The sequence below is a fragment of the Sorangium sp. So ce394 genome, assembly GCF_051474665.1.
GTDB classification, from domain to species: domain Bacteria; phylum Myxococcota_A; class Polyangia; order Polyangiales; family Polyangiaceae; genus Sorangium; species Sorangium cellulosum_D.
Genome location: NZ_CP150339.1, coordinates 11,550,006 through 11,607,676, shown reverse-complemented (window position 1 = coordinate 11,607,676; position 57,671 = coordinate 11,550,006). Strand labels below are relative to the sequence as shown.

Below are 57,671 nucleotides of genomic sequence, written 5' to 3'. Positions count from 1 at the left end.
GGGCCGCGGAGATCGAGGCGGTCGACCCGGCGACGGTGTCGTTCGACGCCGAGTTCAAGAAGATCGGCCGGATGCAGATGGACATCCTCGCGCTGGCGATCGCGACCCGCGCGACGCGCTCGGCGACGCTGCAGTGGGGCGCGGGCGCGTACGGGCCCATCTTCAAGTGGGATGGGATGAACCACGAGTACAACCACCACAAGCTCTCTCACGGCAACACGAGGGACGACGACACCGGGAGCGTCGTGGACGGCTATGAGGAGATGCTCTTCGACATCGATCGCTGGTTCATCGGCGAGTATGTCTATCTGCTCGACCGGCTCGCGGGCTACGACGAGGGCGGGACGTCCGTGCTCGACAGCAGCGCCGTCGTGTTCATGAACGAGCTCTCCAACGGCAAGATCCACGATTTCCGCGATTTGCCGTACATCATCGCGGGGAGCTGCGGCGGCTACTTCAAGACGGGGCAGTACATCAAGGTGACGCGGCAGCAGAACACGCTTCAGGACGAGGACGCGCCTCACAACAAGCTGCTCACGACGCTCGCGAACGCGGTCGGCTGCACCGAGGAGGGCGGCGGGCCGATCGAGAACTTCGGCGCGTTCGGCGAGCCGGGCGAGTTCGACGAGCTCAAGGCCTGATCGGCGCGGCCAGGGCGCGGCGCGCTCACGTTCACGCGCGCCGCGCCGCGTGGCACACGCCCTGCACACGGGCTTCGTCTTCAAAAGGAGCGCTGCCTTTTATGACGAAGCGACCTTCTCGACGGGCATTCGTACAGACCGTGGGCGCGGGCCTCGCGCTCAGCGCCTGTGGAGGAAGCGCGCAGGTGGGGCAAAACGCCGCATCTGCGGGCGGGGGCTCTCAGGAGCCGCCGCAGGGGCCGGCGCCTGGCGCGCCCGGGGAGAAGGACGTCGAGCTGCCGGCCGGCGGGGTGATGCCGACGAGGCCGCTCGGGCGGACCGGCGTGAACGTCAGCCTCCTCGGGCTCGGCGGGTACCACATGGCGATCCCGGACGACGAGCAGGAGAGCCTCCGGATCGTCCGCTTCGCGATCGATCACGGGGTCACCTTCCTCGACAACTGCTGGGATTACCACGACGGCAAGAGCGAGGAGCGGATGGGCAAGGCGCTCCAGGACGGCTATCGACAGAAGGTCTTCTTGATGACCAAGCTCGACGGCCGGGACCGCGCTTCCGCCGAGGCGCAGCTCGAGCAGTCGCTGCGTCGGCTGCGCACCGACGTCATCGATCTCGTGCAGATGCACGAGATCATCCGGATGAGCGATCCCGAGAAGATCTTCGGGCCGGGCGGCGCGATGGAGGCGCTCGTGGCCGCGAAGAAGGCCGGCAAGATCCGGTTCATCGGCTTCACGGGCCACAAGGACCCGGACATCCACCTCGCCATGCTGAAGATGGCGGAGCGGCAGGGCGTCCCGCTCGACACCGTGCAGATGCCGCTCAACGTCATGGATCCGCATTACCGGAGCTTCGAGAAGAACGTCCTCCCGGCGCTGACGCAGCAGGGCATCGGGGTGCTGGGGATGAAGCCGTTCGCCAGCGGGGAGATCGCGAAGACCGGGGCGGTGTCGCCGATGGACTGCCTGCACTATCCCATGAGCCTGCCGACGTCGGTGGTGATCACCGGCTGCGACTCGATGGGCATCCTCAAACAGGCGATCAAGGCGGCGTACACGTTCCAGCCGCTCAGCAGCCAGCGCGTCTCGGAGATCCTCGCGCGCACGGCCCCGCTCGGGGCGAAGGGGGAGCACGAGCAGTTCAAGACGACGGAGCGATTCGATGGAACGACCAAGAACCCCCACTGGATGACGTCGGCGAAGATTTGAACGGCGCGGAGGGGATGGTACCCGCGTCGCCGAGGCTGGATCTCATTCTCTGGATGCGCGAGAGGACTCGCCGAGCCGCCCGGCCGCCGAACGCGCTGCTGACGCAATATGTCAGATCGGGCTATCGGTCGTACCCCTGCGAGATGTCGTCAGCGCCGCCCGTCCACGACGAGCGCTCCGGTCTGAACATAGCGCTCATAGACGGCACGCAGCTCCGCGTCGTTGAGCCGCCGCTCGAAGCCGTCGATGACGGTGAGCCCAGTCTCCTTGTCGCGGTGGGCGTTCGCCTGGAACTCCTCCCAGCTCATGTCGGTGTTTTCGTTCGGCGTGGATTCTTCAGCCTCGGAGTCGGAGGAAGAGGAGGGCTCCTCGCCGCCGCAACCGGCGAGCGCGAGCACCACCAGGGGCGCACAGAGGAGGACAGACAGGGAGCGCCCGATGCGGCTCCTGGACAGACGCCCCGAAGACGAGCCTCGATTCATTGGAACACCTTTCTCGGTCATGCCACACGTTGTTCGCGATCAGCCGAATCTCGCCAGCGGCGATTCGGCATCCAGCGCCGCCAGCATTGAGCATGATGACACAGGAATCGAGAAACATGGAAGTCCCAAGCGGGAGCCGCGGCGCGCGTTGTCCGCCGTGTCGCCGCGTCGCCGCGTCGCCGCGTCGCCGCCGGCGGGGGTTGCGGTGATGGCGGCGGCTACGCCCTCTGAGCCAAGAGGATAACGAGAAGCTCGCGCCGCACCTGCGACGGGTCGTGCGGAGCGAACCAATCCGGCGCGCCTCGACCACCTCGGCCCCATCACCGCGAGCGGCGGAGCGCGCCGCGCCGCTGCGCTGCTCGCGGGAAGCCCGTGCGGCGATCGCGGGGGCGAAGCGCAGGCTCGGGCGATCAGTAACCCCCCTGCTTGTCGACCACGTTGACGAGCGGCTCGCCCCGCACATAGCGCTGCAGGTTCGAGAGGAAGAGCTCCCCGAGGTGCTGGTAATGGCCCGGATGGGCGCCGGAGTAGTGCGGCGTGATGATCACGTTGGGGAGCTTCCAGAGCGGGTGCTCGGCGGGCAGCGGCTCCGGCTCCGTCACGTCGAGCCCCGCCCCCGCCAGGTGACCGGAGCGCAGCGCCTCGACGAGCGCGTCGGTCTGCACCGTCGCGCCGCGACCGACGTTGACGAGGAACGCGCCGCGCGGCAGCGTCGCGAGCTCGCGCCGCCCGATCCAGCCGCGCGTCTTCGCCGTCAGGGGGAGGATGTTCACCAGCAGCTCGGACTGGGCGAGGAACGCCTCCAGGTCGTCCGGGCCGTACACCTCGGCGACGTGCTCGACGGGCTCCTTCGTTCGCTTCAGGCCGATGACCCGCACGCCGAAGGCGGGCCCGATGCTCGCGATGCGCTGACCGATGGCGCCGAGGCCCAGCACCCCGAGGGTCTTGCCCCGCAGGCTCCTGAGCGTCTCCCGGTACGTCTGGCTCTGCCAGACGCCCTCGTGCTGCCGAGCCGCGGCCAGGTGCAGGTTGCGCGTGAACATGAGCAAGAAGCCCCAGACGTGCTCGGCGATCGGCTGCGCATGCACCCCGCTCGCGTTGGTGATCACGAGCTCGGAGCGCGCCACGACCTCCGGAGAGAGCAGGCGCTCCACGCCGGCCCCGACGGTCTGCACCCAGCGCAGCTTCCGGGCCTCCCGCAGGTGCGCCTGCTCGAGCCAGCCCGTGATCAGCGCCACCTCGGCCTCCCGATAGCCGCTGGGATCGCGCTCGAGCTCGGCAGCGGTCCATAGCTCGACGCCCGGCGCCACCTTCCGCGCCCGTTCGACGATCTCCGCAGGTAGCTCTACGCCGAGCGCGATCGTGAGAGATGCAGACATGATCAGGCCTCCAGGTGCTGGCGAAGCGCGGCGCTCGAGCGGCCGGCGCTGACAAGGGCAGGAGCATCCCCGAGGATCGGTCGTTTGTCTACTATAACGGATATATGTCTGCTATGAGAGACAATCGGCAGGAACGGAGCCTCTCGTTCAACCCCGATGCGCGCGCTCGTGCCTGGCGATAGCCTCGTCATGGGCACGAGCGAGCGGGAGCAGGGGTAAGGGGGCTGTGCGCGTGGAGCTCAAGCCGCGGGGAGCGAGCGAGGCGCCGTGACGCTCTCCGCTTCGTGTCGTTCAGAAGCCGAAGGTCGGATCCTTCTCGGGAGCACCCTTGCTGGAGGGCGCGGCCGGAGAGTGTCGCTTGGCGGGCGGGCGCGCCGGCTTGAGGGGGGCCTTCCCGGCGCCGGAGGGGGGGCCGGCCGAGGAGGCGGGGGCGGAGTCGACGGCAGCCGGGGAGGGGTCGGCGGCGGCCGGGGAGGGGTCCGCGGCGGCCGGGGACGATGACGCCGCAGCGGCGGGAAGCGCGCTCGCGGTGGGAGGCGGAGGGGAGGGCTCTTCCGGCACGCGGGCCGGAGGCGCGGCGGCTTCTGTGGCGCCGAGCGGGGGCGCGGCCGCCGGCGTGGCGGGCTCGTTTGGAGCAGGCGAGCGGAGCAGGACGACGGCGGCGACCCCTACGCCGACCGTCAGCACGCTGGCAGCCACGGCGAGCAACGCCCGCGATGATGGGGGGCGGCGGTCTGGCTGCGGGGGCAGGGCGCCTCCCACGGCCTCCAGCGTGCCGCTCGCCGTCAGCGTGCCGCCCGGGCCTGGGATGCCGCCGGGAACCCGCATTCGGTCCGCGACCACCGTTCCGCCTGCCACCAGGGTGCCGCCGGGGACCATGGCGTCATCGAGGGCCACCGTGCCGCCCGAGCCCGGGGCGCCGCCCGAGCCGGGAGTGCCGCCCGAGCCCGGCGCGCCGCCGTGAGCCGCCGCGCCGCCGTGAGCCAGCGCGCCGCCGTGGGCCACCGCGCCGCCGTGAGCCGCCGCGCCGCCGTAAGCCGGCGGCCCGCCGTGAGCCAGCGCGCCGCCATGAGCCAGCGCGCCGCCGTGAGCCAGCGCGCCGCCATGAGCCACCGCGCCGCCGTGAGCCACCGCGCCGCCGTGAGCCAGCGCGCCGCCGTGAGCCAGCGCGCCGCCGTGAGCCAGCGCGCCGCCGTGAGCCAGCGCGCCGCCGTGAGCCACCGCGCTGCCGTAAACCGGCGAACCGCCCTGGGCCGGCAGGCCACCCTCGGCCAGCAGGCCGCCGCGAGCCGGCGCGCCGCCCTGAGCCAGCGCCTCGGCGGAGTCCAGCGAATCGCGCGAATCCGGGACCGCCGCGCGCTGCACGGCCGAGGCGAACGCGCGGGCGAGCTCGCTCGCGCTCTGGAAGCGCTCGCCGGGCTCGCGCTTGAGCGCGCGCTCCAGGAACCGATCCAGCTCGGGCCAGAGATCCGGCGCGAGCTGCGAGGCGACCGGGATGTCGCCCGTGCAGATCTCCACGAGCACGTCGCCGAGCTCCTCGCCGGGGAAGGGCAGCTGGCCCGTGAGGCATTGAAAGATGATCACCCCGAGCGACCAGAGATCGCTGCGGTGGTCGACCGTCTTGCTCCGGCGCACCTGCTCCGGGCTCATGTAGTGCGGCGAGCCGATGAGCGTTCCGGTCTTCGTCGCGTCGGCGGCCAGCCCGGTGCCGGTCGTCTTGGCGACCCCGAAGTCGAGGATCTTGACGATCTCGTCGCCCTGGCGCGCGAGGAAGATGTTCGCCGGCTTGAGATCGCGGTGGATGAGGCCCACCTCGTGCGCGCGGCGGAGGGCCTTGCAGACCTGGCTCACGATGCCGAGCAGCTCGGCCGGCGCGACGCGCCCGCGGCGCACGAGGTACGCGGCGAGGTCCTCGCCCTCGAGGAGCTCCATCGCGAGGTAGGGCGTGTCGCCCTCGAGCCCATAGTCGTAGACGTGGACCACGTTGGGCGTCCGGAGCTGGGCGGACGCCTTCGCCTCGCGCTCGAACCGCGCCCGCGCGACCGGGGAGTCGGCGTGCTGCGGCATCATGAACTTGATCGCGACCTCGACCTCCAGCTGGAGGTGCCGGGCCACCCAGAGCAGGCCCATGGCGCCGCCCGCCAGCGGCCGCTCCAGGCGATACTTCCCACCGACGACGCTCCCCGCTTCAAGCGACAGCATGCGTTCGAGCCTTCTGCGTCCCCGTGTCCTTGGGTTCGGGCCTTCGGGCTCTAGCAGAGGCGGGGCCCACTGTCGCGGTACTTACAGCTGCCGGCATCTCGAGCCATCATGCCATGGGCGCGGCGACGGGACGAAGACCGAGCGCGAGCGGTCGCTGTCGCATCTTCTCCTCCGTGCCGGGGTAGCTCTCTGCCGTGTCGCGGTAGCTCTCTGCCGTGTCGCGGTAGCTCTCTGCCGTGCCGCGGTAGCTCTCTGCCGTGCCGCGGTAGCTCTCTGCCGTGCCGCGGTAGCTCTCTCCGCCGTAGGCTCCTCGCCACCGCGTGCCTCCCGCCGCCGCAGGCTTCCCGCCGCCGCACCTCGCGGACGAGCCCGTCCCGTCGGAAGCACCCGCGCGCCCCCTCGCTCCCCGCGCGGGGGCGTCTTTCCGGCATCCGGTACTAAGCTGCGCGCGGCATGGTCGACGCTTCCCCGATCACCGCCGTGCTGGGCCCGACCAACACCGGCAAGACCCACCGCGCCATCGAGCGCATGCTCGCGCACGACTCGGGCATGATCGGCCTGCCGCTGCGGCTGCTCGCGCGCGAGGTCTACGATCGGGTGACCACCCGGGTCGGCGAGGCCCGCGTCGCGCTCGTGACCGGCGAGGAAAAGCGCGTCCCGAGGCGCCCGGACTACTGGGTGTGCACCGTCGAGGCGATGCCCGTCGACCTGGAGGTCGACTTCCTCGCCATCGACGAGATCCAGCTCGCCGCCCACGACCAGCGCGGCCACGTGTTCACCGAGCGGCTGCTCCTCTCGCGCGGCCGGCGCGAGACCTGGTTCCTCGGCGCCGACACGATGCGGCCCCTCATGGCCGAGCTCGTGCCCACCGCCAAGCTCGTCCAGCACCCTCGGCTCTCGCGGCTCGCCAGCGCCGGCGCCGGCAAGCTCTCGCGGCTGCCCCCGCGCAGCGCCGTGGTCGCGTTCTCGACCCCCCAGGTCTACGAGATCGCCGAGCGCCTGCGCGCGCAGCGCGGCGGCGCCGCGGTCGTGCTCGGCGCGCTCTCGCCCCGCACGCGCAACGCGCAGGTCGCCCTCTTCCAGTCCGGCGAGGTCGACTACCTCGTCGCCACCGACGCGATCGGCATGGGCCTCAACCTCGACGTGCGCCACGTGGCGTTCGCGGCGCTGCGCAAGTTCGACGGCCGCGCCGTGCGCGACCTCGACCCCGCCGAGCTCGCGCAGATCGCCGGCCGCGCGGGCAGGCACCTCGCCGACGGCACCTTCGGCACGGTCGCGCCGCTGTCGCTCCCCGACGGCGTCGCGGCCGCGATCGAGGCGCACCGCTTCCCCCCCGTGCGGCGGCTGCTCTGGCGCAGCAGCGAGCTCGACTGGAGCTCGATCGACGCGCTCCTCGCGTCGCTCCGGGAGCGCCCGCGCTCCCGCAGCCTGAAGCTCGTCGACGACGCCGAGGACACCGCCGCCCTGATGCGGCTCGCCGAGGACCCGGAGGTGCGCGCCCGCGCGCGGGGTCGCGAAGCGGTGGCGCTGCTCTGGGAGGTCTGCCGCATCCCGGACTTCCGCAAGCTCCTGTTCGAGTCGCACGTCGCGCTCCTCGCCGAGATCTACGGCCAGCTCTCGGGCCCGAGCGCGGCGCTCGACACCGACTGGATGGCCGCTCGGGTGGCCGAGATCGACGACGTGGGCGGCGACATCGACACGCTGATCACGCGGATCGCGTCGATCAGGACGTGGACCTACATCTCGAACCACGGCCGCTGGGTCCGCGATGCGGCGGCGTGGCAGGACCGGACGCGGGCGATCGAGGACCGGCTCAGCGACGCGCTCCACGAGCGGCTCGTGCAGCGCTTCGTCGAGCGGGGCGGCGGCGCGCGGGCGTCGTCGGGCGCGCGCGCGGTCGCCCGTGGGGGCCAGCGCCGGGCCGAGGCCGAGCCGGAGCCGGTGGACCCGGGGCACCCGTTCGCGCGGATCGCGGCGCTCCGGGCCCTGCTCGCGCCCGGGCCCGCGGCGCCGGCGCCCGAGGACGACCGGGCGCGCTGGGTCGAGGCGATCGTGGGGGCGCCGCACGAGCGCTTCTCCGTGGACGCGGCCGGGCGGATCGCCCACGGCGAGCAGCCGCTCGGGCAGCTCGCGCGCGGCCCGACGCTGCTCCTGCCCGACGTGCGGATCGCGGAGCTCGACGACCTCGGCGCCGGCGCGCGGTCGCGCGTCCTCCGGCGGCTCGTGGCGTTCGCGCGCGATCTCGTCGAGGAGCTCCTCGCGCCGCTGCGCTCGCCCGAGGTGCGCGCGCTGCCCGGCGCGGCGCGCGGGATCGTCTACCAGCTGGAGCAGGGGCTCGGGACGGCGGCGGCGCGCGACGCGGAGGAGCAGATCGCGGAGCTCGCGCCGGAGGACCGCGCGTTGCTGAAGGCGCACGGCATCGAGGTGGGCGAGCGCGTGCTCTACGTGCAGCAGCTGCTCCGGCGCGGCGCGCTGGAGCGGCGCCTCTCGCTGTGCGCGGCCTGGTTCGGCCGGGGCCGCGTGCCCGCGTGCCCGGCGCCCGGCGCCGTGTCGGTGCCGGTCGCCCGGGGCGTGGATCCCAAGGCCTACGCGGCGATCGGCTACCCGGTGTTCGGGACGCGGGCGCTCCGCGCGGACGTGGCGGAGCGGGTGCACCGCGCGCTCGCGAGCGGCGAGCCGGCCGCGCGGCTCTCGAGCTGGATGGGGTGCTCGGCGCGGGAGGCGCCGCGCGTCGCGGCGTCGCTGCTCGGGTAGGCGTCGCGGCGTCGCTGCGCGGCCGGCTCCGCGGGGCAGAAATCCCGCCAGAAAAGCCGGTCGATGACCAGCGGTCGGCGAAAATAGTGACGATCGCCACCGCTTTCCAAATCTGCCGCACCTGGCGCCGCGCCCAACGGGGCCGGCCTCTGGTAGCCTCCGCCGCGCCGCCGACCGACCGGCGGAAACGAACCGAGAAAGAGACACCACCATGGCCATCGTTCTTTACCATCACCCGTTTTCGCGCGCCGCCAACACTGTGTGGATGCTCGAGGAAGTCGGCGTCGAGTACGAGCTCAAGTTCGTCGACATCATGGCCGGCGACCAGAAGAAGGCGGACGTCACGAAGCTCAATCCGATGGGCAAGCTGCCCTTGCTCGTCGACGGCGACACCGTCGTCACCGAATCCGCGGCGATCGGCCTCTATCTCGCGGATCGTTATGCCCCGGGCCGCCTCGCGCCGAAGCTCGACGACGCGGCGCGCGGCACTTATTTTCGCTGGTCGCTCTTCGCCCCCTCGGTCATCGAGCCCGGCTCGATGGCCAAGGCCAGCAACTGGGAGTTCCGCGCCGGCTCCGCCGGTTGGGGCAACTACGACGATATGCTCGCGACGATGGAATCGGCCATCTCTGGCCGTGACTTCGTCCTGGGCAAGGAGTTCTCGATGGCCGACGTCATCTTCGGCGGCACCATCGCGTACATGCTCGACTTCAAGATGCTCGAGCCGCGCCCGAGCTTCACCGGATATGCCGAGCGGGTCAGAGCCCGCCCGGCGTACGCGAAGAGCGAGGCGCGCAACAAAGCCGTGATGGACGAGCGCGGCCTCAAGATGCCTGGGGCTTAGAGCGCCCTGAAGGATTGAAGCGGAGCGCCTCGGCGAGCGCCGTAGGAGCGCCGCGTCCTCTCCCTGCGCTGGGCGCTACTGTCAGAGACCGGCCTCATGGACCACGGCCCGATCGGCAGAACGGATCACGACTGGAGCGGTCGAGAACCCCGCTCGGACCCCGTACCTGCCCGTCCACCGCGCGGCGCGCAGCTCACGTCAAGGGCCCGAATCCGTTAGGATTTCCGCGGAGCGGACCCTTGACGTGAGCGAGCACCGCGCCCCGCTCCTCGCGGGGTTCGGGCGGGGCTTGCCCGCGATCCGCTTGGCCGGTCCGGGCGCGATCCGATGGGGCGGTCCGTGACACGTCGGAGCTCCTGCCTTCCCCCTGCCGCTGTCCTACGATAGGCTCGCGTATCCGTTCGCGACAGGTGATATATGCGTTTTCGGCGACATGGAACAGATGTTACGGATGTGGCTATTCACATATCGAGCACCGAAGGGAACTCTCCGGCTAGCATCGTGATCGCCGATGTTCCACGCTCGGATGGTGTTCCCATAATAACGAGCAGTGATCCTGATGTGGTTAGCGTCGATGGCAGACCTCGCGTACGCGCCGTTGGCAATTTTTCGTTTTCCCTCAGCGCGCTTGCCACAACATCAGGTAGTGGCGCTGTAACGGTGACTGCGGCGACACGGTCCGGAATCCAGGCGACACTAAGGGTCGTGGTTGACGTTGCGATAGAGTTGCCGGATCCTGCTACTGAAGCTGGAGCTGTCGCCAGGCTGTTGATGTCGGAGGCCCGCGATCCTTCCCACACAGACTACCTGGCAGCAGACACATTGGATAGTATGGGGTGGATGCAACGGGTTCTGGAGAATCGATTGGCGATCGATCCTTCTCGATTCGGGGCACGCGGGGCGAGAAACTTGATCGACATCATTCGCGCCGCCAATCAGTTCGATGGGTTTTCCGATTATCCGAACTACGATCAGGGGGTTCGTCGGCGGCTGCAGCGAATGGTTAATATCGCGAATAATGACAATGATATAATGCAGTCTAATTTTCAAGCTTTTATACAGAATGCTATTGATGTGGCTCGGTTGCGGGTCGCCATCCGGGACCCAAGCTCAACAGGCTTGTTCGGGTGGAGAGCCGCAGGGACTGGAAGTCCAGGGCCCAAATTCGCGAGATTTCGCACGTTGGCTGGAAACACGTTCTTTACGTTGCGGCCATGATTGAAGCATTGACATGATCTGAGATTTTTTTGTTGCCGTGCATGCACGGACGCGCTCCGGCTGTGGCCAGTATATTGCGCGATGATGGCGGGGTCGTGGGTGCCGAGGTTGCCGGTGACGTTCAACGACGCCGGCGGGTCGCTCGGGTCGTGGACGCCGACGTCGCAGCGGTCCTCTGCGGAGCCGCGGGGCGAGCGCCCTCCTCGCTCTCCCTCGTTCTGCTCGTCCTCCACGCCATCCCAGTACTCCTCGCGCCGGGAGCAACGATCCCTTGCGCGGTCGCGCAACACGTGACTGCCGCTCCTGCGTGATCGGCCCACGCTCCGCGCCGCCTCCGCGCCGCCTCCGCGCCGCCTCCGCGCCGACCGCCTGCGGATTCCCGGCGCGATCAGGCCACCGGGTGGGCTGCGGACGCCTTGATGAGCCCCGATGGAGCATCGCTGCGCTCTGGTATGCGGGTTGCCAAGCCCGCCGAGTCGACTGCCGACGAGGCGGGGCCGCGATGGGCCGACCTCGTCGATGAACCCATTCACCGCCAGTGCTGGCCGGCCGCTCGCGGAGCGCCGACTCCTCTGCGACGGTATCGCGGCCGTCGTGCGTCGACGGAAGGAACATCGTGGCATCTACGCAAATCTACACGAAGACGCTATCGAACGGCGAACGGGAGCTGCTCGAAGAGACGCTCGCCGGTATAACGTATCCAGAGAACGGCTACGTGGAGTACCTCGCGCAGCTCCGGAAGGCGCGGGATCGCGTCGCGGGCATGTTCTCGGATCTCTCAGCGCTCGCGGATCTCGGTCGCTCGCCGCCGGTGTTCTGCGGCGCGTTCAAGATCGGGAATCTGCCGACGAGCGCGAACGTCCCTGTGCCGCCGCCTCAGGCGGGGCTCGCGAAGAGGATCGAGAAGCCGAGCTATCTTTCCGAGAACCTCCTGACGATGATCGCCTCGTTCTTCGGCGAACCGTACTCGATGTACTGCGAAGGGCGCGGCCTCGTGAACAACCTCGTGCCGTCCAGGGAGACGTCGGGCGATCTGAGCGGGCTAGGCACGACCTCCGAGCTCAGGCTCCACATCGAGAACGCCGCCCTCCGCTTCATGACCGGGCGCGACTGCTCACCCAAGGCGCTCTTCCTCACCGGGGTGCGTCAGGACGCCTCCCCGCCGTACACGCGCGTCAGCGACGCGCGGTTGGCGCTATCCATGCTGAGCCCGGAAGAACGCGCGGCGCTGGCGAGCCCGGCCTATCAAATGAAGCTGCCTTACAGGTGGAGGAGGTCTCGCGGCGCCTACGTGAACGTCACCACGCGCCCGATCCCGCTCGTCGAGCGGACGCCCGCTGGCCTCGTGGTGAACGCGGCGTTTTACGGAGACATGATCGCCGACATCCTGTCCCCTCGAGCGGAGCGCGCGGCGAAGCGCTTCGAGGCGGCGCTGGAGGAGGTGGCCATCGACGAGATCGTGTCGCCCGGCGAGCTCCTGGGCATCGACAACCGCGTCACGCTCCACGCCAGGACAGCCTTCAAGGCGTCGTTCGACGAGCAGGGGCGCGCGTCCCGGTGGGTGCAGCGCATCTTCGTGACGGACGCGCTGGAGAACTTCGACGGCTGGGAGAAGATCGACGACGCGGTCTTCGCTCCCACCTTCACGGTCGAGCAGCCCAGCTCCCGCCCGACGGCTCAGCTCCACGGTTGAGCGCCGATGGCGATCGTCGAGCAGCGCATGAGCCAGTTCCCGCTCCTCGTCGCCGTCTTCGCGTCCTATGTAGCGCGCGGCGCGTTCCTCGTCGCCGCGTCGTGGGAGCTCGTGAGGGCGACCGGCGCCGTCAACGCCGTCGGCTGGCTGCTTGTCTGGCAGAGCGCCGCGGATATCGCCGTCGGGCCGTTCCTTGGGATCGTCATCGATCGGTGGGACCGCAAGAGGATCAGCATGGCCGCCGACGCGGGGAGGGGCGCGCTGCTCCTGCTCCTCTTCCTCGCGTGGAGCGTCGACCTGGCGCCCAGCGCGACCGCCATGATCTACACCTTTGGCATCCTGTCCGCGCTCGGCGATCGCCTGTTCATGGGGTCGGTGTACGCGCTTGTCATGGAGATCGCCCCGGAGCACGAGCTCTTGCGGTTCAATTCGCGCACCGCCTCGATGGTCCAGCTCGGCAACATGCTCGGGGCGGGCGTCGGCGGCGTCGTCGTGGCGAGCATCGGCTATGGCGCGTCGCAGCTCGTGAGCGCCGTCTGCTTCTTCATCTCGCCGCTCGCGCTCTCCCGGCTCAGCGACCGGCGGGCACGCCCGGCGGCGACGAGCGCCCGCGCCGCGGCGTCCTTCCGGGACGCTCTCATGGAGGGCGTCGCGGCCCTGCAGCAGAGCCGCGGGATCCAGGTCAACATCGTCCTCCAGGCCACGCTCATCGGCCTGCTCAGCGTGACGAACACGCTCCTGCCGGGCTTCGTCGCGCATACGCTGGAGCGCGACGGCTCCGCGTACGGCGTCATCGACGCGGCCGGGGCGGTCGGAGCGATGGTCGGCGCGGCGCTCTTCAGCGCCGCGAGCAGCCAGGCGCTCCAGAGGTTCTCGATGCGCCACAGCCTGCTCCTGCTGTGCCTCTCGACCGGCGCGTTCAGCCTGAGCCGCGGCCTCGCGGGCGCTGCGGTGCTCTACGCCGCCATCGGGCTCTGCATCGTGACAGGCCGGGTGTCCGCGGACTGCGACCTGCAGCAGCGCAGCGGCGTCGAGAGGATCGGCCGCATCAAGAACCTCGTCCAGGTCGGGGTGGCGGTCCTCTCCGGCGTCCTTTACTTGAACCTGGGCGCCTTTGGCCACCTCGCGTCGCCAGCGGCCATCTACCGCGGCTACGCCGTCTTTCTGGGCGTGGTCTGGGCCGGGCTGTCAATCACCGCATTCAGAAGGTCATCCCATGGAGTTTCACGATAGCCCCCGCCTGCCCGAGGACGCGGCGTTGCTGGCGCTGCGCCGCGCCGTGCCCGAGGTCGGCCAGCCGCTGTCCGCGCTCTACGACGCGCCGCTCGTCGACTACGCCCGCCACGTCCACCGCCCTGCGCGGCCTCCCCGCAGCCGGCTCGGCCTGGAGGCGCGCGCCCTCTTCGCCGACGCGCTTCGACCCGAGCTGCGCGCGCAGCTGCCGCCAGAGGACGTCCCGGCCGCGCTCGCCGAGCTCGAGCGCTCCGGCGTGATCCAGACCGGCCCTCATGGTCAGCTCATGCTGGACCATGACGCGTTCTACACGGTCATCTTCTCGCGGATCGGCCTGCTGTCGCGGGGATGCAGGCATTATTTCTGGTTCACCTGCTTCACCAACAAGCTCGAGGTGAGGCCCGGCCGTGGCGCCGGCTGGCTGAGCGTCGCGGGCACGTGCATCAACGTCTTTGGCCTGTCGCGAAGGCTCATGACCAGGAGCAGCGCCATCGCCGCCCCGGGGCCCGTCCGCTTCGCGCTCGAGGAGAAGGGCGCGCTGTCTCCTGCGGTCGCCGCGGAGCTCGCCCACTTGCGTGATCTCCTGGGCGGCGCCGCGCATGACAGCGTGCCGGAGGCGGTCGACGCGGCCAACCGCCTCCTCTGGCAGGAATGGGAGCCGGAGGGGCGGGCGCGGCTCGTCGTCTTCGCCGAGGGGTTCTGTACGCGCCTCGTCGCGCGGCACCTCGAGGTGGAGGACGGCCTGCTTGGCCGCCTGCTCTTCGAGCCCCGTCGGCGCGCGGCCGGCATGCGCGTCATCGAGCGGGCGGCTCGAGCGACCATCGGCAGCATGCTCCCGTCTGGCACCGACTTTTTCTGGCGCGTGCGCGACCATCGGATCCGCGCCATGGCGCTGCGCGGCGGACACCTCGTGGAGCAGGAAGCTCCGGACGTGGCGCCGGTTCCATTCGAACGAGGCGCCGTGATCGAGGAGCTGCGCCGCGGCGCCTTGCTGCCGAATGTGTTCCTGCTCTTCCTCGCGGCGACGTTCTTGCCGGGCTTCCGCGCGCTGGGCGGGTTCTTTCAGATCGCGTACATGCCGGTATACCGAGCCGCCCTGCTGGCCATGCTCGATGGGTCGGACAGGGACGAGCGCGCGTTGGTCGAGGACATCCTCGCCGATGACAACCACGGATGGGGGATGCACGTGCTGGAGGAGCCGGACGAGGTCCTGCCGCTCATCGCCCAGACGGGGCGCGCAGGGATATTCCCGGTGCTCGCGGAGCGTTACGCGAGGAGGAGCACGCGGTCGATCACCCGGAATCTTGAGTTATTCCGTAAACATGGCCGCTGGCTCCCGGTCATGGAGGAGGCGCTGGCCGGAGCGCAGGTGGCCTGACGGTAGGGCTCGTCTCCCTGCGCGGACGCGTTGCCTGCGGTCTGCGGTACACCGCCCTCTGCAAACCGGGCGTGGCGCGCGCGGCGCGGCCTGGGATGGCGCCGTCGATGGCCCCGTACGTTGCTTCTACCACACCGTCAGGTTGGAGCTGCCGCTGCTCGATGGGTTGAACACCTCTGTCGCCATCACCTGGTAATTGTGAGTGCCAAGGTTCCACCCCTTTGACGCCCAAGCATTTACGTGATTGGAGAACGTGATGGTGCTGTTGGTCCCGGTGGGCCTCTTCGACCTTCGGACGCTCCAGTACTGATAGAACGTCGCATTGCCTATGATGGAGGGCGCGTTGACCCGCTGCATCCTGTACAGGTCGTAGGTGCCCCCGTCCGTGGTGACTGAGCCCGCCGGCGTTCCGCCCGGCGGTCTCCAGCTGCCCCAGCTGTCAACGACGTAGTATTCTACGAGTGGGTTTGTCGTCCACCCATAGAGCGTCAGATATGCATTGCTGCTGCCCGTCGACCAGACGCCGGCATTGTAGCCAATGTTCCTGCTCGACGACCCAGTGCTCCAGCCCTTGCCGCCAACGAAATTATAGTTGCCGTTTGCCCAATTCACAGCGTAGTTGCCGCCGCCGTTCAAATTCATGCTGACCGACCCGCCATCTTTCCAGAACGTGTACCACTGGCCGTCCGTTCCGGTTTTATTCGCGCTTATCGTGAGAGCGCTTTGATCGGTGGTCAGATCGGTCTCGTTCATGTCCACTTCTGCGCCATCCATGACGCAGTTGGTCAGTAGGAGCCCAAGGGCGGAGCACATGCCGAGACGGGTGATGTTGTTCATGGCGATCGCCTTTCTTGGCCTATCTATTGTTCGGGGCTGGCAGTTGCGTCAAGCCGATTGAGCAATGCAGCCGGGCCTGGTCATCAAGAAGGTGCGATATTATCAGATGCAGAGTGACGAGGGTGGCTTGACGCCGACAGGGGGCCGAGGCCTCGACGGGCGCGATCGCCCGGCGCGCCAGGCGCGCGAACCTCGGCGTGAAGCGACTCGATCTGCTCGAAGCTGAGCGGCCATGCGAGAAATGCACAGTGGACCTGTCGTGGAGGCCTGTGCGCGGCGCCCGTGAACGCGCCGCCGCATGTGTCCGCGACGACCGAACAATGGGAGCCGGTGAAGAGATCGATCCCGATCCCGATCCCGATGACGGAGGTCCCGGTGCTCATGACGGCCCACTCAGGGGAAAGCGTAAGGATGAGGTCTCATCGTGAACGTTCACGTAGCGGCTGTCAACGCCGATGCATCGGTCGGCTCGCCGAGCGCGGAGAGGAAGCGGACGATGTTCCGGGGCTCAGTGACCATGGCGGCACGGTTTCCGCATCGGCCGCGGCACCATGACACGCTGGCAGTACGATTGTGGTCGTGCCGTCCGGCGATGGCCGCGGTCCGGCGCCCACCCCTCTTAACGCGGCGCTCCGAAGGAGCCCTGCCCGCCATGTCCTCCCTCGGGCTCGAAGATACCCGCGGGCCGGTCGATTGGAATTGACACCGGCAATGTTAACGTTCACATTCCAGTCGAGGGCCATCCTTTTTGTTTCAGTTTGGTCGGGTCCTCCTGAGTGCCGAGCTCTTCGTCAATCTGATCCATTCGGTCGATTTTTACACCGATCCTGTTCGCTCGGTCGTCGCGGAAGCGATTGCTGATCGATGGTGATCGGCGTTTTGCCAAGAGCGATCCAATAGAGGACGCGACAGCCCTCGCTTGTTCGACGGCTGTCGTGAAATCCTGCGCGCTGTCCACCGGAGATGATTTTTTTCAAGAATCCGGCGATGCCGGCGAAGCGACCGGACGGCAAGCTCGGGAACGAGGGAACCTATGTCGCGGCGGGCCGCGCTGAGACGCCCCTCGGGCGCACCGGTGTCATCACATCGGCCCCGTCCGGGAGCTCGTCTGCGCCGGGTGGGAGGCACTTTGCCAGGGAGGCGGATCCCGTAAGGAACGCTCTGTCACCTGAGGTGCGTGTGGCGAGTCGCCGTTGATACGCTCGGATCGTTTTGTTTCATTCTCACCTGATTCCGGTACGTAGGAGACCTGTGATGCAAGATCAAACGTTCAGCCGACTCGCCTTTGGTGTCACCCTTGCCAGTTGGGTCGCGATTTCGTGCGCCCCAGCCGAGTCCGACTCGAACAACGAGGGAGGGGGGGGAGCGACGGCGACCGGTTCCGTGAGTAGCGTGAGCGGCAGCGGCGTTGCGACCTCCAGCGGCAGCGCGAGCGGCAGCGCGAGCGGCAGCGGCGTTGCGACCTCTGGCGGCACCACCGCGGCTGGGACCGGCGGTGACAACAGCGGCGGGAGTGGCGGGGCTGAGCCGACGGGCAGCGGCGGTGCTGGCATGGGTGGCTGGCCCGAAGGAGCCATTCCCATGGGGAACGCGCCTGTGCCGAGCGCGGGGTGCGGCAAGGCAACCACGTTGACGAGCAAGGAGTATACGATCTCGAGCTCGGGCCAGAATCGCGTGTACTACGTCGATATGCCCCGCAACTACGACATGAACAAGCCCTACCGGCTGTTCTACACCTCACATTGGATCGGCAGCCGCTACCAAGACGTCAAGAATCAAGACTTCTACTTTCTCAAACCGCAGTTGGAGGCCGACGGAGAGCAAGCCATCTTCGTGGCCCCCTCCTCGGACGGTGCAACGTGGCAACAGAAGGATCACGCGCTGTTCGACGACATCATGGCGTTCATGAATGAAAACGTCTGCTACGACACGACCCGCGTGTTCGCGACCGGCTTCAGCTTCGGAGGGATGATCACCTATTCGCTGTCGACGAACCATCAAGCGGAGATCCGTGCGGCCGTGGGCATCGCCCCGGCCAACTACAACATCTGGTTGCCTGAAAAGACACATAAGCCCATTGCTTGGATGCACACGACGGGCATGAGCGACGGGACTTGCCCCTGGGTGAACAACGAAGGTCAAAAGAGAGGGGCCAAGTTCATCGCCCTCGAAAAGGCCGAAGACAACGGCTGCACGATTCCGGACAATATCCCGACTTCGAACGGCGCGTACAGCTGCTTCGATTTCAAGGATTGCGATCCGGAGCATCCGACGCGGGTGTGCACCTTCGGCGGCGGGCACACGAACATCGACGGCAATCCGAACTGGATTCCCATCGAGTCGTGGAAATTCTTCAAGCAGTTCTGACCGACGTCCTCGCCGCGGGCGGGACCCTCGCCCGCGCGTAGCGCCGCGCTCGGGGCGTCTCGCCTGCAAGGGGAATAGGGGCCGCCTCCGAGCGCGTGGGCAAATCAAGCCGGTTCGAGCGGCTGCTCGGTGCGCCCGCGAGCGCATCCCGGTGCACGTGCACGCGCTCCGACGTCACGCTCCCTGACCGGGGACCCTCGTTCAGTGGAAGGCGAAGCGGTCGACCGTGATCTTGTAGCTGAGTTGTTCGCCGCGCTCGATCCGGCCACCGAGCGACATGTTGTGCTCCTCGCCGCTCGTCGCCACGTACTTCGCGTCGGCCGCCACGAACGTGCACGCACCCTCGATCGGCTGCGGGCGCTCGAAGAGGCAGCCGTAGCCGTCCTCGGCGACGGGGCGACAGATGCGGGTGTCGATCTTCAGCGCCTCGACCTCCTCGCGAGAAAACATGCGCTCCTCGTGGGCGATCTTCATGGGCTCCTCGCAGCGAACGTAGATGGGCAGGTACTGGTGCTGCGCGTCCCGGTACACGACGCCGTCGTTGACCTCCTCGCGCGTGCCCGTGGCCACGTCCAGATAGCCCTTCAGGCGGACCGGCGCCTCGACGGCGGCGGGGAGACCCTCGGCGGGCATCGCCTCGGCGTGCGGGTGATCGCCGGCGTAGACGAGGACGTTGAGGAAGCGGTGCCGCGCGCCGTCCCCGGTGGGGTCGAAGATCTCGCTGACCGCGTCGCATCGCGCGGCCTGCTCGGCGGAGCGGCTCTCCATGTTGTCCCCGCTCGACTCGAACCCGAGCTCGTAGACGCCCACGCTCGCTCCCCAGCCATTGTCGTTCTTGGACGCGGCCAGGCCGGCGGCGTCGTCGTCTGGGGCGATCCAGAGGTTGTTGGTGGTGAGCGCGGGGACGTGCGCGAGAGAGCGAACGAGAAAGCCGTTGTCGCCGCAGCCGCGCCCGATCTGTTCATAGGTGGTGTCTACCTCCGCCGGAGTCGACGGGGTTGCCGGCGCCGCGGTGGGCTCGGCGATCGCGTCGCCGTCCGATCCGCCGCAGCCCGCGACGAAGATGAAAGGAGCCCCCACGAGAACCAGCGAACGAAAGTAGTTCCTCATGACGGCGGTGGGAGCAAAGCTCGTACCTCCCCGATCCATGCGGATTTTCCGCCCAAATCGCGGCGCGAGACGCGACGCGTGAACGGGGCGCCACACCTCGGCCGCTCACGAGGAAGCGCTGCGCGAAGCGCCGTAGCCCCAACGTCGGTCAGCTGGTGCAGGATGGGCGCGATGGAACCGGCCGGGTCAGCTCGTCGCGCGCTGCTCTTCCGCGGGAAGCGGGGGCGGGGTCCGCCGCTTTCCGACGCACGCGAACAGCGCGCAGACGGCTTGGCGCGGTGGCGGTCCGGCACAGGGGCCGCGGCGGCGTCTGCATGTCATGCTGGCCCAGACACCGCGCCAAGCCACGCTCCCTCCTGCCGGTCGTGCCCTGGCCCATGCTGCCGCGAAAGGAGCTCCGAACCCTACCTCGCTCGACGACGCGCCGTTCCAGCCACCGCGTCGCGCGACGACACCGCCGCGGTGGCTCGCTTCCATCCTATGTCCTATGGAGGAGCGTTCATGCGACTGTCATTCTCTTCGGCACATTGCGTCCTCGCCTTGGTCACCGGGCTCACGGGCATGCTCGGGTGCTCGGACGCCCCTGGTCCCGGCAGCAGCGCGCCCGACGCGGGCGCGCCGAGCGATCCCGACGCGGGCCCCGACGCGGGCGCGCCCGACGGCAGCCCGCCCTCCTCCGCGACGTTCGGTCCGCTCGGCGATCGGCCGGATCTGCCCGTCGACGGGCGGCTCACCATCGACGGCCTGCTCTCCGCCGTCGATGTCGTCCAGGACAGGGACGGTAGGCCCCATATCTATGCCGAAAGCCTCGTGGACGCGATGCGCGTCGAAGGGTATCTGACGGCGCGCGACCGCGCGCTTCAGCTCGAGATCTTGCGGCGCACCGCCGAGGGGAGGCTCGCAGAGCTCTTCGGCGACCTCGATCCCACCACCATCGATCAGGACATCGCTCTCCGCCATGTCGGGCTCGGTCGGATCGCCAGGGCCCAGTACGACGCGCTCCCCGAGGGGGAGCTCCGCCAGATGCTCGACGCGTACGCGGACGGGGTGACCCAGGTGTTCAGGAAGATCCGCTCCGGGGACATCCTCCTCCCCGGCGGCGCGACGGGGATACCCGCCAAGGCGTTCACCGACTGGAGCGGCGTCGACTCGCTCGTGATCAGCCGCTTCCACAGCTACCTCCTGTCGTTCGACGCCGAGCTGGACATCACCACGCAGCAGTTCTTCGACGCCGCCCGGACGACGTTCGCGTCGAGCAGCGCCGATCCGCTCGCGCAGAAGCGCGCCGGCTTCGAGCGGGACTTCCTGAGGTTCGCCCCCTCCGAGCCCGCGGTGACCAGCAGCGGCTATCCCGCCTCCCCGGCGCGGGAGAGGGCCCGGAAGGCGGAGGACAAGGCGGCGAAGAGAGCGCCTAGCGCGCGACGACCGGGGCGCGCCGCGCCGGACCGCGCGAAGCTCATGTCGTCGCTGACCGGCTACCTGAGCGCGGTCCAGCGCGCCAGGAGCAAGGTCGCCCCGGAGGGCTTCGGCTCGAACAACTGGGCCATCCACGCGAGCCGGAGCGCGACGGGGCACGCGCTCGTGGCCAGCGATCCCCACCTGTCGCTGAGCGCGCCGGCCGTCTGGTATGCCGTCTCGATCCATGTCACCGCGCCCGAGGGCAAGGACGCGAGCCGCGATGTTCACGTCGGGGGCGTCACCTTCCCCGGGATTCCGGGGATCATCCTGGGCCACAACGAGCACGTCGGGTGGGGAGCGACGGTCGCGATGTACGATGTCACCGATGTCTATGCCGAGACGCTCACGCCCGACGGCAAGGCCGTGCTCTTCAAGGGCAATCCAGTGCCCCTCCAGACGGTCGAGGAGGTCATCGCGATCGCTGGCAGGGCACCTTATACCTACCGCGTCCCGATCGTGCCCCATCACGGCCCGCTCCTGCCGACCATCGTCGACCACGCGGTGGTGGATCCGGACCCGGCCGTGGGGGCGCTCAGCGTCCGCTGGACGGGGCTTTCGCCGACGAAGGAGCTGGAGGCCATCTTCGGCCTGCTGCGCGCTCGCTCGGTCGATGAGGCGCAGGAGTCGCTCTCGAAATTCAGCGTCGGCGCGCAGAACTGGGTGATGGGCGACGCCGCGGGCGACATCCTCTGGACGACGCACGCGGCGATCCCGACGCGGTCTCGTGAGGCGTTCGCCTGGGACGCGGCCACCTATACGGGCGTCCTCCCCTGCATGGTGCTCCCCGGCGACGGGACCGCGGAGTGGACCGGGACGCTCCCCGAGCACCTCATCCCCCGGGCGAAGAACCCGCCGGCGGGATACATCGCCACGGCGAACAACGACCCCATCGGGGACTCCCTGGACAACGATCCATCGAACGGCGCGCTCCCCGACGGCACCCCCATGTACCTGGGCTGCAGCTTCGACATCGGGTTTCGCGAGGGCCGCATCCAGGAGCGGATCGATGCCCACGAGGGTCCTCTGTCGCCGGAGGATTGCGCGGCGATCCAGGGCGACATCAAGTCGGCGCTGGGCGTGAGGCTCGTGCCTCACCTCCTCCGCGCCATCGACCGCGCCGAAGAGGAGCGCAAGACGCCCGGTACTCACCCCGATGTGACCGCGATCGTCGCGGACGCCGCATACGAACCGCAGCGCCTCGTCGCCCTGCGGGCGCTCCTCGACGGCTGGGGCAAGGAGGCGGACTACAAGGCGGCCGCCGGCATCGATCTCGATACCGCCATGCCGCTCGCGGACGAGGGCGACGGCCCCGGCGCGATCGACGCCCGCGCCTCGGAGGCGACCTTGGTCTTCAACCTCTGGCTCGTCCGGGTGGTGCGCCGGGTGCTGGGCGACGAGCTCGGCCAGATGGGCTTCTCGTCGTTCTCCCGGGAGATGTCGGCGAAGGCGCTCCTCCACCTGTTCTCCGCCGATCGGGAGCAGCTCGCCACCTTCGATCCGGCCGTGCAGGACAGCGCGCTGTGGGACGACATGGGCACGCCAGCGGCCGAGTCCAGGGACGATCGCGTGCTGCGCGCCCTGCTCGACGCCCTCGCCTGGCTCGATCGACAGGGCGGCTCCGGGGCTGCGGCGCCCCGCTGGGGCGCCTTTCACACGGTCACCTTCGACGCGCTCGTCCCCCTCCTCAGCAGCCTCAGCATCCCTCCGCCGAGCGATCCCCTCTGGAGCGGCGGCTTTCCGCGCGGCGGCGACGAGTTCGCGGTGGACTCCTCGGATTATCGCCTCTCGTGGGCGCTCGACGAGTCACCGAATTTCCAGTACGTCCACGGCCCGTCGCAACGGCTCGTCGTGGAGCTCGACCCGGCGGGGCCGAAGGCGTGGAACGCCATTCCCGGAGGCAATGTCTGGGACGCCGAGAGCCCACATTTCCGCGATCAGGCGGAGCTCTGGCGAAAGAACCAGACGCACCTGGTGCCGTTCCTGCTCCCCGACGTGATCCAGGCGAAGGAGTCGCGCACGGTGGTCGAGGCGCCGTAGCCGGCGTCCTCCGAGGCCCACCCCGGGCCGGCGGGCGGGACTCGCCGGGGAGGCTCACGCCCGGCCCGGCGCCTCGCTCGAGCCCTCCGGCCGCGCGCCGGGCTCGCCGCCGGCGAGGCCGGTCCACCAGCCGCTCGCGAGGGCGAGCGCGATCCAGCCTTGCAGGTTCGCGCGCAGCTGCGCTGCCTCCGCGGCCGTGCAGCCCTGCTCGACGGCGGCGAGGGCCTGCCCGAACGGCAGCTCCCGGCAGCGCTCGAGCAGCCGGGCGAACAGCGGATCCACGGAGGTCGTGGTCGTGCCGGCGGCGCTCCGGGCGAAGACCCAGGTCCGGGTCGACGGGTGGCGACGGATCGGCTCCGGCGCGCCCTCGTCCCGATCGGCCCCCGCGAGCCGCGAGAAGCGGGCGAGATCCCAGTCCTCCTCGGCCAGCGAGCAGGACACCGCGAAGCGCAGCCGCGATCCGGCCAGCCGGGAGAGCTCCTCCGGCGTCGGCCGCCACAGCCCCTCGAAGGGCGATTCGTAGGCGCGCCGCTCGGCCTCGTCCATGCGGAGCGCCTGGCGGACCATGGCGAGCGGAGCCCTGGAGAGCTCGACCCGCCGGCACCACGCGTCGCCGTGCGGCGGGCGCTCCGGCGGTCGGCGCGGGCCCGCACCGTCGAGGCGCTCGAGCGCGCGGTGGAGCCGCTCCGCGAAGCCGCGGGTCGCCTCGTCGAGGTCGGCGTGGCGGGGCGGGCGCTCGGCGAGGTGCAGCGCGGCGAGGTGGTTGAAGTGCCAGTGGCTCACCGCCCGCGCCACGCGGGGAAAGCTCGTCTGGAGCGCGGTGAACAGCCGCATCCAGTACTGGCGGTGATAGACCGCGAGCCGCTCCGCCGGCGCGGGGCCCCCCGGGCCGCCCTTCAGCTGCGCCACGAGGCGCGCGGGATACCGCTCCTGCCGCTCGCGGAAGCGCCCGGCGCCCGGGTCGAGCGGCGCGCGGAGGACCGCGGTGAAGTCGCGCTGGAGCTCTCGCAGCCAGCGCGGAGGATCTCCGCCCCTCGGGCTCATGCCGATCGCACCCGCCGCGCCTTGTCGAGCTCCGCGAGCGCCACGGACAGGGGCGGGATCTCCGCGTCCCACTCGAGGAGCGTGGGAAAAGGGCCGCCCCGCCGCCACGCTTCCTCGTAGAGCGACCAGACCTCGTCGCATACCGGACGATCGTGCGTGTCGTGCCGCAGGCCCGAGGGCAACACCTGGTGTCCGGCCAGGTGGACCTGCAAGACCCGGCTCCACGGCACGCCGTCGAGGTACTCGCGCGGATCGAAGCCGTGGTTGTCGCTGGAGACGAAGATGTTGTTGACATCCAGCATGGCCCAGCAGCCGGACTCCTCTACCACGCGGCGATAAAAGTCCCACTCCGGCATCGTGTCGCGCTCCCAGGCGACGTACGACGACAGGTTCTCGATCCCGAAGGGGACGCCGAGGGCCTCCTGGACCTCGGACGCCCGAGCGGCGGCGTAGGGGATCAGCTCCGGATCGTACGGCGCCGGCAGCAGATCGTGGTGCGTCGTGCCCTCGAACGCCGTCCAGCAGAGGTGATCCGTGAAATAGGGAATGCGAAACTCCTGGATCAGATCCCGGAGCCGGGACAGGTGATCCCGGTCGAGGGGGGCTTCGCCCAGCAGGTTCAGGGAGACGCCGTGGGCGACGATCGGGTAGCGCTCGGCGATGCGCCGGAGCCGCTCCCGGGGCAACGGCGACGCGCCGAGGTAGTTCTCCGCGATGATCTCGAAGAAGCCCAGCCGGGGCCGGAGCCGCTCGATCGCCTCGTAGTGCGGCGGGCGCAGCCCGAGGCCGAGCGCGTCGCGCGGCAGAGCGCGCGCGTCGGGCGCTCGGTCGTCGTCGGCGGCTCGCGGCGCGCTCATCGGCCGGCTACGGGCTCGGGTCGATCGGCTCTGCAGCCGGCAGCTGCTCGAAGGGGTGGCCCTCCGGCGTCAGCGTGCGCAGGTAGGCGATCAGCGTGTCGATCTCGGCCCGCGAGAGCAGGTGATAGGCGCCGGGCATGTTCGAGTAGGCGATGCCCTCGGCGGCGACGCCGTCGATCCCGAACGCGATGATGGACTGCAGGTACGTGTCCGAGCGGCGCTCCCAGAAGCCGGCGACGAAGGCCTCCACGTCCTCGCCGGGCGGCACCTTCACGCCGAACGTGCCCGCCGGGCCGGAGTGGCAGTGGGTGCACCCCCCGTCCCCGAACGCCGCGGGGCCGTCGCGATCCTGGTCCTCGGCGGTCTCCACGCAGCTCCAGCCCTTGCAGCTGTTCATGGCGCGGCAGGCGTGCTCGTAGAGCTCGTTCCAACTCTGATAGACCATGCCGCGGCAGCTGTTCGTGCCGGCGCAGGACGCGTGGACCTGCACCAGGCCGGGGCGCGCGGTGCCCGACAGCATGGCGGACTCGGCGCACGCCGCGGCGAACTCCTCGAGGGAGATCTGGCCATCGCCGTCCTCGTCCATGACGTCGATCGCGTCCACGAGATCGTCCTCCGGGCCGGCGCTCCACACGAGCGTAGTGACCGGCGCGTCGGACTCATCGCAGTTCGAATCGACGTTATCGAGATTCCGCTCCTCGGCGTCGGGGTGGACGGTGTTGTTGAAGTCGTCGCAGTCGCCCTCGCGCGGGGTGAAGCCGTCCCTGTCGTGGTCGCTGTCCTCGTCATCCACGGGCTCGCCGCCGCCCGTGTCGGAGCCGCCGGTCCCGGCGGGGGAATCGCCGCCGGAGCCGCCGGTCCCGGCGGGCTCCTCGCCGCCGGCGCCGCCGGTTCCGGAGATGGGGTTGACGCTGTCGTCGTCGCCGCAAGCGGGCGCGAAGGCGGCGAAGCTGGCGAGCGCCAGCGCAAGCAAGGTGGATCCCGGCGATTGGGTCATGGTGGTCGTCCTGCCTCCGAAGGAGCGCGCTGCGCGCGCTTGCCGGCTGCCCGGCGCAGGGCATGTAGGCACGGCTGGCGCGCGCGGAATATGTGGCAAGTTGTCGCAGGCCTACCGTCCGATCGCTGGTGCATCGCGTTCGAGGAGCGGCGGCTGCGCGCCAGTTCGGCGCCGCGTGCGAGCGCTGCGCGCGGTCGGCGTGGCGCCGGGGTCGACGGCGCGCGCCGCCGCAGGGGCCGTCCTCGCCGCGGGCGCGGGCGCGGGGCCCGATTTGCGTGCAGCGGCCGAGCGAAAGGAAGTACAACGGCTGCGAGCGTCGAAGAGGGAAGAGGAACGCCGGATGACAGGCATGCTTCGCGGGGGGCTGCGGCTCGGTTGTGCAGCGGCCGTGGTGTTCGCGGCGGGACCGGTCGCCGCCATGCAGCCGGCGTCTGGTCCCGCGCCCCGGGTCTCGCCAGCGCCTGCAGCGTCGCAGCCAGCGCCTGCCGCGTCGCAGGGCGGCCCAGCCGGCGCGCCGTCAGCGTCGCCGACGGCGCCGGCGCCGGGCGGCGCGGCGGACATGCCCCTGGCGCCGGCGACGGACGTGTCTCCTCCGCAGCCAGCTCCGGGCGACGGCGTTGCGCCGCCGTCGGGGGCGCCACCGACCGGGGTTGCGCCGCCGGGAGCTCCCCAGGCGCTCCCGGCCTGGACGACGAGCCCCTGGCTGCTCGAGGGCGCTCCCGCGGGCGAGCAGCCCGGGCCGAAGCGCGTCTGGTACGGCTGGCAGCACCTCCTCGTGCTCGGCGGGACCGCCATCCTCGTGCCCATCGCCGTCGGCACGGAAAACGAGGTGCTCGCCTGGTGGTCCGTCAGCACCTTCGCGCTCGGCGGTCCGGTCACCCACTGGGCCAACGGCAACCTCGGCAAGGGCTTCGCCAGCCTCGGCCTCAACGCCGGCTGCACGCTCGGCGGCGGCATGGTCGGCCTGCTCGCCGGCAAAGCCGTGGACGCCCGCGGGTGGGACGAGGTGGCTGGCATGATGCTCGGCAGCAGCGCCGGCCTCCTCACGGCCAACATCATCGACATCGCGGTCCTCGAGCGCGAGGAGCGCTCGACCGCCGACAGCTACGAGTACATCCGTCTCCGCTCGCCTCGGCTCCGGCTCGCGCCGCACGTCGCCCTGGCGCCGGACCGCGCCACGCTCGGCCTCGGCGGCGCCTTCTGAAGGGGCAGCGGCGCCGTGGGCGCGCCGGCGGCGAGGTGCCGCGCCGCCGCGAGGGCGCGCGGCGCGCGCGACGCGGGCAGCGCTTCGGCCTGGCTCGGCCGCCGCGGGGGTGTAGCATCCGCGCGTGTTCATTCCGAAATCAGGTGCACGACGGATCGCGCTCATCGCGCTCGCCGCGCTCGCCGCGTGCGGCGGCGCGGAGCGGCAGGATCCCCAGTTCGCGGACGCGCCCGCGGTCCCGCTCCCCGGTCCTCCCGGCGCCGCGCCGCTCGACGCGCCCGGCGGCGAGCCGGAGGAGCTGCCCGGCGTGAACACGGCCGAGCTCGTCCGCCGCGAGCGCCACACGTGGTGGCAGCTCGTCTCGCAGCTCTACGCGCCGTGCGCCGAGCAGGCGGTGTCGCTCGCGCAGTGCGTCCGCGAGTCGCGCCCCTGCGCGGCCTGCGTGCCCGCCGCGCAGCTCGTCGCCGACAAGATCCGCGGGGGCGCGAGCGCCGCGGAGGCGCAGGCCGCGTACGGCGTGCGGTTCGGACCGAACGTGAAGAAGATCGACCTCGCCGACTCGCCGTCGCGCGGGCCGGAGCGCGCGCCGGTGCAGATCGTCGTGTGGTCGGACTTCGAGTGCCCCTCCTGCGGCCGCGCGGTCCCGCTCCTCGACGAGATCTTCGAGCGCCACGCGCCGAACGTGCGGTTGATCCACAAGGTGTACCCGCTGCGGTCGCACCCGCACGCCGAGGCCGCGGCGCGCGCCGCCATCGCGGCGCACGCGCAGGGCCACTACTGGCAGATGGAGCGGCTCCTGTTCGAGAACCAGCAGCGGCTCGAGGACAAGGACCTGCTCGGCTACGCGCAGCGGGTCGGCCTCGACATGGCCCGGTTCCGCGCCGACATGGCCGGCGAGGCGGCCGCCCGGGTGATCGCGCGCGACAAGGCCGAGGCCGACCGCGCGGGGCTCTCGGGGACGCCGTTCATCGTCGTCAACGGCCGGGAGTTCGATCTGGCGCTGTTCAGCCTGCAGGGGGAGCTCGACCGGTGGATCGCGACGGAGCTCGCGATCCTCGGCGGGGGCGGGGGCGCGGCGGCCGGGGGCGCCGGAGCGCCGGGCGCGCGGTGAGGTCCGCCGGCCAGCGCGGGCGTAATCATGCGATCGCCCTGGTGGACTGTTCGGTAGAGCTTCGCCCACGTGTGCGACGCACCCACGTTCGGTGATCTTGATCGCCCTCGTGGAGCCCCGGCCCCGTGGTCTGACGTCGGAGCACACGTAAATCACACGGCGTGACGAATCCGGGGACCTACCCGGAATTTAGAGGGCAGGAGGCGGCTGCTTCGGCTGGCACGGTAGCGCTGCATGAGCGAGACGCGCCTCCTAAAAGTCGAACATGCCTGTAACCACCCGAGAGATGCTCCAATGCCCTCAGTCACCCATGAAGCCCTGGTGGAGCTGTTCAAGAACCGGCCGACGCTCGCCGCCGAGATGCTCCAGGACGCGCTCGGCCAGCCGATTCCGACCTTCACGGAGGCGCGCATCGAGTCCTCCAATCTCGCCGAGATCGTGCCCTCGGACCGCCGGGCCGATCTGGTCGTCGTGCTCGTGGGCGAGCAGCAGCGGCCCGCGATGGCCGTCGTGGTCGAGGTGCAGCTCGGTACAGACCCGGACAAGCCGTACGTCTGGCTCGTGTACCTCGCCCAGACGAGGGCCCGGCATCGCTGTCCGACCCGGCTGCTGGTCGTGACGACCAACCCGGCGATGGCCCGCTGGTGCTCGCGGCCGATCGACACGGGCCACCCCGGCCTGATGCTGACGCCGCTGGTGCTCGGGCCGCAGGGCGTCCCGGTCGTCACGGACGCCGAGCAGGCGAAGGCAGCGCCCGAGGTGGTCGTGCTCTCGGCCATGGCGCACGGGCAGGGGGAGGCGGGGGAGGCGATCGGCGTGGCGTTCCTGGCGGCGGCTGCCGGGCTCGATGAGGAGCGCCGCGCCCTGTACGGAGACCTGGTGCTATCCTCGCTGAACATCGCGGCGAGGCGGACGTTGGAGGCGATGATGAAGAGCAATTACGAATTTCAGAGTGAATTCGCGCGCAGCTACGTGGCGAAGGGAGAGATCAAGGCCAAGGCGCACGACGTCCTCACCTTCCTCGAGGCCCGCGGGCTGGAGGTCCCGGCCGAGGTGCGGGAGCGCGTCCTCGCGAGCACCGACCTCGCCGAGCTCGACCGCTGGATCCGCCGCGCCGCCGTCGTCAGCGACGCCCGGGAGCTCCTCGCCGCGGACGGCTCCTGAGCCCCCGCGCCTTCGAGACACCGGAGCCGGCGGCGCCCACCAGTTTCGAACAACGCCGTCGGTGATCATCGCATCCTCCGCGAACCATCAAAACGAAGAGGGGCGGCGCTCCGCCGCCCCTCTCGAGTTAAGCCGGCTCAGCTCGGCCGATTCGCCTTCCAGCCCAACTCAGCTCGGACGATTCGCCTTCTCGGACGCCGTCGTGCCGCCGCCCGCCGTCGCCCCCTGCCCGCCGGCCACCTGCGCCGCGGACCCGCCGCCGCTCTTGATCTGCACCGCGCGGCCGCGCTGCTGTTGCTGCGGCAGCTTCAGGCAGACCTCGAGGACGCCGTTCTCGAACCTCGCGTCCACGTCGTCGGCCTGCACGCCCTGGGGCAGCGGGATCGAGCGCATGAACGAGCCATAGCTGCGCTCGCTGTAGCTCACGCCCTCGCGCTGCTCCTGCTGCTCCTGCCGGCGCTCGCCCTCGATGATCAGCGCGTCATCGTGGAGCTCCACCCGGATGTCGTCCTTCGTCACGCCCGGGAGATCGGCCTTCACGACCAGCTGACCGTCGCGCTCGCCCACCTCGATGTGCGGCGACCAGAGGCCGCCGCCGAACGACGAGGGGCCACGACCGCCGCCCTGCTCGGCAAGCGAACGAGGCTGCCTGAACGGCGACAGCGTCCCGCCAAAGCCGAAGTCCTCGAAGATGCGATCCATGTCCTCCATCATCCGGCGCATCATCGTGAACGGGCTGAAGACCCCGCCCGCCCCGCCGTACCGCCCGAGCTGACCGCCGCCTTGCTGGCGCTGCAGCCCGGCGGACGGACCGCCGGCCCCCAGAGAGGAAGTCTGTCCCGTCGCCTGGCTGCTGGGCTTGCCCTGCTGCGACCTGGCCACAGGAACGTCTTGACCCACTTGCTGACGCTGCTGCTCCGCCATGGGAACCTCCTTTCAACGAGGAGTCATCGCAAATATAAGGCCGCATCGCCCCCGCGAAAGGGCGCATCGATGCGACGGCTCCCGTCGTGCGACGTCACATGGCCGAGCGCGCGCCGTCGCAAACAGCCACCATGAGCCCGCCTGCGGAGAGCGCACCCCGCGCGCCGGCGCCGGACCGGGCACGACGGGCGCGGACGAGCTCGACGCTGCGCACGCGCGACGCGCGCTCGCGCCAGGCGTCGCCGCGCAGGGGTGCCCGGCTATCGCCACCGCCTGGCGATCTCCACGAAACGGTGGAGGCTGTACGGCTTCTGCAGCACCGGACGGCTGAGATCGGACTCGCGCAGCCCTGCCTTCCCGTACCCCGTCACGAAGACGAACGGGATGCCCCGTTCCATCAGGATGTCGGCCACGGCATAGACCTTCTCGCCAGCGATGTTGATGTCCAGGCTCGCCCCATCGATCGGCGCCTCGCGGGCCAGGCGGATCGCGTCCTTCATGGTCAACGCCGGGCCGATCACCACGCAGCCGAGGTCGGTCAAGACATCTTCCAGGGACGAGGCGATCATCGGCTCGTCCTCGACCACGAGGACGCGCAGCCCCTCCAGCTCGCGTGGGCCCTCGGGATCCGGGAGCATCATGCGGCCACGCGCTCCAGCGGCAGATGCATCACGCAGCGTACGCCCTCGGGCACGAAGTCGAGGCGCACTTCCCTGGCGAGCTGGCGCCCGAGGTCGCGCTCGATCAGGCGCGAGCCGAAGCCCCGGCGGCGCGGCGGCCGTACCGGCGGCCCGCCCATCTCCCGCCATTCGAGCCAGAGCAGCGGCTCGCGCCCGTCCGCGCTCACGTCCCATGCGATCTCGACGCGGCCGGACGGCTGCGACAGCGCCCCGTACTTGGCCGCGTTGGTCGCCAGCTCGTGGATCGCCATGCCGAGCGTCACCGCCGCCTCCGGGCGGAGGCGCACGTGCTCGCCGGTCACGTGAACCCGATCGGCGTCGCAGTCGGCGTGCGGCGCCAGCTCGGCGCACACGATGTCGCGGAGGCTCGCGCCCTGCCAGGAGGTCTGGTTCAGCAGGTTGTGGGTCTGAGACAGCGCCAGGAGCCGCGCGAGGAACGCCTCCGTGAACGCCCTGGGCGAGTCCGCCATGCGGAGCGTCTGCGCGGCGATCGCCTGCACGATCGCCAGCGTGTTCTTCACCCGATGGTTCAGCTCATTCAGAAGGAGCCTCTGGCGCTCCTCCGCCTGCTTGCGCTCGCTCACGTCGAGGACGAACGCCACCCCCTGGTCGTCCGACCCTTCGAACCGCACGCCGCCGAGCAGCACGGGGACGCGGCTGCCGTCCTTCCGGCAGAACTCCTTCTCGAAAGGCCGGAACTGGCCGGTCAGGGCGATCTCGTCGAGCGCCCGCTGGGTCACGTCATGCGACTCCAGCGGCGTGCTCTCCGTCCAGTACATCTTCTCCGAGGCGAGCTCCTCCCGGCTGTAGCCCATCATGGCCAGAAAGGCGTCGTTCGCGTCGAGGATCCTGCCGTCGAGGTCCCAGAAGGCGATCCCGATGATGTTGGCGTCCACGAGGCGCCGGATCCGCGCCTCCCGCTCGCGCAGCGCCAGCTCCACCCGCTTGCGCTCGCTGTTCTCGCGCTGGAGCTCGGTATAGAGGCGCGCGTTCTCCAGCGAGATGGCGGACTGGGAGGCCAGGAGCTCCAGCATCGCGATGCGATCGGCGGTGAAGGCGCGCGGGGTCAGGTTGTTCTCCAGATAGAGCACGCCCACGAGCGTGCCCTGCTTCACCAGGGAGAGGCAGAGCACCGAGCGGGGTCGCCGCTCGCGCACGTAGGCGTCCTCCGAGAACTGGTTGGGCACGGCGGCGTCGTCCAGGATCACGCTCTCCCGCGAGCGGATCGCGTAGTGGAGGAGGGAGATGGGGAGATCGGCCGGGGTGACGGGCGCCTGCCGGAGGGTGACCTCGACCCGGCCGCGCCGGGTGACGACCTCGGCCTCGACGTCGTGCTCGGCGCCGCGGGGTCGGATCAGGAGGCCTCGCTCGGCGCCCGCGTGCTCGACCACGATCGTCAGCAAGGTCTCGATGAGCCGGTCGAGGATCAGCTCGCCCGAGACCGCCTGCGACGCCTTGAGCACGGTGATGAGGTCGAGCCTCGCGTGCGGCGCATCGAACGGCGGGGCAGGCCCGGCCGCGGCCTGCATGCGCATCGCCTCCGGCCGGAGCGCGTGCGGAAAATCCCTCTCGAGGCGCCGCATCGCGCGCGCGGCGCCCCAGCGACCATAGAGGCGGTGCGCCTCGGTCATGTAGGCACACGCGACGAAGGTCCTGCCCAGATCGAGGTAATGGCGGGCGCAGAGCTCGTTGGCGAGCGCCGCGTCATGCAGGAACTGGCCCTCCCGGGCGGCCATGATCCCCTGATCGTACAGGGCGCCCGCGCCCTCGCGCCGCTCGCTCCGGGCGAGCTCGGCCTTCAGGATCGAGGCGCGGTGACGGTGGCTCTCCGGCCCGAGGGCCGCCCAGGACTCCACCTTGCGCGCGCACTCCCGGAGCCTCGCGAGGTAGGCTTCCCTGAGCGCAGGGGCGGCGGTCCCGGCGGCCCGCGAGAAGGCCAGTCCACCATAGAAGTAATAGCAAGGGCTCGCGTGCCACGCGGCGAGCATCCCGAGGCTGCCGGGGTCGGCCCTGCCCCAGAGCGCCGCCACCTCCTCGTACGCGCCCTCGAAGACGCCGGCGATGACCTCGAAGACATTCAAGAAATAGAGCGACGCCCGGTTGTCGATGCGGCGGGCCTCCTCGGCGACCGCGCCGATGTCGACCCACGCCCCCCGCCTCCAGTCGCCCCCGGCCGGCGCGCCCAGGTGCTCGCTGAGCTGCGCGACGGCCCCGACCATCCACGTGATCGTGTTGAACTCGTCGAGCTTGCAGAGCGGCGCGTGCAGCCTCGCCTCCTCGAGGACGTCGTGGAGGTGCGCCCCGCGGAGCAGGGCGTTCACGCTCGCGTTGCACGCGTTGTAGAAGGCCCAGATGTACTGTCCTGTCTCGACGCCGGCGTGGATGCCCTTGCGCAGCGACGCCTTCGAGCTCTCGTAGGTGTCCATCCAGTGCTGCACCCACGCCCCCCACATGTTGCACAGCATGGATTCGGACTTCGCGTCCGGGCAGCGCTCGTTCAGGCGGACCGCCGCCCGCCCGAAGGCGTAGCCCTTCTCGATGTCGAGCCCGGCGCAGAGGAACGTCCCGAAATTCACGTAGGCGTAGATCGAGCTCTTCGAGATGCCGTGCAGGAGCGAGCCCTGGAGCGCCTTCATCACCGTGATGCCGAAGTTGTTCGTGCCGAGCTGGTAGGTCGGCGAGAACATCTCCTGAAGGAGGTCCTGGAGGGCGGCGATCTCGGGGTCGTCCAGCGCGGGCAGGTCGACCAGAGACGCGATGGGGCGGTCGCCGATGATCGCGAGGGTCCGCGCGAGCTCGGCGGCGAGCGCGCCGTCGTCCGGGTAGGGCGGCAGGTGGATGTCGTAGGCGCGCAGCGCGGCGAGCCCCTCGTCCATGGCGGCGGGCAGATCGTTCTTCAGGATCTCGACCTTCATCTTCAGGCGCCGCACCTCCGTCTGGTGTCGGCGCCCCTTCGCCCTGTCGAAGGTGCCCGTGAGCGTCGCGAGCGCGTCGTCGTGCCGCCCGCACAGCGACTCCAAGAGGCCCTTCTTCGTGTGATAGAGGAACGCCATCTCGTAATCGGAGGTCCACGCGTCTGCAGGCAGCATGGCCATGCCGTGCTCCAGGTACTTCAGCGCCGCGGCGAAGGCCGCCGACTCCTCGGCGCGCGCGGCGGCCTGGAGGTTGAGCCGGGCCGACTCCATGCGCTCCTCCGGGTCCTTCATCAGATCGCCCGCGCTGTTCAGGTGATCGACGACGTCGAACAGGTCGTGCCCCCTGTCCGAGCGCAGCTTGCCGAGCAAGAGCCTCCCGATCCGGTAGTGGAACGCCGGCCTGTCGCGCTCCGGGATCAGCGAGTACGCGGCCTCCTGGATCTTGTCGTGCGCGAAGCGAGCCTGCCCGTCCGCGCTCACGATCAGGCCCTCGCCGAGGGCGTGATCGAGGCTCGCGTACGTCTCCTCGGGGGCGCGCTCGCTCACGGTGCTCAGGACGTCCAGCTCGAACGTGTTGCCGATCGCCGAGGCCAGCCGGAGCACCCGCTGCGTCGCCGGCGGCAGGCGCCGGATCGTCTCCGCCATGAGGCAGAGGACGTTGTCGGTGCACCCGAGCCGCTCGATCTGCCGCAGATCCCAGCCCCAGCCCCTCGCCGGATCGAAGACCAGCACCTTCGCGTCGTAGAGGTGCCGCATGAACTGCTTCACGAAGAACGGATTGCCTGCGGTCTTCTTCAGGACCGCGGCCGCGAGCGGGCCCCCGTCGGCGGTCTGGAGGCTGTCGCGCACGAGCTCGTTCAGGTGGCTCAGCCCGAGGGGCGCGAGGACGATGCGCCGCACCCCGAGGCCGCCCTTCTCGAGCTCCTCCAGCGCGACGAGCACGGGGTGGGCCGGGCTCACCTCGTTGTCGCGGTAAGCGCCGCAGAAGAAGAGCGACTCCACGCCGTCCTTCGCGAGGATGCTCTCGATCACGCCGAGGCTGGCCGAGTCCACCCACTGCAAATCGTCGAGGAACACGGCCAGCGGGTGGGCGTGCCGGGCGAACACGCAGACGAATTTCTGGAAGTAGAGGATGAAGCGGTTCTGGGCCTCCACCGGGCCGAGCGCGGGGACGGGCGGCTGCTCGCCGAGGATGTGCTTCAAGGACGGGAGCACGTCGCAGAGGACCTGCCCGTTGCTCCCCAGCGCCTCCAGGATGGCGCCGCGCCACGCCGCGATCCGCTCCTCGCTCTCGGAGAGGAGCTGCTTGATGAGCCCGTCGAACGCGTGGACGAGGGCGCTGTAGGGCCTGTCGCGGTTGTACTGATCGTACTTCCCGCTGATGTAATAGCCCTTCTCGCGCGCCAGCGGCTTCAGGATCTCCTGGACGAGCGACGACTTGCCGATGCCCGAATAGCCCGAGACGAGGACGATCGTGCGCTTGCCCCGGAGCACGTCGTCGAATGAATCGATGAGCGCCCGGATGTCCCCCTCGCGGCCGTAGAGCTTCTGGTGGAGCCGGAAGAGGTCTCTCCTGTCGTGCTGGCCGGGGCTGAACGTCCCCGAGAGGCCGCTACTCCGCCGCCGCGACCGGAGCTCTTCCAGATCGGCCTTCAGCCCCTCGGCGCACTGGTAGCGATCCTCGGCGTTCTTGCTGAGGAGCTTCATCGCGATCGCCGAGAGCGCGCCGGGCACCGCCGGGCTCACCTCCGACGGCGGGACGGGCGCCACCGCGATGTGGGCGTGCATCAGCTCGAGCGGGTCCGCCCCCTCGAACGGCCGCCGCCCGGTGAGCATCTCGTAGAGCACGACCCCCAGCGAGTACATGTCGGTGCGGTAGTCCACGCTGCGGTTCATGCGGCCGGTCTGCTCGGGCGACGCGTAAGGGAGCACCTCCGTGAGGACGTGGCGGGAATAGATCTCCTCTTTCTCGCGCGTCACGAGGGCGTCGACGCCGAAGCCGGTGAGCTTCACCTGGCCGCCCTCTCCGAGCAGGATGTTCGGGGGCCTCACGTCGCCGTGGATGAGGCCGTGACGGTGGATGTCGGCCAGCGCCTCGGCCACGGGGATCACGGCGTCGAGCACCGCGAAGACGTCGAGCTCGCCTGCCGCCTCCGACCTCCGCGTCGAGGACAGCGGGGCGCCCGGGAAAACCTCGGTGAAGAGCACCAGGCCGTCTCCGTGCTCCTCGACGGCGTGCACCTTGAGGACCCTCGCCGAGTCGATGCGCTGGATGACGCGATAGGCGTGCTTGAAGCGGAGGATATCGCCGATCCGCGTGTAATCGGCGTAGAGCATCTTCATCGCCACCTCGAGCCCGTCGGCGTCGCGGCGGGCCCGGTACATGGCCGAGCCCGCGCCCTCGCCGATCTTCGCGGTGACGTGGTGCCCTCGGATGCGGGTCGCGCCTGGCTGGATCGGGAGGTGCGTCATCGCGCCGTCCTCGCGCCCGCCGCCCCGGTCCCGCCTGGGCAGCGCCGCGCCGGGAGCGTCGCGCCGCGGCCGCTCCGGCCCGTCATGGCGCACGGGCGGCGCGGGCCGCGCTCGTCGCTGTCACGGCGAGATCCCGGCGAAGGCCGCCCTCCCGCTGGACGCCGGCGGCCGCGGTCCGCCGTCTGCGCGGCGCGCGTCCAGGCGCAACGCAGCGAGCGCCCTGAACAGCAGGCCGATTCGGCGCCTGGGACGTATCCCCCCATTGCATGCGTATGAGCCCTCCGCACGCCCTGTCAACCTGACGATCGGAGCCAGGGGTAAGGTCGCCGGCGGCGTCCGCGCTCAGGCCGGCATGGCCGCTGCACGCTCGCGTGCGACGGCGTCCAGACGTGGCCCTCTCCCGTCCCGCGTCCGCGGGCGCCTCACCCTATCGCGCGCGCGGGCACGTAGGTCTTCAATTCGAGCTCGATCGGGCTCTTGCACGCGAGCCGTGATGCCGTCGCGTCGCTCGAGGCACCGTAGACAACGCCCACCGGAAGCGGATAAGCAGGAATGGTCCCCTCGGGAGGGTTGTGCCATGTTCACGGTCGACCGAAAACCGATTCCATCGGCAGCAAACCCTCCAGCGCGAAATCCCGCATTGCAGCGCTCTGCGCAGGCGATGCCGGCGAGCCAGCTTTGGTCTCGGCGGGACTCGTCGAACCACGCCGCAGCGACTACTCCGTCCGGGACGACCGAGGAGCGATGGCGCGACGTGGAGCCGCGCTGGCCTGCTCCGAGGAGCGCCCCCTGGTCACGGGTCGATCGCGCGGCGCCCGAGGCCGTCGCGGCATCCGCGGCGCCATCGTCTCTCGCTCCGTCCGCCCTCTGGGATTTCTCCCGCATCCGCGTCACGCCCTGGGTCCAGCGCGCGCCGAGCCTCGGGCCGCCGGGCCTTGGAGACGAGCGCGAGGCCGGCGAGGTGGCCGGCGCGGCGGACCGCGGCGGGCTCACTCCCTCCATCGCCGCGCCGCCGGCCGCCGCGGGCGTGCAGCGCAAGTGCGCGGCGTGCGAGGACGAGGACGAGCACGCGGGCGCGATGCAACGCGCCGCGGATGGCAGCGGGCTCGGGGTGGGGCCAGCGGACGACGCCTATGAGCGCGAGGCGGATCGCGTCGCGTCGGAGGTGATGTCGGGAGCGCAGGCGCGCGTGCTGGGGCGCGTCGGCAACGCCGGTGCCCAGCGGGACGCGGGCGGAGCGGGGGGAGGATTCGCCGCGCCGCCGATCGTGGGAGAGGTGCTGAGGAGCGGGGGCGCGCTGCTCGACGCGAGCACGCGCGCCTTCATGGAAGCGCGCATGGGCCACGACTTCGGCGACGTGCGCATCCACGCCGATGCGCGGGCGGACGCCTCCGCCCGCGCCGTGAACGCTTTGGCCTATACCGTCGGCCGGGACATCGCGTTTCGCAGCGGTCAGTACGACCCGGCGTCCGGTCGCGGGCGGCGGCTGCTGGCGCATGAGCTGGCGCACGTCTGCCAGCAGGGCGCAGCCAGCATCCGCGGGGGACGGCTCGAGGCCGGAGCGGGGGAGCGGGCCGGGCAGGAGGCGCGGCCGGCCGGGGAGCCTCCAAGGCCTGCGCCGCATGCGCGGGCAAGCGTCACGGCGTCGCCCTTGCTGCAACGTCAGCACGCGCCTTCGGGCGGGCCCGTCACGGGGGTCCGGATCTCCTGCGAGGACCGTCGCATCGTGTTCGACACGGGCGGCGTCAGTCATCCGTACCGATTGACCTCCTGCGAGATCCCGGTCGGGGACTACACGGTCGGCGTATCGATCCGCGGCGCCGCCGTTCATTTCGACTTCGGGCCGTCGGCCGAGCGCGGCGAGCGATTCCGCTTCGGGTTTCACATCGATCCCGATCAGGTCAACCCGGTGACGTTGTTCCGGCGTCAGACCAGGGTCGCCGTCTCCGTCGTCGAGCGCCTCCCGTCGACCGAGGTCTCGACCTCGACGCCGAGCGGGCCCGCGCCGCTCGCGTCCCGGCTGGCCGCCTTCCAGCGGCTGGTCAAGAGCGCAGGGAAGCTGCGATTGGCGGAGAACGGACGCGCGCTCGAGCAATGGCGACAGTTCCTCGAGCAGCAGCTCACGCCGGCGCAGGTGCAGGCGCAGGTCCACGCCGAGGAGGTTCGTGCGCTCCTCGACGCCGCCGGCCGGCGGGGGGAGCTCGCTCTGGCGGAGCAATGGCTCCGCACGCGAGGCGCGAACCGCCGCTGGGTGCTGGAGCAGCAGATCGACGGCCGCTACCGGGCCTGCACCGGTTGCCACGCCACCGTCCAGGCCGAGGCCATGGATCGCGCGCGCGCGGAGCGAGGCGAACAGCTCCGGGCGCCCCTCGAGCAGCTCGCCGCCGGCGCGGACCCGGGACCCAGGCCCGCGTTCGCGGCGGGCGAACAGGTCGCAACTTCCGAGCAGCCCAGGGGCTTGCCTGCGGTGGCAGAAGCGCAGGAGCGCATCAACACGCTTCGACCGTACCTGCGCGAGCTCGGACCGGAAGGCTACCGGGTCCTCCCCGCGGAGACGCTGGGGAGCACCGCGCCGCCCGGCGAGCTGCTGGCCGACATCGGCCGCCGCATCGCCCGGCGCCAGGCGGACTACCGCGAGTTCAGCAGCCGGATCGACGCCCCCGACTTCGACTACCTCACGCTCCGGCCGATCGTGCGCGACCTCCTGCCCCTGGCCGATGCGGACGTCCGCCAGGCCGTGCTCCAGGCGATCGACCGCGCAGAGACGTGGGAGACCGTCGAGTCGATCGTCGTCGGCGCCGCCTCGATCGGCCTGCTGCTCCTCGCGATCTTCCCTCCCACGTCGGCGCTCGGCATCGCAGGCGCGCTCGCGCTCGGAACCGGCATGAGCGCCCACCAGGTCTATCGCGGGTACCAGAGCTTCGAGCAGGGGCGCCTCTACGCGCTGGGCCGGGGCGCCCACGACGTGCTCGATCCAGCGCAGCAGGAGGCGGCCGACTCTCTCATGGCGCTCGGCGCGTTGAACATGGTCCTCGGCACGGTGGGCCTGGCGAGCGGCGCGCTGGGCTCGGTGCGGCTCATCCGGTCGTTGCCGCCTGCTGGCGGGGGCCTGGGGGCCGTGGAGGCCGTCGAAGGGACGGCGGGAGGCACCCTCTACCGGGTGACCGGGTGGGGGACCCGCGACCCGAGGGTCGTCGTCATCGGCCCGAACGGCCGCGTGATCCGGGAGGGGCCGCTCTCCTCCTTTCGACCGCGCGTTTCGGGCCCGAGCGCCTCGGGGCGAGCGCAGGCCCCGGCGAGGGCATCGAGCGGCGCGACCGGCGGCCACGTCTACCCCACGGAAGGAGGCGCAGCGCGCGTCGCGGAGCCGGTCCCCGTCACCGAGCCGGTGCCCACGCCCGAGGTGGTCCCCCAGCCGGTCCCCGCGCCCGCCGCGCGGCCCGGTGGCGCCGTCAGGCCGCCCAGCGTCCGTGGCCCCCTCGCCGTGATGGGTGGAACAACAGCCGTGGACGCGATCACCTCCGTGGGCCGGCCAGGCCAGCAGCCGGCCGTGCCCTCGGCCCCGGTCGCCTCGTCCGAACGACCGCTGCCGCGATGGGAGCCGAGCCCTGGCGAGTCGCACCCCACCCATGAGGAGGTCCAGGACGCGGCGAACGAGCGCAGCACCGACTGCGACGCGCTGGCGTACGCGATTGACGTGCTGATTCGCGATCTCAGGTTCCGTCGCTGGGACATGCAGCAAAACTCCGGAGGGGATGCGAGGCATCGGTCCACCTACAGGCTGCGCCAGGAGGCGCTGCGGCGGCTCGTGCAGATTGCTCGTGCCCTTGACTGCGCCTACGATGCAGAGGCCGACGCCGAGCTCAGCCGCCCCCACACCCATCCGACACCTCGGTACTAGGAAGAGCATGGACCCCACTGAGCCCCTCTACTTCCGCGTCGAGCGGAGCCCGGCGAAGCGAGCAGGGACGCGGTGGCGCGCGACCGCGACGATCGTCCGCGACGACACGGGCGAGCCGGTCGAACGTCTCACGGCGCGGGCGTCCACCGCCGGCGCTGCCGAGGAGCAGCTCGATGCGGCCATCGAGGGCGCGCTCGCCGGCTTGGAGAAGCCGCCCAGGGACTGGGGGAGAGACCCGACCGTGTTTCGCCTGCTCCGGCGCTATTTGCAGCTCAGAGACGAGGTGTACGGGATGCTCGAACGCGCCAGCGCCGCGGCCGAGCCAGACGCGCTCACGCTCAGACGCGACGCAGAAGCCTACGAGCAGGGCGAGATGAGAAAGCTAGAGGAGCAGGTCGAAGCGTTGACCGACGCGCAGTGGATCGAGCTCTCGACCCCGACCGAAGATCAGCTCACACGGCTCGACGACGCCTGGGTGCTGGACATGCTGACGGCCAAGAAGCGGCTCTGTCAGCTCGCCTCGCGCAGGCCGCACGTGGCTCAATCCGGCTACGAACAGCTGGAGCAGGCCCTCGACGGGTAGAGGGCGCTCCGCCTGCGCGGGCGGCCCGGTCGAGCCATCCGCCCGCTGCGCGCCCCCGCCGCCGCCCTCACATCACATACCGCAAGATGAGCTCGGTGATCCCCGCCGCGAGCAGCAGGAGCAGCCCGCCGACGAAGCCGATCAGCGTGAACCGGTCGTCCCGCCACCGCGGCCGGAGCGGCACGATGTCCCGCTCCGGCAGCACGACCACCCTCATGGTCGCGTGGATCGGCAGCCCCCCGGGCCGCTGCGCGACCGCCACGTGCGGCGGCTGCGCCAGCCCCATGTTGATGAACCGCGTCACCCCGGCGCGGAGCCGGTCCCCCATGCCGGGCAGCGCGCTGCCGATCGCCACCGCGCGCAGCCACGGCGCCCGCTCGAACGCGTTCTCCATGGCGAGCGCCCCGAACAGCTGCCGCAGCCGCGCCATCAGCGCCCGCACCTCGGCCAGGTGCTGGAACGCCCGCATCCGCGCGTCGGGCGGGTCCTCCGAGCTCACCCGCGCCAGGCAGTACGACTCCAGCCGCGCGTTCAGCCCCTCGAGCTCCTGGAGGATCCGCGGGGCCGCGGCGCCCGGGCCCGCCTCGAGCGGGAGCGTGAAGCCCCAGGGCTCCTCGCGACCGCGCTCGTGCGTCCACTGGAACACCTCGGCGAAGCCCCACAGCGTGTCGTAGCGCGACAGCACCACGTAGGCCGGCACGTCGGCGCGCAGCGCGCGGCCGACCTCGATGAGGTACGCGCGCATCCGGTTCGCGTACGCCTCGACCCCCTGCTCGTCGAGCTCGGCGAAGTCCGCGATGCTCAGGACGAGGAGGATGCCGTCGATCGGCTCGCGCTTCCGCGAGCGGCGCAGCTCGTCGCAGAGCTGCGCGAGCTCGGCCGGCTCCCGCCGCGGGCCGAGCACCGACGCCTCGGGCTCGATGAAGAGCGCCTCCTTCGCCAGCCAGTACGAGCACCGCGCCCCGGGCACGCCGATCTGGAGCGGGGCGCCGCCCGGGGGCCAGGTGAGGTTCATCGCGCGGATCACCGTGGAGCGGCCCGAGCCCGGCTCGCCGAGCACGAGGTAGCAGGGGACCGCGTAGATCCCCTGGTCGCTGTCCGGGTTCGCCTGCTGGACCAGCGCGTGGACGCTCGCCAGCTCGTACACGAAGGAGCCGCTCATCCGATCATCCGACCCTTTGGGCGATCGTCCACCCGAGCGCGACCGCGCCGCCGATCGCGACGAGCGCCGCCAGGGCGCGCCCGACCAGCGCGGATTGCCACAGCGGCAGGTTGGGGAGGTGCTGCGCGTCCACGCCGTCCACGCGCGCCGGCCGGAGCACCCCGCCGCTCCAGTCGCGGTCCGGATCCACGCCGAGCTTCAGCGAGAGATCGCGGCGGATCCGCAGGAGGTCGTCGGCGCTCTGCCCCGGCAGCCCGTAGCGGCCGCGGAAGCCGAGGCCGAGCACGCAGGCGTAGGTCGCCATCACCGGCAGCGGGCCGCTCCGGACGCGCTCCAGCCGCTCGAAGAGCTCGACGCCCGCGTTGTTCGTCATCCACCGCGCCGCCTGGAGCGGGCGCTGGGCCCAGACCGGCCGGAGGTCCGGCAGCGACATCGCGAGCTCGTCCGCGAAGGCGGCGATCGCGAACATGCCGTCGTCGACCGAGGCGATCGGCATGTCCTGCGCGAGCTTGGACCCCTTGAGCTCCTCGAGCAGCAGGTTCGCTTGCCGCAGCACGTGATCGGCCGGCGGCCGCCGCGGGGATTGGCGGAGCATGCAGAGCCAGAGGAGCATCTCCTCACCGAAGACGCCGATGGAGGTTTCCACGCGGCCGCGAGCTTACGCCAGGCGCGCGTGGCCCGTCGACCCGGGCGCGCGTGGCGCGTCCGCGCGCTCGGGCCGACGGCGCGGCGAGCGCCCGCTCCGTCCAGCCGCGTGTCGGCTCCGCGTCGGCCGCGAGGCGCGCCCCGCCGGCCGTCGGCGGGCTCCGGCGCGGCGCGCTGGAGCGCCGCGGGTGCACCGGAGCGTCGACATCCGGGGAGGGCCGTGCCTATGCTCCCGCCGCTTCTCGAGCCCCCTTCGAGAGCTGCCGGGGTCGCGCGGAAGCGGTCCCTTGAGGAGAGGTCATGTCGGAGATCCAGAGCGTCATCGCCCGCGAAGTCATCGATTCGCGCGGCAACCCCACCGTCGAAGCCGAGGTCACCACGCTGAGCGGCACCGGCCGCGCGGCCGTGCCGAGCGGCGCGTCGACCGGCGAGCACGAGGCCGTCGAACTCAGGGACGGCGACAAGAAGCGCTACCTCGGCAAGGGCGTGCTCACCGCGGTGAAGAACATCGAGACCGTCCTCGGTCCGGCCATCCTCGGGATGGATGCGCTCGATCAGGCCGAGCTCGACCAGGTGCTCATCAAGGCGGACGGCTCCGCGAACAAGTCGAAGCTCGGGGCCAACGCGATCCTCGCCGTCTCGATGGCCGCCGCCCGCGCCGCCGCGGACACGGTCGACCTCCCGCTCTGGCGCTACCTCGGCGGCGCCGCGGCGCGCGTCCTGCCGACGCCGCTCATGAACATCCTGAACGGCGGCGTGCACGCCGACAACGGCCTCGAGATCCAGGAGTTCATGATCGTCCCCTACGGCGCCGAGTCGTTCGCCGAGGCGCTGCGCACGGGCGCCGAGATCTTCCACACCCTGAAGGGGCTGCTCAAGAAGGACGGCATGGTCACGGCCGTCGGCGACGAGGGCGGCTTCGCCCCGCGCCTCGCGTCGAACCGGTCGGCGCTCGAGTACGTCGTGCGCGCCATCGAGGCCGCCGGCCACCGCCCGGGCGAGGACGTCGGCGTCGCGCTCGACTCGGCGCTCAGCGAGTTCTACGACGCGAAGACCGAGCGGTACACCTTCGACAAGCAGCAGAAGACCCGCGAGGAGATCGTCTCCATCTACGAGGAGCTCAGCAAGGCGTTCCCGATCGTGTCGATCGAGGACGGCGTCGCGGAGAACGACGAGAAGGGCTGGCGGCTGCTCACGGAGCGGCTCGGCAAGAAGGTGCAGCTCGTCGGCGACGACCTGTTCGTGACGAACCCCGCGCGCCTCTCGAAGGGCATCGAGGACGGCCTCGCCAACGCCATCCTCATCAAGCTGAACCAGATCGGCACGGTCACCGAGACGCTCGAGTGCATCCGCCAGGCGGCCGAGGGCGGCTACCGGTCGATCATCTCGCACCGCTCGGGCGAGACCGAGGACACGTTCATCGCCGATCTCGCGGTCGCGACGAACGCGGGCCAGATCAAGACCGGCTCCGCGTCCCGCTCGGATCGCGTCGCGAAGTACAACCAGCTGCTCCGGATCTCGTACGCGCTCGGCGATGGCCAGATCTTCGCCGGCCGCAAGCCGTTCCGCCGCCCCGCGGCGCAGCGCGCCAGCTAGAGCGCAGGGCGGCGCGGCCTGGCGCGAGGCCGCCGCGCCGCCGGGGCGGGGCGCCTCCGTCCAGGAGAGCGCCACGACGACAGCGGGAAGGCGGGAAGATCGTTGATCTTTCTTCCTGCCTTCCCGCCTTCGTGTCCCCCCGCCGATCCGATCACCCTGGCGAAGCGCCAGGGGGGCTCGACCTCGCTGCGGCTACCAGCGGTCGCGCCCGCCGCCGCCGCGGCCACCGCCACGGCCGCCGCCGCCACCACGGCCCCCGCCGCCGCCGCCGCCGCCGCCGCGGAAGCCGCCCCCGCCCCCGCCCCCGCCGCCGGGGCCGCCGGTGCGCTCGCGCGCCTCGTTGACCGTCAGGGTGCGGCCGTCGAGGTCCTTGCCGTGCAGCGCGTTGATGGCCGCCTGCGCCTGCGCATCGCTCACCTCGACGAAGCCGAACCCGCGGGACTGCCCGGTCATCCGGTCCGTCATCAACTGAATCGACAGAACCTCGACCCCTGCCGACTCGAACGCGTTGCGCAGGTTGTCTTCCGTCGAATGGAACGCCAGGTTCCCCACATAAAGCCGCTTGCTCATGTCTGCCGCCAATCCCGTTGCACGATCCCCGCTTCCCTCGCGGACGGCCCGGATCGTGCCGCGGGCCGCACGCGAAAACGCTCCCCGACGACCGGCCGTCACCCCACGTTCGGAAGAGGCAACCACGTTGCAGCAGGCGGCCGGATCAGAGGTCGAGGACGAACGAGCCTTGAGGCGCCTCGAAGCTACCGGCCGGCGGCGGGGTACGCAAGGTATTCCCCCAAGCTGGCCGCGTCTGCCTGGTCATGCGCCCCCCCCGGGCGGGCGCTCGGTGACGGCGCGCGGGGGCCTGCAGCCGGGCATGGTAGCCTGCCCGTTCGACGCTCAACCTGGAGATCACACCATGGAATCACGCGCGTTTTCCGCGAGGACAGGCTCGCGCACGGGGCATCGAGCGACGCTCCTCCTCGCCCTCGCGACGGCGATCGCGGCGTCCGGGGCGGCGTGCTCCTCGGGCGACGGGGTGTCCGGGGGCGGCGCGCAGGGCGGCGGCGCGTCGGGGAGCGGCGCGCAGGGCGGCGGCGGCTCCTCGAGCAGCGGCGCGGTGGAGGGGCTCGTCGCGCTGCGCATCGAGCCGGGCGCAACCTCGGTCGAGCTCGCGTTCCGCGAGACCGCTTCGGCGCAGCTGAGGGCCGTCGGCCGCTTCCAGGACGGCGCCGAGCGCGACGTCACCGCGCTGGTGACCTGGACCGCCGACGACCTCTTCGCCCACGTGAACGAAGGCCAGCTCACGACCAGCTCCCCCGGACGCGTCCGGGTGACCGCCGCGGACGGCTCCCTCAGGGCGAGCGCCGACGTCACCGTGAAGCTCGCCGGCGAGGTCGCGCTGCCGGGCGCTCCCCCCGGGGCGAGCGCCGCGTTCGGCGGCGCCCCGGAGGCGGCGAACGCCCCCGCGATCGCCTATCCCCTCGACGGCGCGCTCTTCCCCTCCAACATCGGCACGGTCGAGCTCCAGGTCCGCAAGGGCAGCGCCGGGCAGAGCGTCGGCCGGATAGAAATCTTCGGCGATTTCATCAACTTACGCATCGTCGGCGCCTGCGAGGCGATCCCGGACGCGGGCGGGTGCGCGATGGCGCTCCCGGCGGAGATGGTGCCGATGCTCGTGCGCACGAGCGAGGGCGAGGCGATGGAGACGCGCGTCCGCCTCGCCGCCGAGGACGGGAGCGAGCTCGGGGTGAGCGCGGCGATCGACGTCCGGTGGGCGAGCGCGGCGCTCTCGGGCGGCCTGTACTACTGGCGCACCGACGGCACCTCGCTCCAGTCGGCCGCCATCTACCGCTACGATCTCGACGACGCGGCGAGCCCGCCCGAGCTGTTCTGGGAGAACGAGCAGTCGCCGCCGCTGGCGAACGGGCAGGAGATGCCGTGCATGGGGTGCCACGCCCTCGCGCAGGCCGGCGACAAGATGGCGCTCACGTTCGGCGGCAGCGGCCCGTCCTCGTTCGCGCTGGTGGACGTCGCGACCGCGGAGATCATCGCGCTGCGCAACACCGACCCGGACGGGTTCGCGACGATGACCACCTTCTCGCCGGACGGCGAGCTCATGGTCAACGCCTTCCGCGGCGCGCTCACGCTCCGCCGCGCCAACGAGACGCTCGAGGCGTTCGGCGACCTGTTCGGCGAGGTGGGCGAGCGGCTGACGCAGCCGTTCTGGTCGCCGGACGGCGAGCACCTCGCCTTCGTCGCGTGGCAGCCGGGGGAGAACGGCGCGGGCCCCGAGCTCTACGGCGACACGGTGCGGGGCGCGCAGATCCTGATCGCCGCCTCGGACGGGGAGGGCGAGTTCGACGCGCCGCGCGTGCTCGTGCCGCGCGAGCAGGGCCGGACCCATTACTATCCCGCCATCTCCGATGACGGCGCCTGGGTGGTGTTCAACACGTCGAGCTGCGACGGGCCTCCGGGCAACGGCGCCGCCGGCAACGACCCGTGCGACGCCTACGACGACAACTCCGCGCGCCTCCAGCTGATCCCGGTCGCGGGGGGCGCGCCGGTCGACCTCGCGCGGGCGAACGGCGGCGACACCTGGGCGAACTCGTGGCCTCGCTTCGGGCCGGGCCACGACATCTACCGCGGCAAGAACATCTACTGGGTCGCGTTCTCGTCGCGGCGCCCTTACGGCCTGCGCCTGCCCGGGTCGACCGACGGCACGACGAAGCCGCAGCTCTGGTTCGCGGCCGTGACGCTCGCGCCGGGCGGGGCGATCCAGGGCGACCCGAGCTTCGCGCCGGTGTGGATGCCCCAGCAGAACGACGACATGACGGACCCGACGGGGAACCACATCCCGCAGTGGGCCGAGAAGGCGCTCCCCGTGCCGCGGTGAGGGCGGCCGGGCGGGGCAGGCCTCGGCGCCGCGGCCGGGCGCGTCCCGGAGCGCGGCCCCGCTCAGGCGGCGCGCGCCGCGGCCACGGCCGCGCGGGGCTGCACGACGCCCCAGCCTTGCCGCTCGAGCGGGATGCCGGGCAGCCCGCGCGCGGTCTTCATCAGGATGCGCCGGCACTGCTGCGGGGACAGGCGCGGGTTCGCCTCCAGCATCTGCGCCACGACGCTGCTGACGATCGGCGCGGCGAAGCTCGTCCCGTCCACGTGCTTGTAGTGGCCGGAGATCACCTTCTGGTCGCGCAGCTTGGCGGCCGCGAGCTGGCGCACGAGGTACGGCTCGCGCCCGGCGACGGCGTCGAGGTCCGGATCGACGCAGGCGTGCTCGACGAGCAGCCCCGGCAGGTCCTCGTCCCGCGCGCCGTCGAGCAGCGACAGGAGCTGCGCCTGCGCCGCGGTCGGCGTCCCGGGCAGGATGGGCGCCGCCAGCCAGATCGCCGGGGCGATGATCTCGGGCTTCTGCAGCCCGTCGAGGGTGAGCCCGTACGACGAGTGGTAGTGCCACGTCTGCTCCCCGGCGCCGCCGTCGTCGAGCCCCCCGACCGCGATGACGCTCGGCGCGCTGGCCGGCGGGAGGACGTTGTGCGCGGCGTCGTGCCCGGCGTTGCCCGCGGCCGCCACGACGACGATGCCGTGGCGGGTCGCGTCGTCGGCCGCGCGCGACAGGCCGCCGGTCAGGTACGACTCCTCGTAATCGCCGCCGCACGAGATGTTGAGCACGCGAATCCGGTGCTGCTCGCGGTGGGCGATCACCCACTCGATGCCCCTCTGGATGTCGTCGTGGACGATGCGGTGCGCGGAGCCGACCTTGACCAGCACGACGTTCGCCTCCCAGGCGAGCCCGCGGAAGCGCCCGCCCGAGAGCGCGCCGTTCCCGGCGGCGACCACCGAGGTCATCATGCCGTGCCACGACGAGACGTCGGGGCGCTCGAGCGCGGAGAGGTCCGCTTCGGGGGCGAAGAGGTCGTGGTAGGCGAGGATGCGGCTGCGCGGCGTGACGAGGTCCGGGTGGGCGTAAAAGCCGGAGTCGAGGAAGGCGATGGTCACATCCCGGCCTGCATAGCCGGGCTCCGCGTGGAGCCGGTCCGCGATGGGCAGGATGCGCCGGTGATCGAGCGACATCGGCGCCATGCTAGCTCAGCGGCTCGCCGCCGAGGCCCTCGCCCGCGCCGTGGAGCGCGGGATTCCGTGCGAGGGAGCGAGCTGAGCTGCGGTGGCGACGAGGGCGATGACGACGATGCGAGTCGTCGCCACGGCGGCGCGAGCCACAAGGCTGCTCGGCCCGTCGGGCCTGGGCGCCTGTCGCGTCACCGGGCGCGATCGCGCATGTACTGTCCGGGAGTCACGCCGAACTCACGCTTGAAGAGCCGGGTCAGGTGGGCCTGGTCCGCGAAGCCCAGCCGGCGCGCGACGTTGAGGATATCGGCGTCCCGCGCCTCGAGCGCCTGCCGGGCGCGCTCGAGGCGCCGCCGCATGACGTACTGGTGCGGGGCGACGCCGAGGGATCGGCGGAACGCGCGGGCGAAGTGCGCCGCGCTCAGCCCCGCGGCGTCGGCCATGCGCTCGACCGTGAGCCCCTCGCCGAGCTCCGCGTCGACAAGCTCGAGCACGCGCTGGAGGGCGCCCCGCGACAGCTTCCCGCCGCGCGCCGCGAGGGCGGGCGCCGCCTTCACGGCGAACGTCGCGGCCATCTGCACGGCCAGCGCCGTGGCGAGGGCGTCGACGAACACGGCCCCGCTCGGGCCCCCGCGCTCGGCCTCGGCCGAGAGGGCGCGGACGAGGTGCTCCAGCTGGGGGGAATCGACCGAGTAGGCCCGCCTGAGCTCGCGCTCCTCGGGCTCCCCGAGCACGCGGAGCACCTTCTCGGGCTCGAGCGTGACGATGGCGAAGCTCGCGGGCGCCGCCACGCGGTGCGTGAACGACTCCCCCGCTGGGCAGAACCAGAGCTGCCCTGGCGCGAGGGTGATCTCGCGGGGTCGCCCGTCGACGACCGCCTCGAAGGTCAGCGCGTGAGGGTCGGTGTTCAGCGCGAGGTAATGCGCGCGCACGGTGAGATCGTGCACGTCCCACGACGGGTTTTCCCCCACCTCGACGTGCACCTCCGGCCAGCCCAGGTGCGCGCTGGAGACGTGGATGCGCGCCGACGCGAGCGCGTCGACGGGCTCGGACGAGCTCGAGGCGACGAACGGGACGGCGCTGCGACCTCTCACCCGCCCGACTTTACCTGCCCTGGCGGCGCGAGGCGAACGGCGCAGGTCCCCTCCGCGCAGGTTTCTTCAACGGCGCGCGCGGGCTTCGTTCAAGCGCGGGGCGCCGCGCGGGCGCACCCTCACGGCGCGATCAGGGGCCCCTATGACGACCACCGGAGCCCGCGCCGCCATCGCCGCTCTCGCCCTGGCGCTCACCGCCTGTGGCAGCCCGACCAGCGCCGTCCAGCCCGGCGCGAAGGAGAACCCCATGCAGAACGCGACGAGAGACCGATCCGCCATCCTGGAGACCATCCACAACGTCGCCCGAGGCGCCGATCTGCGCCAGTGGGACACGGTGCGTTCGGCGTTCGCCGGGCGCGTCGTGCTCGACTACGGCATTCCCGAGCTGCTCACGCCCGAGGAGATCGTCTCGCGGTGGCAGCCGCTCCTGTCGGCGTTCGACAGCACCCAGCACGCGATCCGCGACGAGCAGGTGAGCTTCGTCGACCCCGATCTCGCGCGCGTGCGCTCGCGCTTCCAGGCGGCTCACCACCTCGCCGGCGCGGCGGGCGGCGAGCTCTGGAGCCTCGCCGGCCGCTACGAGCACGAGCTCGCGCGCACGGCCTCGGGGTGGAAGGTGACGCGCATGCGCATGATCCCCGGCGAGTCGACGGGGAACGCCGCGCTCCTCGAGCGCGCGCGCGAGCGGGCGGGCCTCCCTGCCCCGCGGGCGCCCGAATACCGCGTCGAGCACGTGCGCTTTCCGAGCGAGGGCGCGGCGCTCGTGGGCGTCCTGCACCTGCCGGCGAGCGCCGGGGAGGGAGAGCGCGTGCCCGCGGTGGCGGTGCTCGGGTCGTGGACGACGGTGAAGGAGCAGATGCCTTCGCTGTACGCGCAGCGCCTCGCGGCCGCCGGATTCGCGGCGCTCACGTTCGACTTTCGCGGCTTCGGCGAGAGCGAGGGGGCGCCTCGTCATGAGGAGTCGCCGGCGCGGAAGATCGAGGACATCCGCGCCGCGGTGGCGTTCCTGTCGGCGCACCCCGCCGTGGACGGTAATCGCCTCGGGCTCGTGGGCGTCTGCGCCAGCAGCGGATACGTCGCGGCGGAGGCGGCGGACGACCCGCGCGTGAAGAGCGTGGTGATGGTCGCCCCGTGGCTCCACGACGCGGCGCTCGCCGCCTCGATGTACGGCGGGCCGGAGGGCGTCGCCGAGCGGGTGCGCAAGGGGAGGGAGGCGCGCGCGCGCTTCGCGGCGACGGGCGAGGTCAGCTATGTGCCGGCCGTGAGCATGACCGACTCGAGCGCGGCGATGGTCGGCCAATTCGACTATTACCTGGACGTGCGCCGCGGCGGGATCCCGCAGTGGGGGAATCGATTCGCGGTGATGTCGTGGCCCGGGTGGCTGGAGTTCGACGCGCTCGCGAGCGCGCCACGCCTGCGCGCGCCGACGCTCATCGTCCATTCCGAGGAGGGCGCCATTCCGGACGGGGCGAAGCGCTTCGCGGCCGCGATGCCGGCGGCGCCGCGCGTGGTGTGGACGGCTGGAACGCAGTTCCATTTCTACGACGACCCGGCGACGGTGGAGCGCGCGAGCCAGGAGGCCGCCGCGCACCTGCGCGCGACCCTGGCTGCGCGTTGAGCCGGCGGCCGGCGCGCCGGGGAAGCGCGACCTGCGCCGATCAACCCTTTTTGCATCACGCCCGTCCGGCGGTGCGGCGTGCCGGTGTCGCCGCCGGCCGCCACGCCGGCTGGCGCCATGGAGGAAGCCATGCGACGCGCGCTCACGTTTGCGGTGTTGTCTCTCTTCATCATCTCGACCCCCAGCTGCGCCTCGCCGCAGCGCAGGCCCACGGAGGAAGTCATGTCCAGCTCGAGCTCATCGGAGGTGCGGGAGAAGAACCGCGCCGTCGTCCATGCCTTCTTCGCCCGGCTGGAGGCGTTCGACATCCGCGGATTCTCCGAGCTCTTCGCCGAGCAGGGCACGCAGATCATGCCCTTCTCTCCGGAGGGCTTCCCGAAGAGGCTCGAGGGGCGGGCCGCGATCTTCAATCAATACCGGGGCATGCCCGACAACTTCGCCAGCATGCGGTTCCCCGACCGCGTCGTCCACGATATGGTCGATCCGTCTCGGTTCTTCGTGACCTACCGCGGCGAGATCCGGCTCAAGTCCGGCGGCTCTTACAACAACACCTACGCCGCGCTCTTCGTGATCCAGAGCGGGCAGATCGCGGAGTATTACGAATACTTCGATCCCATCGTCCTGCAGCGTGCGTTCGAAGACGCGCTCGGGGCGAGCTACAACGTGGGGCGGTGAACCATGGCCGGGCCGACGCTCGGCGCCTTGCTAGCCCCACCCCCGCGCCGACGCCCGTATCCCATCCCGCAGGCTCCGCAGCAGCACCACCCCCGACAGGTCCGCCCCCGCCTCCGCGAACGCCTGCGCGAGCGCCGGCTGCACCCCGGTGACGATCGGCCTCGCCCCCAGCAGCCGGATCGACCGCACCAGCTGCGCGATATGCTCCGCGACCGCCGCGTCCGCCGTCGCCGCCCCCGTCAGGTCCAGGATCACGCTGCGGCTCCTCCGCTCCACGATCGCCCGGAGGAGCCGCGCCCCCATCTCCTCGCTCCGCCCCCCGTCGAGCGCGCCGATCACCGGAAGCGCCAGCGTCCCCGTGGCGACCTCCAGAATGGGCGCCGACAGCGCCAGGATCTCCTCCTTCTGCTGCTCGACCAGATCGAGCGCCCCCGCCAGCTCCGCCACCAGCTTCGCCCGCGCCTCCGCCGTCTCCTCGGCTTCGCGCAGCTCGGTCTCGTCCGTGTGCTGCACCAGCATCGCGGCCTCGCCGGTCGCCGGATCCGGCACCGGGCGCGCCTCCACCACGTGCCACCGATCGCCCTGCAGCGTCCGCACCCGCGTCTCGCGCGAGATCACCTGTCCCTGCGCGACCGCCTCCACGAGCGCCGGCGCGAGCGACTCGTCGACGAAGCGCTCCGCGAACGGCGCGCTCTCGCCGAAGGCGCGCAGCGCCGCCGGGTTGTGCAGCAGCACGCCCCCCTGCGCGTCGAGCAACGTCACCATCACCGAGGAATGGCGCAGCGCCTCGACGCTCCGGGCGCGCTCCGCCTCCGGCGCCCCGTCGTCGGACAGCGCCTGGATCAAGATGCCCTGGCGCCCGTCATCCAGGTCAATGCCAGAAAAAAACGCCCGGAGCGGCACAGGCTTCCCGCCCGGATACACGGTCCACGTCTCTTGTGCCGTCTGGCCCTCTCGAAACCGGGCGGTATACCCCGCGAGACGCGTCTGCGCCGCCGGCGACATGTCCGAGAGATCGCGCGCCAGGAGCTCCTCCACGCTCGCGGTGTTCCAGAGCCGCACCGCCGCGGCGTTGGCCCAGCGAAAGCGCAGGTGCTCCGGATCCAGGACCAGCGTGACGAGGCTGGAGGAAGCGAGCGGGGCAAGGCGTTCATCAAGCGTCATTCGGCACCCCCAGCTCGATAGAGCCGCTGGCCGTAAAGGCATAAGCTCGCTTACGTTCGAATGCAACCCGGCGATCGGGCGAGCGGGACGGGCGCCGCTGCGCCGCGCGGCGCTCGGCTGACGTCCGCGCGTCCGCGCGTGCGCCCCGCAGCGGCCGCCGTCTGGACGAGCCGGCGCCGCTCCGGCAGGCTCGGGCGCATGAGGTCATTCATCGCGACGATGGTCTACGAGCTTCACCCGGATACGCCCGCGGACGCGAGGAAGCTCCTCCGGGCGCACCTCGTCGGCAGGCGCTGGCAGGACAGGCACGAGGGCGCGGCGATGCCGTCGACCGCGGTCTGGATCCGCCGCTCGGCGGAGGATCACGAGACGACCGACGACCTGCACGCCGCGTGCGCGCGCGATCTCGCGGAGGCGGCCGCCGCCGTCGCGCGGGCGGGGCGCCCCATCCAGGTGACGCGCGCGTGGATTCAGGTGAGCGGCGCAGGGACGTACGGGCTCGCCCCAGCGGCGCGGCCGGCGGGCTGAGCGCGCCGCGCGGAAAGCCGCGCCCCGCCGCGACATTTCGGTTACGCTCGGGGGACTCGAAGGGAGGCGACGATGGCTCGAAGGCTGGGTATTGGCACGGTGCTGCTCTCGCTGATCACGCTCGCGTCCGGCTGCGGGGGGCTCTCGACGCAGGCGTCGCAAGAGCGCTGTGATCAGCTGCGCGACGCGGTGCCGTCCTGCGCCACCGACGAGAGCTACCAGGCGTGCGTGAGCTGCTACGAGGAGTGCGGCGACGACTGCGAGCCGTCGGGGGCCTGCCCCCAGACATTTACCTGCGCGGAGTGAGAGGGAGCATCATGAGCTAGAGCAGAGCAGTGTCGTGGGTCGTCGCGGTCCTCTTCGCGGGCGCGCTCGGGGGCGCCGCGCTCGGCTGCGGCGGCGGCTACGACGAGGACGAGGCGAGGGCGGCGTGCGACGCCCTGGTCGGCCAGGTCACCACGTCCGACGAGGCCGCGCACGACGATTGCATGGACTGTCACATGGAGTGCGGCTCGGACTGCGTCGTGCAAACGAGCTTCCCCCCCCAGTTCGTCTGCGAGGACTAAGCGGGATCTGGCGAGCCGCCGAACGGCCGCGTCGGCCGATCAAGCGCGCTCCCCGGCGTCACTTGACCTCGACGCCGCAGTTGATGAACTCGATCGAGGTCTCGATCCGGAAGTGCGAGTCGGTGACGTGGCGCTCGGCGAAGAAGAAGTCGAGCTGATACGTCTGCCCGACCTCGAGGCCGAGAGCGTCGAGGTCGACGATCTCGGTCTGCTCGACGTGGACGCCGCCGAGGTCGACCACCTTCTTCCCGTTGATGTACGTGAAGACGTCGTCGTCGCCGGCGAACGTGAACCGCTCGCCGCCCTTGTACTCGAAGCCCATGTGCATCTCGAAGGTGAAGTGGTAGTTGTGCTGCCGCCCCTCGTTGCCGAACAGCGCGTTGTCGATCGGGAAGAACTCCTGATCGTTGTACGTCCACACGCCGTCGTTGTCGGGGTCCTCGAACTGCAGCGTGATGTTCATCGGCATGTTCACGCCCTCCAGGTCGCGGAACCACTGGTCGAAGGCCTCCTTGCCGGTCGTGCTCGTCGTGCCCTCGGCCCCGCCGGCGTAGACGGGCTTCAGGTCCGGTCCGAGGGTGTCGGTGACGATCTGATGGTCGTCGCAGCCGACACACTTGCCGGAGTCCTGCGGCTCCATGTCGGGGTGCTCCTCCTTGAAATCGCGCACCCGGCCGGTGAACCTGCCGTCGCACGACTCGCCGGTTTGCTGGTTCCCGCCGGGCATCTCGCCGCCGCCGCCGACGCCGCCGCTCGGATTGACCGAGCCGAAGCTCTCATCGTATCCCCCGGTCCCCGTGGGCCCAGGCCCGCCGGGGCCGCCGGGGCCGTTCGCGGACGTCTGGCCGCCGCTGGTCTCGCCCTCATTCGGCGCCGCGCTGCACGCGCTCAGCAAGCCCACAAGCGCAATCGCCGCCAAGCCACCCACAGTATTTTTCATCGCCAACCTCGCGTTAAGATGCCGTCCCGAAGCCCTGACGGTAAAATAGCATGAGGCCGCCTCGCATGTACGCTGACGTTGTGCGTCATCCGATAGAATCGCACAACGTAGATGCGCCTGAGGATTCGCTGAAGCTGGTATTTTCTATCATCGCTGCTCGCCGCACGATCGTGGCCAGAGGCCCCGCGATCCGAGGGGCGGGATTGTTTGATCCCATACGATAATTCCATCGCCATCGCGAGGACCGGTGTCGACCCGGTCGGCGCCTCCCGGAGAGCCGCCACGGGGCGAGCGCTCGCTCGGAGCAGGCTGCCGGGGCGGGCCGTCCGGCGCGGGCGTGCGGCGCGCGCCGCCGAGCTCGCGGGCCGGCCTCGACCGCATGCGCGGCTGTGTCCGGCGTCGCGGGCGCGCTTCGCCCGCAGGGAGCGTCGCGAGCCTGGATCCAGGATTGCTTGCGGAGAACGAGACGCGGAATGCGGAAGGAGGAAGCGATGATGATCGATGAACGACGTAACGCCGCGGAGCGGACGGCCGCGCAGACCGGGGCAGAAGGTCACGCCGCGCACGGCGCGCCGCCGGAGGACATCGGGCACGGCCCCGGGCTCGATCCGCCGGCCGAGCCCCCCGACGACGACGCGGAGCCGGGCGATGAGGCGTATGCGGACCGACCCGCCGGCATTTCGCCCTCCGCGCCCAAGGACGGGCGCGAGCCCGTCGGGCAATCCGACTACACCGACTACACCGATGTTGCGGCGATCCAGCGGCCGCCCGCCGACTCCTGAGCTGGCGGCCACAGCCACGCTCGCCTGATCCAGCGGTAACGCTCGTCCGGCCGCGCGTCTTCCCGACAGCAGCGCGGTTTCTCCGTGCGTCATTTTCTACGCGGCACGCGGCGTCGCTGCGCGCGCCGCGCTGCGACGAGGGGCTCGACATCCGGGTACGCTCGGAGTACTCGGGGACCGCTCGTCACGGAAAAGACGCAGGTGCGCAGTGGACCACGAGACGCGGAGCGATATCGAGCCCGCCTCCAGCGCCGCGGACGCGCGGGAGGCCCGCCACGCCGCCGAGGCGACCCCGCTGCCCGCGCAGTGGTCGGAGCCGGAGCCGCCGTCGCGCCGGTCGCCCGCCGCGCCCGCCGCCGATGAGGCGAGCTGCCCCGTCTGCCTTGAGCGCATCGCCGCCGGGGTCGTCCTCTGCCCCGAGTGCGGGGAGCCGACCGACGGGTCGAAGCGGTCGGTGCGCGCGCCCTCGGTCCCCGACGCCCCCCCGGACGCGAGCTGGCTCTCCCTCCACTGGCGCCCGCTCGTCACGATCGGCGCCATCCTCGGGCTCATCAGCACCGGCGGCGCCCTGCGCTACCTGGCGCCCCACCGGTTCGCGCCGTCCCGGGCCGCGTCGGCGGTCCCTCCGCCGGCCCCCGTGTGCGGGGCGCCGTGCTGGAGCGGCGAGTCGTGCCAGCTCGGCCGCTGCGTCTGGCAGCGCCCCAACAACGTCGGCCACCTCGTCGACGCGCCCTCGGTCGCCGGGCCCTTCTCGCTGCCCAAGGACGCGTTCGACGCGCTCCCGCTCGACCGGGATCGCTTCGCGGTCGCGCTGTCCTCCGGCCTGGAGGTGCGCAGCTCCCGGACCGGCGAGGCGCTGAGCCTCGTCACCGAGGCGCCCAACGTGCGGCGCCTCCACCGCGTGGGCGAGGTCGTCTACGCGACCTCGCCGTCGCGCATCTACGTGATCGACGCCGCCACGACGCGGCTGCTCAAGACGATCGAGCTCGGCGAGTCCGTGGGCGACATCCAGGTCGGCGCCTCGGGCCGGCGCGCGCTCGCCTCGCTGCCCGAGGCGCACGCCGTGGCGATCCTCGCGACCGAGTACCACGCCGAGATCGAGCGCATCCAGTTCGGCGACGACCCGGTGCGCCCGGTGGCGGTCGACGACAGCGGCACGCGGGCGATCACGACGACGGGCCAGCTCCCGCTGCCCGGCCAGCGCGAGCCGTCGGGGGGCGTCGCCTATCCGTTCGACCCGAGCCGGCTCGGCTCGGAGCAGGATCGCGTGCGCACGTCGATGGTGGGCAACCCGGCCAGCGCGCTGATGAGCCCGGACGGCTCGGTGGGGTTCGTCGCCCTCCGGGCCGAGAACACGCTGGTGCCGCTCACCTGGCTCCCGTCGGGCGCGGTGCGGCAGGAGGCGCGCATCACGACGTGCCGCGAGCCGGAGCAGATCGAGCTCGTCCGGAGCGACCGGCGCGCCATCGTGCGGTGCAACGAGGGGCGCGCGATCCAGGTCTTCGACCTCTCGAAGCGCGAGCTCCTCCGCGCCGTCACGTTCCCCGGCCGCGCCCTCGACATGGCGGTCGCGCCGGACGGGGCGCAGGCGGTGGTGGCGCTGAGCGGCGACGAGGCGGGCTCGGTGGCGCTGGTCGATCTGAAGACGTACGCGGCGAAGGTCCACCCGCTCGGCGGCGAGCCGACGCGGATCCGGCTCGCCCCGGACGGCGGCTCGGCGCTCGCGCTCGGCGACCGCGCCAAGGTCGCGTGGGTGCTGCAATGAGCGAGCGTCGCGTCCCGTGCCCGAGCTGCGGCGCCCGGATCGTCGAGGGGGCGCGCAAGTGCCGCGCCTGCAAGGCGTGGCTCGGCGAGCGTCACCGCGGGTCCGCCGCCTCGCTCTCCGGCCGCGAGCCGCGCCTCGCGCGGGCCGCGGTGTCGGTGGCGAGCGGCGTCGCGGCCGTGATCATCGCCACGATCACGAGCCTGAAGTCGCCCGTGGGCGAGGCGCCGCCGCTGACCTCGCTCGAGCCGGAGGGCGACGCCTCGGTGAGCGCGCCCGACGACGCGCCGAACCCCGCGGCGTTCGGCCCGGATCCGGTGCCCCCGCCGCCGCCCCCCGAGCCGAAGGGCCGCTGGCGCGCCCGCGATTTCCGGATCGGGGACGTGCACC

At 71.2% G+C, this 57,671-nt stretch carries 44 protein-coding genes (2 of these 44 cut by a window edge); 25 read left to right on the top strand and 19 right to left on the bottom strand.

The genetic code is table 11. The features are described from left to right. Both WMF33_RS42930 and WMF33_RS42925 read left to right on the top strand, forming a co-directional pair. Nucleotides 1-641 carry the end of a DUF1552 domain-containing protein gene (locus tag WMF33_RS42930; protein WP_437334007.1) on the top strand. It extends 769 nt beyond the left edge of the window, so 641 of the gene's 1,410 nt are visible here — the last part of the coding sequence; the start codon falls outside the window, past its left edge; the stop codon is at nt 639-641. Nucleotides 642-826: 185 nt separating this feature from the next. After that, the gene (locus WMF33_RS42925; protein ID WP_437334006.1) at nt 827-1,843 is read left to right on the top strand and encodes an aldo/keto reductase; all 1,017 of its coding nucleotides are present in this window, start codon (nt 827-829) and stop codon (nt 1,841-1,843) included. 149 nt (nt 1,844-1,992) lie between these two features. Here the strand turns inward: WMF33_RS42925 and WMF33_RS42920 are convergent, their stop codons facing one another. The 3 genes from WMF33_RS42920 to WMF33_RS42910 form a co-directional block, all read right to left on the bottom strand. Continuing rightward, nucleotides 1,993-2,244 carry a hypothetical protein gene (locus WMF33_RS42920; RefSeq protein WP_437334005.1) on the bottom strand — a complete coding sequence of 84 codons (252 nt, stop codon included), beginning with the start codon at nt 2,242-2,244 and terminating at the stop codon, nt 1,993-1,995. A gap of 491 nt (nt 2,245-2,735) precedes the next feature. Further along, entirely contained in the window at nt 2,736-3,704 is a 969-nt protein-coding gene (locus WMF33_RS42915) for a D-2-hydroxyacid dehydrogenase (protein ID WP_437334004.1), read from the bottom strand. A 291-nt stretch (nt 3,705-3,995) separates the two neighbouring features. After that, nucleotides 3,996-5,906: a protein kinase domain-containing protein gene (locus WMF33_RS42910; RefSeq protein WP_437334003.1), complete on the bottom strand. Its 1,911-nt coding sequence runs from the start codon at nt 5,904-5,906 to the stop codon at nt 3,996-3,998. A gap of 453 nt (nt 5,907-6,359) precedes the next feature. On the opposite strand from WMF33_RS42910, the gene WMF33_RS42905 reads away from it, so the two are divergent. From WMF33_RS42905 to WMF33_RS42880, 6 genes are all read left to right on the top strand, one after another. Further along, nucleotides 6,360-8,660 carry a helicase-related protein gene (locus WMF33_RS42905; protein WP_437334002.1) on the top strand — a complete coding sequence of 767 codons (2,301 nt, stop codon included), beginning with the start codon at nt 6,360-6,362 and terminating at the stop codon, nt 8,658-8,660. A gap of 211 nt (nt 8,661-8,871) precedes the next feature. Further along, the gene (locus WMF33_RS42900; protein ID WP_437334001.1) at nt 8,872-9,504 is read left to right on the top strand and encodes a glutathione S-transferase family protein; all 633 of its coding nucleotides are present in this window, start codon (nt 8,872-8,874) and stop codon (nt 9,502-9,504) included. A gap of 501 nt (nt 9,505-10,005) precedes the next feature. After that, on the top strand, nt 10,006-10,722 hold the full coding sequence (locus tag WMF33_RS42895; protein WP_437334000.1) for a hypothetical protein: 717 nt from the start codon (nt 10,006-10,008) through the stop codon (nt 10,720-10,722). Nucleotides 10,723-11,338: 616 nt separating this feature from the next. Continuing rightward, nucleotides 11,339-12,415: a TauD/TfdA family dioxygenase gene (locus WMF33_RS42890; RefSeq protein WP_437333999.1), complete on the top strand. Its 1,077-nt coding sequence runs from the start codon at nt 11,339-11,341 to the stop codon at nt 12,413-12,415. A 6-nt stretch (nt 12,416-12,421) separates the two neighbouring features. Beyond that, nucleotides 12,422-13,648, top strand: a complete 1,227-nt coding sequence (locus WMF33_RS42885; protein WP_437333998.1) for an MFS transporter — start codon at nt 12,422-12,424, stop codon at nt 13,646-13,648. Next, entirely contained in the window at nt 13,632-15,026 is a 1,395-nt protein-coding gene (locus WMF33_RS42880) for a hypothetical protein (RefSeq protein WP_437333997.1), read from the top strand. Before WMF33_RS42885 ends, WMF33_RS42880 begins: the two co-directional genes overlap by 17 nt. 126 nt (nt 15,027-15,152) lie before the next feature. On the opposite strand, the gene WMF33_RS42875 is transcribed toward WMF33_RS42880, so the two are convergent. Beyond that, nucleotides 15,153-15,779, bottom strand: a complete 627-nt coding sequence (locus WMF33_RS42875) for a glycoside hydrolase family 11 protein (RefSeq protein ID WP_437339571.1) — start codon at nt 15,777-15,779, stop codon at nt 15,153-15,155. 805 nt (nt 15,780-16,584) lie between these two features. After that, a complete protein-coding gene (locus WMF33_RS42870) occupies nt 16,585-16,821 on the bottom strand; it encodes a hypothetical protein (protein ID WP_437333996.1) in 237 nt (78 codons plus the stop codon). A gap of 296 nt (nt 16,822-17,117) precedes the next feature. Between WMF33_RS42870 and WMF33_RS42865 the strand changes: the two genes are divergently transcribed. Then, nucleotides 17,118-18,230: an alpha/beta hydrolase family esterase gene (locus tag WMF33_RS42865; protein WP_437333995.1), complete on the top strand. Its 1,113-nt coding sequence runs from the start codon at nt 17,118-17,120 to the stop codon at nt 18,228-18,230. 201 nt (nt 18,231-18,431) lie between these two features. Here WMF33_RS42865 and WMF33_RS42860 read toward each other — a convergent pair whose 3' ends face one another. Further along, entirely contained in the window at nt 18,432-19,310 is an 879-nt protein-coding gene (locus WMF33_RS42860) for a hypothetical protein (RefSeq protein WP_437333994.1), read from the bottom strand. 531 nt (nt 19,311-19,841) lie between these two features. Here WMF33_RS42860 and WMF33_RS42855 point away from each other — a divergent pair. Continuing rightward, nucleotides 19,842-22,835, top strand: coding sequence for a penicillin acylase family protein (locus WMF33_RS42855; protein ID WP_437333993.1), 2,994 nt, complete (start codon nt 19,842-19,844; stop codon nt 22,833-22,835). Between the two features lie 54 nt (nt 22,836-22,889). Here the strand turns inward: WMF33_RS42855 and WMF33_RS42850 are convergent, their stop codons facing one another. From WMF33_RS42850 to WMF33_RS42840, 3 genes are read right to left on the bottom strand one after another with little or no spacing between them, the layout of a single operon-like run. Next, on the bottom strand, nt 22,890-23,879 hold the full coding sequence (locus tag WMF33_RS42850) for an HvfC/BufC N-terminal domain-containing protein (RefSeq protein ID WP_437333992.1): 990 nt from the start codon (nt 23,877-23,879) through the stop codon (nt 22,890-22,892). Continuing rightward, nucleotides 23,876-24,736: a DUF692 domain-containing protein gene (locus WMF33_RS42845; protein ID WP_437333991.1), complete on the bottom strand. Its 861-nt coding sequence runs from the start codon at nt 24,734-24,736 to the stop codon at nt 23,876-23,878. The genes WMF33_RS42850 and WMF33_RS42845 overlap by 4 nt, the downstream gene beginning before the upstream one ends. Nucleotides 24,737-24,743: 7 nt before the next feature. Beyond that, on the bottom strand, nt 24,744-25,733 hold the full coding sequence (locus WMF33_RS42840; protein WP_437333990.1) for a c-type cytochrome: 990 nt from the start codon (nt 25,731-25,733) through the stop codon (nt 24,744-24,746). Between the two features lie 340 nt (nt 25,734-26,073). Here WMF33_RS42840 and WMF33_RS42835 point away from each other — a divergent pair, with 340 nt between their 5' ends. From WMF33_RS42835 to WMF33_RS42825, 3 genes are all read left to right on the top strand, one after another. Further along, nucleotides 26,074-26,937, top strand: coding sequence for a hypothetical protein (locus WMF33_RS42835; RefSeq protein WP_437333989.1), 864 nt, complete (start codon nt 26,074-26,076; stop codon nt 26,935-26,937). 124 nt (nt 26,938-27,061) lie between these two features. Further along, nucleotides 27,062-28,048, top strand: coding sequence for a DsbA family protein (locus WMF33_RS42830; RefSeq protein ID WP_437333988.1), 987 nt, complete (start codon nt 27,062-27,064; stop codon nt 28,046-28,048). A gap of 294 nt (nt 28,049-28,342) precedes the next feature. Further along, a complete protein-coding gene (locus WMF33_RS42825) occupies nt 28,343-29,212 on the top strand; it encodes a hypothetical protein (RefSeq protein ID WP_437333987.1) in 870 nt (289 codons plus the stop codon). 168 nt (nt 29,213-29,380) lie between these two features. Here the strand turns inward: WMF33_RS42825 and WMF33_RS42820 are convergent, their stop codons facing one another. From WMF33_RS42820 to WMF33_RS42810, 3 genes are all read right to left on the bottom strand, one after another. Then, nucleotides 29,381-30,136, bottom strand: a complete 756-nt coding sequence (locus WMF33_RS42820; protein WP_437333986.1) for an Hsp20/alpha crystallin family protein — start codon at nt 30,134-30,136, stop codon at nt 29,381-29,383. Nucleotides 30,137-30,396: 260 nt separating this feature from the next. Further along, entirely contained in the window at nt 30,397-30,777 is a 381-nt protein-coding gene (locus WMF33_RS42815) for a response regulator (protein ID WP_061626751.1), read from the bottom strand. Continuing rightward, nucleotides 30,774-36,203, bottom strand: a complete 5,430-nt coding sequence (locus WMF33_RS42810) for an AAA family ATPase (RefSeq protein ID WP_437333985.1) — start codon at nt 36,201-36,203, stop codon at nt 30,774-30,776. Before WMF33_RS42810 ends, WMF33_RS42815 begins: the two co-directional genes overlap by 4 nt. Before the next feature lie 754 nt (nt 36,204-36,957). Here WMF33_RS42810 and WMF33_RS42805 point away from each other — a divergent pair. Together WMF33_RS42805 and WMF33_RS42800 are read left to right on the top strand one after the other, a co-directional pair. After that, a complete protein-coding gene (locus WMF33_RS42805) occupies nt 36,958-40,104 on the top strand; it encodes an eCIS core domain-containing protein (RefSeq protein ID WP_437333984.1) in 3,147 nt (1,048 codons plus the stop codon). Between the two features lie 7 nt (nt 40,105-40,111). Further along, nucleotides 40,112-40,687 carry a hypothetical protein gene (locus WMF33_RS42800; RefSeq protein WP_437333983.1) on the top strand — a complete coding sequence of 192 codons (576 nt, stop codon included), beginning with the start codon at nt 40,112-40,114 and terminating at the stop codon, nt 40,685-40,687. A 67-nt stretch (nt 40,688-40,754) separates the two neighbouring features. On the opposite strand, the gene WMF33_RS42795 is transcribed toward WMF33_RS42800, so the two are convergent. Then, entirely contained in the window at nt 40,755-41,849 is a 1,095-nt protein-coding gene (locus WMF33_RS42795) for a type VI secretion system protein (RefSeq protein ID WP_061626747.1), read from the bottom strand. A gap of 4 nt (nt 41,850-41,853) precedes the next feature. Further along, nucleotides 41,854-42,495 (bottom strand): DotU family type IV/VI secretion system protein, encoded by a 642-nt coding sequence (locus tag WMF33_RS42790; protein ID WP_437333982.1) that lies wholly within the window; start codon nt 42,493-42,495, stop codon nt 41,854-41,856. Between the two features lie 299 nt (nt 42,496-42,794). Here WMF33_RS42790 and eno point away from each other — a divergent pair, with 299 nt between their 5' ends. Beyond that, nucleotides 42,795-44,090 carry a phosphopyruvate hydratase gene (gene eno, locus WMF33_RS42785; RefSeq protein WP_437333981.1) on the top strand — a complete coding sequence of 432 codons (1,296 nt, stop codon included), beginning with the start codon at nt 42,795-42,797 and terminating at the stop codon, nt 44,088-44,090. Nucleotides 44,091-44,282: 192 nt separating this feature from the next. Here eno and WMF33_RS42780 read toward each other — a convergent pair whose 3' ends face one another. After that, nucleotides 44,283-44,660 (bottom strand): RNA recognition motif domain-containing protein, encoded by a 378-nt coding sequence (locus tag WMF33_RS42780; RefSeq protein WP_437333980.1) that lies wholly within the window; start codon nt 44,658-44,660, stop codon nt 44,283-44,285. 343 nt (nt 44,661-45,003) lie between these two features. Between WMF33_RS42780 and WMF33_RS42775 the strand changes: the two genes are divergently transcribed. After that, the gene (locus WMF33_RS42775; RefSeq protein WP_437333979.1) at nt 45,004-46,980 is read left to right on the top strand and encodes a TolB family protein; all 1,977 of its coding nucleotides are present in this window, start codon (nt 45,004-45,006) and stop codon (nt 46,978-46,980) included. A 62-nt stretch (nt 46,981-47,042) separates the two neighbouring features. On the opposite strand, the gene WMF33_RS42770 is transcribed toward WMF33_RS42775, so the two are convergent. Both WMF33_RS42770 and WMF33_RS42765 read right to left on the bottom strand, forming a co-directional pair. Continuing rightward, complete coding sequence (locus tag WMF33_RS42770) at nt 47,043-48,158, bottom strand: S8 family serine peptidase (protein ID WP_437333978.1); 1,116 nt, start codon at nt 48,156-48,158, stop codon at nt 47,043-47,045. 185 nt (nt 48,159-48,343) lie between these two features. After that, a complete protein-coding gene (locus tag WMF33_RS42765; RefSeq protein WP_437333977.1) occupies nt 48,344-49,246 on the bottom strand; it encodes a helix-turn-helix transcriptional regulator in 903 nt (300 codons plus the stop codon). Nucleotides 49,247-49,388: 142 nt separating this feature from the next. On the opposite strand from WMF33_RS42765, the gene WMF33_RS42760 reads away from it, so the two are divergent. Beyond that, on the top strand, nt 49,389-50,864 hold the full coding sequence (locus tag WMF33_RS42760) for an alpha/beta fold hydrolase (protein ID WP_437333976.1): 1,476 nt from the start codon (nt 49,389-49,391) through the stop codon (nt 50,862-50,864). 222 nt (nt 50,865-51,086) lie between these two features. Continuing rightward, a complete protein-coding gene (locus WMF33_RS42755; RefSeq protein WP_437333975.1) occupies nt 51,087-51,539 on the top strand; it encodes a nuclear transport factor 2 family protein in 453 nt (150 codons plus the stop codon). 30 nt (nt 51,540-51,569) lie between these two features. On the opposite strand, the gene WMF33_RS42750 is transcribed toward WMF33_RS42755, so the two are convergent. Further along, nucleotides 51,570-52,703, bottom strand: a complete 1,134-nt coding sequence (locus WMF33_RS42750; protein ID WP_437333974.1) for a PAS domain-containing protein — start codon at nt 52,701-52,703, stop codon at nt 51,570-51,572. 198 nt (nt 52,704-52,901) lie between these two features. Between WMF33_RS42750 and WMF33_RS42745 the strand changes: the two genes are divergently transcribed. The 3 genes from WMF33_RS42745 (at nt 52,902) to WMF33_RS42735 (ending at nt 53,797) form a co-directional block, all read left to right on the top strand. After that, nucleotides 52,902-53,231 (top strand): hypothetical protein, encoded by a 330-nt coding sequence (locus tag WMF33_RS42745; RefSeq protein WP_437333973.1) that lies wholly within the window; start codon nt 52,902-52,904, stop codon nt 53,229-53,231. Between the two features lie 72 nt (nt 53,232-53,303). Continuing rightward, a complete protein-coding gene (locus WMF33_RS42740; protein ID WP_061624140.1) occupies nt 53,304-53,537 on the top strand; it encodes a hypothetical protein in 234 nt (77 codons plus the stop codon). A gap of 29 nt (nt 53,538-53,566) precedes the next feature. Then, nucleotides 53,567-53,797 carry a hypothetical protein gene (locus WMF33_RS42735; protein WP_437333972.1) on the top strand — a complete coding sequence of 77 codons (231 nt, stop codon included), beginning with the start codon at nt 53,567-53,569 and terminating at the stop codon, nt 53,795-53,797. 58 nt (nt 53,798-53,855) lie between these two features. On the opposite strand, the gene WMF33_RS42730 is transcribed toward WMF33_RS42735, so the two are convergent. Beyond that, complete coding sequence (locus WMF33_RS42730) at nt 53,856-54,698, bottom strand: fibro-slime domain-containing protein (protein WP_437333971.1); 843 nt, start codon at nt 54,696-54,698, stop codon at nt 53,856-53,858. Nucleotides 54,699-55,228: 530 nt separating this feature from the next. Between WMF33_RS42730 and WMF33_RS42725 the strand changes: the two genes are divergently transcribed. The 3 genes from WMF33_RS42725 to WMF33_RS42715 all read left to right on the top strand — a co-directional run. After that, a complete protein-coding gene (locus WMF33_RS42725; RefSeq protein ID WP_437333970.1) occupies nt 55,229-55,519 on the top strand; it encodes a hypothetical protein in 291 nt (96 codons plus the stop codon). Between the two features lie 208 nt (nt 55,520-55,727). After that, nucleotides 55,728-57,284, top strand: coding sequence for a YncE family protein (locus WMF33_RS42720; RefSeq protein ID WP_437333969.1), 1,557 nt, complete (start codon nt 55,728-55,730; stop codon nt 57,282-57,284). Continuing rightward, a protein-coding gene (locus WMF33_RS42715) for a hypothetical protein (RefSeq protein WP_437333968.1) crosses the window boundary here: on the top strand, nt 57,281-57,671 show its 5' portion. Its footprint extends 1,022 nt past the window's final position; 391 of the gene's 1,413 nt are visible here — the first part of the coding sequence; the start codon lies at nt 57,281-57,283; the stop codon falls past the right edge of the window. Before WMF33_RS42720 ends, WMF33_RS42715 begins: the two co-directional genes overlap by 4 nt.

Excerpts from the sequence above, each read along its gene's own strand:
- WMF33_RS42760 (WP_437333976.1), top strand. The coding sequence starts at position 49,389 with ATGACGACCACCGGAGCCCGCGCCGCCATCGCCGCTCTCGCCCTGGCG.
- WMF33_RS42820 (WP_437333986.1), bottom strand. The coding sequence starts at position 30,136 with ATGGCGGAGCAGCAGCGTCAGCAAGTGGGTCAAGACGTTCCTGTGGCC.
- WMF33_RS42740 (WP_061624140.1), top strand. The coding sequence starts at position 53,304 with ATGGCTCGAAGGCTGGGTATTGGCACGGTGCTGCTCTCGCTGATCACG.
- WMF33_RS42725 (WP_437333970.1), top strand. The coding sequence starts at position 55,229 with ATGATGATCGATGAACGACGTAACGCCGCGGAGCGGACGGCCGCGCAG.
- WMF33_RS42910 (WP_437334003.1), bottom strand. The coding sequence starts at position 5,906 with ATGCTGTCGCTTGAAGCGGGGAGCGTCGTCGGTGGGAAGTATCGCCTG.
- WMF33_RS42915 (WP_437334004.1), bottom strand. The coding sequence starts at position 3,704 with ATGTCTGCATCTCTCACGATCGCGCTCGGCGTAGAGCTACCTGCGGAG.
- WMF33_RS42815 (WP_061626751.1), bottom strand. The coding sequence starts at position 30,777 with ATGATGCTCCCGGATCCCGAGGGCCCACGCGAGCTGGAGGGGCTGCGC.
- WMF33_RS42825 (WP_437333987.1), top strand. The coding sequence starts at position 28,343 with ATGCCCTCAGTCACCCATGAAGCCCTGGTGGAGCTGTTCAAGAACCGG.
- WMF33_RS42880 (WP_437333997.1), top strand. The coding sequence starts at position 13,632 with ATGGAGTTTCACGATAGCCCCCGCCTGCCCGAGGACGCGGCGTTGCTG.
- WMF33_RS42875 (WP_437339571.1), bottom strand. The coding sequence starts at position 15,779 with ATGAACGAGACCGATCTGACCACCGATCAAAGCGCTCTCACGATAAGC.
- WMF33_RS42795 (WP_061626747.1), bottom strand. The coding sequence starts at position 41,849 with ATGAGCGGCTCCTTCGTGTACGAGCTGGCGAGCGTCCACGCGCTGGTC.
- WMF33_RS42900 (WP_437334001.1), top strand. The coding sequence starts at position 8,872 with ATGGCCATCGTTCTTTACCATCACCCGTTTTCGCGCGCCGCCAACACT.
- WMF33_RS42835 (WP_437333989.1), top strand. The coding sequence starts at position 26,074 with ATGACAGGCATGCTTCGCGGGGGGCTGCGGCTCGGTTGTGCAGCGGCC.
- eno (WP_437333981.1), top strand. The coding sequence starts at position 42,795 with ATGTCGGAGATCCAGAGCGTCATCGCCCGCGAAGTCATCGATTCGCGC.
- WMF33_RS42865 (WP_437333995.1), top strand. The coding sequence starts at position 17,118 with ATGCAAGATCAAACGTTCAGCCGACTCGCCTTTGGTGTCACCCTTGCC.
- WMF33_RS42885 (WP_437333998.1), top strand. The coding sequence starts at position 12,422 with ATGGCGATCGTCGAGCAGCGCATGAGCCAGTTCCCGCTCCTCGTCGCC.
- WMF33_RS42855 (WP_437333993.1), top strand. The coding sequence starts at position 19,842 with ATGCGACTGTCATTCTCTTCGGCACATTGCGTCCTCGCCTTGGTCACC.
- WMF33_RS42780 (WP_437333980.1), bottom strand. The coding sequence starts at position 44,660 with ATGAGCAAGCGGCTTTATGTGGGGAACCTGGCGTTCCATTCGACGGAA.
- WMF33_RS42845 (WP_437333991.1), bottom strand. The coding sequence starts at position 24,736 with ATGAGCGCGCCGCGAGCCGCCGACGACGACCGAGCGCCCGACGCGCGC.
- WMF33_RS42850 (WP_437333992.1), bottom strand. The coding sequence starts at position 23,879 with ATGAGCCCGAGGGGCGGAGATCCTCCGCGCTGGCTGCGAGAGCTCCAG.
- WMF33_RS42810 (WP_437333985.1), bottom strand. The coding sequence starts at position 36,203 with ATGACGCACCTCCCGATCCAGCCAGGCGCGACCCGCATCCGAGGGCAC.
- WMF33_RS42750 (WP_437333974.1), bottom strand. The coding sequence starts at position 52,703 with ATGACGCTTGATGAACGCCTTGCCCCGCTCGCTTCCTCCAGCCTCGTC.
- WMF33_RS42905 (WP_437334002.1), top strand. The coding sequence starts at position 6,360 with ATGGTCGACGCTTCCCCGATCACCGCCGTGCTGGGCCCGACCAACACC.
- WMF33_RS42745 (WP_437333973.1), top strand. The coding sequence starts at position 52,902 with ATGAGGTCATTCATCGCGACGATGGTCTACGAGCTTCACCCGGATACG.
- WMF33_RS42770 (WP_437333978.1), bottom strand. The coding sequence starts at position 48,158 with ATGTCGCTCGATCACCGGCGCATCCTGCCCATCGCGGACCGGCTCCAC.
- WMF33_RS42800 (WP_437333983.1), top strand. The coding sequence starts at position 40,112 with ATGGACCCCACTGAGCCCCTCTACTTCCGCGTCGAGCGGAGCCCGGCG.
- WMF33_RS42775 (WP_437333979.1), top strand. The coding sequence starts at position 45,004 with ATGGAATCACGCGCGTTTTCCGCGAGGACAGGCTCGCGCACGGGGCAT.
- WMF33_RS42755 (WP_437333975.1), top strand. The coding sequence starts at position 51,087 with ATGTCCAGCTCGAGCTCATCGGAGGTGCGGGAGAAGAACCGCGCCGTC.
- WMF33_RS42840 (WP_437333990.1), bottom strand. The coding sequence starts at position 25,733 with ATGACCCAATCGCCGGGATCCACCTTGCTTGCGCTGGCGCTCGCCAGC.